At 63.6% G+C, this 51,481-nt stretch carries 42 protein-coding genes, 3 tRNA genes and 1 riboswitch; of the genes, 27 read left to right on the plus strand and 18 right to left on the minus strand.

Annotated elements, in window-relative coordinates; all coding sequences use genetic code 11:
• Window positions 1–65 precede the first annotated feature (65 nt).
• Window positions 66–812 (minus strand): phosphoglyceromutase, encoded by a 747-nt coding sequence (locus ACFUOZ_RS18875; protein ID WP_377550908.1) that lies wholly within the window; start codon window positions 810–812, stop codon window positions 66–68.
• Between the two features lie 68 nt (window positions 813–880).
• On the opposite strand from ACFUOZ_RS18875, the gene ACFUOZ_RS18880 reads away from it, so the two are divergent.
• Window positions 881–1,702: a class I SAM-dependent methyltransferase gene (locus tag ACFUOZ_RS18880; RefSeq protein ID WP_377550910.1), complete on the plus strand. Its 822-nt coding sequence runs from the start codon at window positions 881–883 to the stop codon at window positions 1,700–1,702.
• A gap of 7 nt (window positions 1,703–1,709) precedes the next feature.
• Here the strand turns inward: ACFUOZ_RS18880 and ACFUOZ_RS18885 are convergent, their stop codons facing one another.
• Together ACFUOZ_RS18885 and ACFUOZ_RS18890 are read right to left on the minus strand one after the other, a co-directional pair.
• Window positions 1,710–2,051: a DUF2516 family protein gene (locus tag ACFUOZ_RS18885; RefSeq protein WP_377550912.1), complete on the minus strand. Its 342-nt coding sequence runs from the start codon at window positions 2,049–2,051 to the stop codon at window positions 1,710–1,712.
• Between the two features lie 10 nt (window positions 2,052–2,061).
• Window positions 2,062–3,246: a trans-sulfuration enzyme family protein gene (locus ACFUOZ_RS18890; RefSeq protein WP_377550914.1), complete on the minus strand. Its 1,185-nt coding sequence runs from the start codon at window positions 3,244–3,246 to the stop codon at window positions 2,062–2,064.
• A gap of 83 nt (window positions 3,247–3,329) precedes the next feature.
• Between ACFUOZ_RS18890 and tmk the strand changes: the two genes are divergently transcribed.
• From tmk to ACFUOZ_RS18905, 3 genes are read left to right on the plus strand one after another with little or no spacing between them, the layout of a single operon-like run.
• Window positions 3,330–3,989, plus strand: coding sequence for a dTMP kinase (gene tmk / locus ACFUOZ_RS18895; protein ID WP_377550916.1), 660 nt, complete (start codon window positions 3,330–3,332; stop codon window positions 3,987–3,989).
• On the plus strand, window positions 3,986–5,137 hold the full coding sequence (locus ACFUOZ_RS18900; protein ID WP_377550918.1) for a DNA polymerase III subunit delta': 1,152 nt from the start codon (window positions 3,986–3,988) through the stop codon (window positions 5,135–5,137). The genes tmk and ACFUOZ_RS18900 overlap by 4 nt, the downstream gene beginning before the upstream one ends.
• Window positions 5,138–5,145: 8 nt before the next feature.
• Window positions 5,146–6,729 (plus strand): alpha/beta hydrolase, encoded by a 1,584-nt coding sequence (locus ACFUOZ_RS18905; protein ID WP_377550920.1) that lies wholly within the window; start codon window positions 5,146–5,148, stop codon window positions 6,727–6,729.
• Here ACFUOZ_RS18905 and ACFUOZ_RS18910 read toward each other — a convergent pair.
• Entirely contained in the window at window positions 6,726–7,457 is a 732-nt protein-coding gene (locus tag ACFUOZ_RS18910) for an HAD family hydrolase (RefSeq protein WP_377550922.1), read from the minus strand. The two genes, ACFUOZ_RS18905 and ACFUOZ_RS18910, sit on opposite strands and share 4 nt — an antisense overlap.
• Before the next feature lie 212 nt (window positions 7,458–7,669).
• Between ACFUOZ_RS18910 and ACFUOZ_RS18915 the strand changes: the two genes are divergently transcribed.
• The 3 genes from ACFUOZ_RS18915 to ACFUOZ_RS18925 all read left to right on the plus strand — a co-directional run bounded on the left by ACFUOZ_RS18915 (window position 7,670) and on the right by ACFUOZ_RS18925 (window position 10,390).
• Window positions 7,670–7,742: transfer RNA gene (locus ACFUOZ_RS18915), tRNA-Thr, on the plus strand.
• Between the two features lie 256 nt (window positions 7,743–7,998).
• Window positions 7,999–9,357, plus strand: coding sequence for a hemolysin family protein (locus ACFUOZ_RS18920; RefSeq protein ID WP_377550924.1), 1,359 nt, complete (start codon window positions 7,999–8,001; stop codon window positions 9,355–9,357).
• Window positions 9,350–10,390 (plus strand): hemolysin family protein, encoded by a 1,041-nt coding sequence (locus tag ACFUOZ_RS18925; RefSeq protein ID WP_377550926.1) that lies wholly within the window; start codon window positions 9,350–9,352, stop codon window positions 10,388–10,390. The genes ACFUOZ_RS18920 and ACFUOZ_RS18925 overlap by 8 nt, the downstream gene beginning before the upstream one ends.
• A gap of 129 nt (window positions 10,391–10,519) precedes the next feature.
• Here ACFUOZ_RS18925 and ACFUOZ_RS18930 read toward each other — a convergent pair whose 3' ends face one another.
• Window positions 10,520–12,184, minus strand: a complete 1,665-nt coding sequence (locus tag ACFUOZ_RS18930) for an alkaline phosphatase D family protein (protein WP_377550928.1) — start codon at window positions 12,182–12,184, stop codon at window positions 10,520–10,522.
• A gap of 377 nt (window positions 12,185–12,561) precedes the next feature.
• Between ACFUOZ_RS18930 and ACFUOZ_RS18935 the strand changes: the two genes are divergently transcribed.
• The 3 genes from ACFUOZ_RS18935 to ACFUOZ_RS18945 are packed head-to-tail and all read left to right on the plus strand — an operon-like array spanning window position 12,562 to window position 15,501.
• Window positions 12,562–13,710: a glutathione-independent formaldehyde dehydrogenase gene (locus ACFUOZ_RS18935; protein WP_377550930.1), complete on the plus strand. Its 1,149-nt coding sequence runs from the start codon at window positions 12,562–12,564 to the stop codon at window positions 13,708–13,710.
• A 48-nt stretch (window positions 13,711–13,758) separates the two neighbouring features.
• A complete protein-coding gene (locus ACFUOZ_RS18940; RefSeq protein WP_377550932.1) occupies window positions 13,759–14,907 on the plus strand; it encodes a zinc-dependent alcohol dehydrogenase in 1,149 nt (382 codons plus the stop codon).
• A 12-nt stretch (window positions 14,908–14,919) separates the two neighbouring features.
• Window positions 14,920–15,501: a hypothetical protein gene (locus tag ACFUOZ_RS18945; protein ID WP_377550935.1), complete on the plus strand. Its 582-nt coding sequence runs from the start codon at window positions 14,920–14,922 to the stop codon at window positions 15,499–15,501.
• Between the two features lie 79 nt (window positions 15,502–15,580).
• On the opposite strand, the gene ACFUOZ_RS18950 is transcribed toward ACFUOZ_RS18945, so the two are convergent.
• Both ACFUOZ_RS18950 and ACFUOZ_RS18955 read right to left on the minus strand, forming a co-directional pair.
• The gene (locus tag ACFUOZ_RS18950; RefSeq protein WP_377550937.1) at window positions 15,581–16,222 is read right to left on the minus strand and encodes a DUF1345 domain-containing protein; all 642 of its coding nucleotides are present in this window, start codon (window positions 16,220–16,222) and stop codon (window positions 15,581–15,583) included.
• 20 nt (window positions 16,223–16,242) lie between these two features.
• Complete coding sequence (locus ACFUOZ_RS18955; protein ID WP_377550940.1) at window positions 16,243–17,301, minus strand: LacI family DNA-binding transcriptional regulator; 1,059 nt, start codon at window positions 17,299–17,301, stop codon at window positions 16,243–16,245.
• 322 nt (window positions 17,302–17,623) lie between these two features.
• On the opposite strand from ACFUOZ_RS18955, the gene ACFUOZ_RS18960 reads away from it, so the two are divergent.
• From ACFUOZ_RS18960 to ACFUOZ_RS18990, 7 genes are all read left to right on the plus strand, one after another.
• Complete coding sequence (locus ACFUOZ_RS18960) at window positions 17,624–18,784, plus strand: substrate-binding domain-containing protein (RefSeq protein ID WP_377550942.1); 1,161 nt, start codon at window positions 17,624–17,626, stop codon at window positions 18,782–18,784.
• A gap of 56 nt (window positions 18,785–18,840) precedes the next feature.
• The gene (locus ACFUOZ_RS18965) at window positions 18,841–20,349 is read left to right on the plus strand and encodes a sugar ABC transporter ATP-binding protein (RefSeq protein ID WP_377550944.1); all 1,509 of its coding nucleotides are present in this window, start codon (window positions 18,841–18,843) and stop codon (window positions 20,347–20,349) included.
• A 3-nt stretch (window positions 20,350–20,352) separates the two neighbouring features.
• Window positions 20,353–21,339: an ABC transporter permease gene (locus ACFUOZ_RS18970; RefSeq protein ID WP_377550947.1), complete on the plus strand. Its 987-nt coding sequence runs from the start codon at window positions 20,353–20,355 to the stop codon at window positions 21,337–21,339.
• A 6-nt stretch (window positions 21,340–21,345) separates the two neighbouring features.
• Entirely contained in the window at window positions 21,346–22,500 is a 1,155-nt protein-coding gene (locus tag ACFUOZ_RS18975) for a Gfo/Idh/MocA family protein (protein WP_377550950.1), read from the plus strand.
• Window positions 22,497–23,312: a sugar phosphate isomerase/epimerase family protein gene (locus tag ACFUOZ_RS18980; protein ID WP_377550953.1), complete on the plus strand. Its 816-nt coding sequence runs from the start codon at window positions 22,497–22,499 to the stop codon at window positions 23,310–23,312. The genes ACFUOZ_RS18975 and ACFUOZ_RS18980 overlap by 4 nt, the downstream gene beginning before the upstream one ends.
• 30 nt (window positions 23,313–23,342) lie before the next feature.
• Complete coding sequence (locus ACFUOZ_RS18985) at window positions 23,343–24,515, plus strand: Gfo/Idh/MocA family protein (protein WP_377550956.1); 1,173 nt, start codon at window positions 23,343–23,345, stop codon at window positions 24,513–24,515.
• A 67-nt stretch (window positions 24,516–24,582) separates the two neighbouring features.
• Window positions 24,583–24,921, plus strand: coding sequence for a putative quinol monooxygenase (locus ACFUOZ_RS18990; protein ID WP_377550959.1), 339 nt, complete (start codon window positions 24,583–24,585; stop codon window positions 24,919–24,921).
• A gap of 138 nt (window positions 24,922–25,059) precedes the next feature.
• On the opposite strand, the gene ACFUOZ_RS18995 is transcribed toward ACFUOZ_RS18990, so the two are convergent.
• From ACFUOZ_RS18995 to ACFUOZ_RS19025, 7 genes are all read right to left on the minus strand, one after another.
• Window positions 25,060–25,899 (minus strand): aldo/keto reductase, encoded by an 840-nt coding sequence (locus tag ACFUOZ_RS18995; RefSeq protein ID WP_377550961.1) that lies wholly within the window; start codon window positions 25,897–25,899, stop codon window positions 25,060–25,062.
• Between the two features lie 123 nt (window positions 25,900–26,022).
• Entirely contained in the window at window positions 26,023–26,463 is a 441-nt protein-coding gene (locus tag ACFUOZ_RS19000; protein ID WP_377550964.1) for a hypothetical protein, read from the minus strand.
• An 8-nt stretch (window positions 26,464–26,471) separates the two neighbouring features.
• The gene (locus tag ACFUOZ_RS19005) at window positions 26,472–27,125 is read right to left on the minus strand and encodes a bacterial proteasome activator family protein (RefSeq protein ID WP_377550966.1); all 654 of its coding nucleotides are present in this window, start codon (window positions 27,123–27,125) and stop codon (window positions 26,472–26,474) included.
• A gap of 79 nt (window positions 27,126–27,204) precedes the next feature.
• Window positions 27,205–27,396 (minus strand): YbdD/YjiX family protein, encoded by a 192-nt coding sequence (locus ACFUOZ_RS19010; RefSeq protein WP_377550969.1) that lies wholly within the window; start codon window positions 27,394–27,396, stop codon window positions 27,205–27,207.
• Window positions 27,396–29,666, minus strand: a complete 2,271-nt coding sequence (locus tag ACFUOZ_RS19015) for a carbon starvation CstA family protein (RefSeq protein ID WP_377550971.1) — start codon at window positions 29,664–29,666, stop codon at window positions 27,396–27,398. The genes ACFUOZ_RS19010 and ACFUOZ_RS19015 overlap by 1 nt, the downstream gene beginning before the upstream one ends.
• A gap of 142 nt (window positions 29,667–29,808) precedes the next feature.
• A complete protein-coding gene (locus ACFUOZ_RS19020; RefSeq protein ID WP_377550973.1) occupies window positions 29,809–30,366 on the minus strand; it encodes a PadR family transcriptional regulator in 558 nt (185 codons plus the stop codon).
• Between the two features lie 28 nt (window positions 30,367–30,394).
• Complete coding sequence (locus ACFUOZ_RS19025) at window positions 30,395–31,378, minus strand: NAD(P)H-quinone oxidoreductase (protein WP_377550975.1); 984 nt, start codon at window positions 31,376–31,378, stop codon at window positions 30,395–30,397.
• 102 nt (window positions 31,379–31,480) lie between these two features.
• Here ACFUOZ_RS19025 and ACFUOZ_RS19030 point away from each other — a divergent pair.
• The 4 genes from ACFUOZ_RS19030 (at window position 31,481) to ACFUOZ_RS19045 (ending at window position 37,875) form a co-directional block, all read left to right on the plus strand.
• Window positions 31,481–31,571: transfer RNA gene (locus tag ACFUOZ_RS19030), tRNA-Ser, on the plus strand.
• A gap of 136 nt (window positions 31,572–31,707) precedes the next feature.
• Window positions 31,708–32,493 carry a VOC family protein gene (locus ACFUOZ_RS19035; protein WP_377550978.1) on the plus strand — a complete coding sequence of 262 codons (786 nt, stop codon included), beginning with the start codon at window positions 31,708–31,710 and terminating at the stop codon, window positions 32,491–32,493.
• Window positions 32,494–32,667: 174 nt separating this feature from the next.
• Complete coding sequence (locus ACFUOZ_RS19040) at window positions 32,668–33,159, plus strand: septum formation family protein (protein WP_377550980.1); 492 nt, start codon at window positions 32,668–32,670, stop codon at window positions 33,157–33,159.
• Between the two features lie 183 nt (window positions 33,160–33,342).
• Entirely contained in the window at window positions 33,343–37,875 is a 4,533-nt protein-coding gene (locus ACFUOZ_RS19045; protein ID WP_377550983.1) for an ExeM/NucH family extracellular endonuclease, read from the plus strand.
• A 66-nt stretch (window positions 37,876–37,941) separates the two neighbouring features.
• Here ACFUOZ_RS19045 and cycA read toward each other — a convergent pair whose 3' ends face one another.
• Both cycA and ACFUOZ_RS19055 read right to left on the minus strand, forming a co-directional pair.
• Window positions 37,942–39,402: a D-serine/D-alanine/glycine transporter gene (cycA, locus tag ACFUOZ_RS19050; RefSeq protein ID WP_377550985.1), complete on the minus strand. Its 1,461-nt coding sequence runs from the start codon at window positions 39,400–39,402 to the stop codon at window positions 37,942–37,944.
• Window positions 39,403–39,547: 145 nt separating this feature from the next.
• Window positions 39,548–39,646, minus strand: a riboswitch (glycine riboswitch).
• 74 nt (window positions 39,647–39,720) lie between these two features.
• Window positions 39,721–41,658, minus strand: a complete 1,938-nt coding sequence (locus ACFUOZ_RS19055; RefSeq protein WP_377550988.1) for an FAD/NAD(P)-binding protein — start codon at window positions 41,656–41,658, stop codon at window positions 39,721–39,723.
• 59 nt (window positions 41,659–41,717) lie between these two features.
• On the opposite strand from ACFUOZ_RS19055, the gene ACFUOZ_RS19060 reads away from it, so the two are divergent.
• Together ACFUOZ_RS19060 and ACFUOZ_RS19065 are read left to right on the plus strand one after the other, a co-directional pair.
• Entirely contained in the window at window positions 41,718–43,922 is a 2,205-nt protein-coding gene (locus ACFUOZ_RS19060) for a prolyl oligopeptidase family protein (protein ID WP_377550991.1), read from the plus strand.
• Between the two features lie 91 nt (window positions 43,923–44,013).
• Window positions 44,014–44,102: transfer RNA gene (locus tag ACFUOZ_RS19065), tRNA-Ser, on the plus strand.
• 134 nt (window positions 44,103–44,236) lie between these two features.
• On the opposite strand, the gene ACFUOZ_RS19070 is transcribed toward ACFUOZ_RS19065, so the two are convergent.
• Both ACFUOZ_RS19070 and ACFUOZ_RS19075 read right to left on the minus strand, forming a co-directional pair.
• Window positions 44,237–45,676 (minus strand): MFS transporter, encoded by a 1,440-nt coding sequence (locus ACFUOZ_RS19070; protein ID WP_377550993.1) that lies wholly within the window; start codon window positions 45,674–45,676, stop codon window positions 44,237–44,239.
• Between the two features lie 124 nt (window positions 45,677–45,800).
• Window positions 45,801–47,966 carry a RecQ family ATP-dependent DNA helicase gene (locus ACFUOZ_RS19075; RefSeq protein ID WP_377550996.1) on the minus strand — a complete coding sequence of 722 codons (2,166 nt, stop codon included), beginning with the start codon at window positions 47,964–47,966 and terminating at the stop codon, window positions 45,801–45,803.
• Window positions 47,967–48,091: 125 nt separating this feature from the next.
• Here ACFUOZ_RS19075 and ACFUOZ_RS19080 point away from each other — a divergent pair, with 125 nt between their 5' ends.
• From ACFUOZ_RS19080 to ACFUOZ_RS19095, 4 genes are read left to right on the plus strand one after another with little or no spacing between them, the layout of a single operon-like run.
• Entirely contained in the window at window positions 48,092–49,510 is a 1,419-nt protein-coding gene (locus tag ACFUOZ_RS19080; RefSeq protein ID WP_377550998.1) for a phosphomannomutase/phosphoglucomutase, read from the plus strand.
• A gap of 10 nt (window positions 49,511–49,520) precedes the next feature.
• Window positions 49,521–50,435 (plus strand): hypothetical protein, encoded by a 915-nt coding sequence (locus tag ACFUOZ_RS19085; RefSeq protein ID WP_377551001.1) that lies wholly within the window; start codon window positions 49,521–49,523, stop codon window positions 50,433–50,435.
• Window positions 50,432–50,884: a hypothetical protein gene (locus tag ACFUOZ_RS19090; protein WP_377551004.1), complete on the plus strand. Its 453-nt coding sequence runs from the start codon at window positions 50,432–50,434 to the stop codon at window positions 50,882–50,884. The genes ACFUOZ_RS19085 and ACFUOZ_RS19090 overlap by 4 nt, the downstream gene beginning before the upstream one ends.
• 17 nt (window positions 50,885–50,901) lie before the next feature.
• Entirely contained in the window at window positions 50,902–51,369 is a 468-nt protein-coding gene (locus ACFUOZ_RS19095; protein ID WP_377551006.1) for an RrF2 family transcriptional regulator, read from the plus strand.
• Window positions 51,370–51,481 lie beyond the last annotated feature (112 nt).

The following is a 51,481-nucleotide window of genomic DNA, read 5'->3' on the forward strand; positions in this document are numbered from 1 at the left end:
AAAACCCCCACACCAACCCCCCGGCCGCCGTCCACCCCAACTGTGCCCGCGCCGCCGTCGTTGTCTTATTTCTTGCCTTGGTTCGCTACTGCGAGGATGGCCTCGGCAGCTGCGTCAGGATCCAGGTAGGTTCCACCGGGGGTGACCGGCTGGAAGTCATCATCGAGTTCGTACACCAGCGGGATGCCCGTGGGGATGTTCAGGCCGGCGATGGCGTCGTCGCTGATGCCGTCCAGGTGCTTGACCAGGGCGCGCAGGGAGTTGCCGTGGGCGGTGACCAGAACGGTCTTGCCCGCCTTGAGGTCTTCCTTGATGTCCGATTCCCAGTAGGGAAGCAGGCGAACCAGGACGTCCTTGAGGCACTCGGTGCGGGGCAGGGCGTCGCCGAGGTCCTTGTAACGGACGTCGTGTGCCTGGGAGAACTCGCTGTCATCGGACAGGGGCGGCGGCGGGGTGTCGTAGCTGCGGCGCCATTCCATGAACTGCTCTTCGCCGAACTCGGCAAGGGTCTGGGCCTTGTCCTTGCCCTGCAAAGCGCCGTAGTGGCGTTCGTTGAGGCGCCAGTCGCGCTTGACCGGGATCCAGCCGCGGTCAGCCTTGTCCAGGGCCATGTTGGCCGTGTTGATGGCGCGCTTCAGGAGGGACGTGTAGAGGATGTCCGGGAGGATGTTGTTCTCCACCAGGAGTTCCCCGCCGCGCACTGCTTCTTTGCGGCCTTGGTCGTTCAGGTCAACGTCCACCCAACCGGTGAACAGGTTCTTGGCGTTCCATTCGCTGTGGCCATGGCGCAGCAGAATCAGCTTGTAAGTCATGGTTTTCATCCTAGCTGAGCGGCCCCCTGCCCTGCCCGGCGTTACGGGCAGCACGATAAAGTGGGGCCGTGGTGCAAAAGGCGGAACGTGTGGGCTCTCCCCGCAGCAGGGGCGGCAAACCGGTTGGCAACATTACCCGCGGAACCACCAACCCGAACCGGATGCGTCGGCTGGACCGCTGGCTCGCCGGACCGCAGGCGTGGCGGCTGCGCACCGCCGTCGAGCCCCTTGTGGTGGACCTGGGCTATGGCGCCTCGCCGACCACCGCCGTCGAGCTTTTTGAACGGCTGCAGGCCGTCCGGACGGAAGTGCAGGTGTACGGGATCGAGATCGAGCCTGAGCGCGTGCGGACCGCGAAGGCGCTGGAACGGCCCGGGCTGAGCTTCCATGTGGGCGGCTTCGAAGTTCCGGTGCCGGGCAATCCGGTGCTGGTTCGGGCTTTCAACGTGCTGAGGCAGTACGAGGAGTCGGATGTACCCGCGATCTGGTCTCTGGTGCAGTCGCGGCTGGCGCCGAACGGGCTGTTCATCGACGGAACCTGCGACGAAATCGGCCGCCGCGTCACCTGGGTGGCACTGGACAGCGAGCAAGCGTTGAGCCTGAGCTTCTCCGTCCGGTTCGGCAGTTTCGAGCTGCCGTCCGAGGTTGCAGAGCGGCTGCCCAAAGCACTCATCCACCGGAACGTGCCGGGCGAGCCGATCCACGCTTTCCTGCAGGCCATGGACAAAGCCTGGCTGGACGCGGCGCCCCTGGCGTCGTTCGGGAACCGGCAGCGCTGGACAGGGATGTGCCGTTCACTGCGCGACGCCGGGTGGCCGCTTCAGGATGGACCCTCGCGGTGGCGCCTGGGTGAACTGACGGTGGCGTGGGACGCCGTAGCGCCGAACTAAGGCCGCTTTACCAGGGACCGTAGGGGCCGACGTTGCGGTTTCCGCCACTGCCCGCTTCACGGACGGCCGGGCGCACATCGGCGAGGTAGACGCAGGCCGCGGTGACGGCGGCGATCCCGAAGAGGCCAAGGCTGCTGCCGCCTGTCAGCAACGTCAACGCCCCGATGGCCAAGGCCACGCCCGTGAGCGCCAGCCAGAAGGTCTTGGTCCGTTTGGAAGCCGCCACAAACGAGGTGGGCCGGTGGCGCAGGCAATCAGCGAACGCCCACAGTTCCAAGGCCAGGGCCACCAAGCCCAGGATGAGGTAAACGCCGGTGCTGACGTACGCGATCAAGATTTTTCCGTCCACGCCCTCCAGCCTAACTGTCCAACGCCTTGAGTGCTTGCTCAAGGTCGGACCAGAGGTCTTCCACGTTCTCGATTCCAACGCTCAAACGGACCAGGTTGTCCGGGACGCTGAGCGGCTCAGCCGTGTGCCGGCGTCGTCGTTCGATCAGGGACTCAACCCCACCCAAAGATGTCGCCGGAAGCCACAGTTGCAGCGCGCGGACCAGTTCGTCCGCGGCGTCGGCGCCGGAGCGGCGCTGGTCGCCGGCGAGCTGGATGCAAAGGATGGAGCCGAACCCCTTCATCTGCTCCTTCGCCCGCTCGTGTCCGGGGTCGGAGGGCAGGCCCGGATACCTGATGGCTTCGACCCGGGGATGGGTGCTGAGCCGTTCGGCGAGCGTTGCCGCCGAGGCCTGCGAGCGCTCGATCCGCAACGCCAGGGTACGCAGGCCGCGAAGGGCCAGCCAGGCTTCAAACGGACCGGCGATACCGCCGTGGATGATGCGGTGGTGAAGGAGCGTGGCCCGCAGCTCCGGGTTGGATGTCACCAGGGCGCCCAGGACGACGTCCGAATGCCCGGCCAGGTACTTGGTCACCGAGTGAAGCACGACGTCGGAGCCCAGGCTCAGGGGCTGCTGCACCAGGGGCGTGGAGAAAGTGTTGTCGGTGACCACGATCGCGCCCGCGGCATGGGCGGCGTCGGTCAGGGCACGGATGTCTGCAATTCCGAGCATGGGATTGGTGGGGCTTTCGAGCCAGAGCAGGTCTGCCTTCCTGCCGTCTTCCGGGCTGATCAGGGCCTTCACCGCATCTGTGTCCGTGATGTCCACGGTCCGGAGTTCAAGGAAGCCCTTCCCTGCCAGTTCGGTGGCCATCACCAACGAACCCGCGTAGCTGTGGGTGGGCATCACCACGACGCCACCTGCTGGTACCAGCGAGAGCGCCGAACTGACCGCCGCCAGCCCTGATGCATAGAGCAGGCCGGGCAGTGTGGCACCTTCCAGTTTGGCCAGCGCGTCCTCGAAGGGGTCCCAGGTGGGGTTCGCGTAGCGGCCATAGCCCCGGTCGCCGTCGCCCAGGCTGCCTGTACCGAAGTATGTGGAGGACAGGACGATGGGCGGATTCACCGGTTCATCGTGGGATCGATCAGGGCGTCCGGCAGCAACCACAACGGTTTCAGGCGACAATTCGGCGGCGTGCTGATCGGAAAGGCTCATGGTTTCAGCGTAGTCGCGGGCAATGCTGTGGATGAAAGGTATGACGCGCCTTTGCTGTCAGGGAAGCTCGGTAGGCTAGACGCGTGAGTATTCAGAGCACAGGTCTTTTCATCGCGTTCGAAGGCGGGGACGGAGCGGGCAAGTCCACACAGGCCGCCCGGCTGTCGGATGCCCTCGAATCCAAGGGCATTTCCGTCCTGCGGACCCGCGAACCGGGTGGCACCCCGATCGGTGAGAAGCTGCGCTCTTTGGTGCTGGACCATGGGCATGGCACCATCGATGCCCGTACCGAGGCCCTCATGTTCGCTGCTGCCCGCGCCGCCCACGCCCACCAGGTCATCCGTCCTGCCTTGGCCAACGGGACGGTGGTCATCACGGACCGCTACATCGATTCCTCTGTCGCCTACCAAGGTGCCGGCCGCGGCCTGGGTGCCGACGGTGTCTTGTCCCTTAATGAATGGGCCACCGAAGGGCTCCATCCGCACCTGACGGTTTTGCTCGACGTCGATCCCGCCGACGGCCGCCAGCGCCGCACGGCCGGGGACGCTGCCGAGGACCGGCTGGAATCAGAGCCCGACGAATTCCACTCAGCCATCCGCCATGCCTTCCTGGACCTGGCCGGGGCCGCGCCCTCGAGCTACCTGGTCCTGCCTGCCGGCGATGACATCGAGGCCCTCGCCGCCCGGATCCTGGAGCGGGTGGAGTCGCTGTTGGTTGACCGAGTTCCCGGCCTCCGCCCGTGAGCGTCTGGGACGACCTCCAGGGGCAGGCTCCCGTTGTCGCGCAGCTGAAGCAGGCGGCGCAAGGCGAGTCGGGCCTCACCCATGCGTGGCTCTTCACCGGTCCCCCGGGCTCCGGACGCTCCAACGCGGCCAAAGCCTTTGCGGCGGCGCTGAATTGCGAACAGGACGACGTCACCCAACGAGGCTGCGGAGTCTGCGCGGCCTGCCACACAATCCTTGGTGAGACGCATTCGGACGTGACGTTCGTGCGGACGGAAAAAGTCACCATCACTATAGATGAAGCCCGCGAACTCGTTTCCAAAGCCGGAGACCGGCCTGCGACGGGCCGCTGGCGCATCATCGTGGTGGAGGACGCGGACCGCATGGCCGAGCGCACCACCAACGTTTTGTTGAAGGCCATCGAGGAGCCAACCCCGCGCACCATCTGGATGCTCTGCGCGCCCTCCCCTGCCGATGTCCTGGTCACCATCCGTTCCCGCTGCCGTCCGGTGAGCTTGCGGCTTCCGCCGGCCGCCGACGTCGCCGATCTTTTGGTGAGGCGCGACGGCGTCGATCGCCAACTCGCGGAAAGGGCCGCCCGCGCGGCCCAAAGCCACATCGGGATCGCCCGCCGCCTGGCCCGCGACGCCGATGCCCGGGAGCGCCGCCTGGGGACCGTTCGCATTCCCCTGGGTTTGCGGGGGGTGACAGCCGCGGTGATGATGGCCGAAAAGCTGGTAAAGATCGCCACGGAGGAAGCCAACAGCTCCAACGACGAACGCGATGCCGCCGAGAAAATCGCGCTGCTCGCCAGTCTGGGCGCACCCGAGTCCGGAACGTTGCCGCCGTCGATGCGCAGCCAGGTCAAGCAGCTTGAGGACGACCAAAAGCGGCGTGCCAAGCGCTCCATTACCGACTCTCTGGACCGCACCCTGACCGACCTTCTGTCCTTCTACCGGGATGTGCTGATCATCCAGTTGGGGAACGCCGTGGAACTGGTCAACGTTGAGCTCAGGGGCGAACTGGAAGAATACGCAGGCCGCTCAACGCCGGAAACCACCTTGGCCCGGATGGACGCCATCAACAAAGCCCGGGTCCGAATCACCACCACCAACGTCGCGCCGCTGTTGGCGGTCGAGTCCATGGCAACCAGCCTCATCCAGCAATAGGAGAACGCATGACGTCCGCCCGACGCCGGCCCGCCGGTAACCCTTCAAGGGACCGGTCCCGTACCCGCGGGTTCGCGGCAATCTGCGTGGTCTTGGCATCCATGCTGGTTCTCAGCGCCTGCACCGTGCCCTTCCTGCCAGGGCCTACGGCGAAGCCCTCCACCAGCACGGTGGAACCATCCATCGCGGCTTCCGCGCCCAAGGGGTTGGAGAAGTTCTATTCGCAGTCCGTGGAATGGAGCTCGTGCGGTGACGGGCTCCAATGCGGCAAGGTCCGGGTCCCCATGGATTACGCCCAGCCAGGCTCCGAGGAAATCTCCCTGGCGGCGATCAAGCTGCCCAGCACCGGGAAGAAGAAGGGCTCCATACTGGTCAACCCCGGTGGCCCCGGCGGCTCGGGGGTTGACTTCATCAAGGACGCGGGCACCACCCACTTCACGGAGAAACTTCGGAACAACTACGACGTCGTGGGCTTCGATCCCCGCGGCGTCAAGGATTCCGCACCCGTAAAGTGCATGACCGACGCCGAGCGCGATGCCGCCCGGGAAAAAGTGTTCCGGAAGAACACCGATGAGGGCCTGGCAGCGGCCATAGCCTTCAACAAGTCATTCGCCGAGCAGTGCGCCCAACAGACCGGTCCTGTTCTGGGGCACATCGACACCGTAAGCGCCGCGAAGGACCTGGACATCCTGCGCGCCGTGGTCAATGATGCCAAGCTCAACTACCTGGGGTTCTCCTACGGAACATTCCTTGGCTCAACCTATGCTTCGATCTTCCCGGACAACGTCGGCCGGCTGGTTCTTGATGGAGCCGTGGACCCGTCCATCAGCAACGAGGAACTGACCGCGGGCCAAGCCCGCGCCTTCGAAAAAGCCATCCACACCTACGTGGCGAGCTGCCAGAAACAGAACCAGTGCCCCATGAGCGGCTCCGTGGACAACGGCGTGCAGGAAATCAGGGACCTCATCAGCGCTGTGGACCAGAATCCGCAAACCGCCAAGGACGGCAGGCTGGTGACCGGAAACGACTTCGTCAACGGCCTCATCCTGCCGCTCTACAACGACCAAAGCTGGCCTGCGCTGACCCAGGCGTTGGACAGTGCCTTCTCCGGCGACGTGTCGCAGATGATGCGGCTCGCCGACCTTGGCGCGGACCGCGAACCCAACGGCACCTACAGCTCCAACTCGGCCTTCGCCTTCCAGGCGATCAACTGCCTGGACTACCCGATGGTCATGGACACTGCCGGCATGCGCGCCGAGGAGGCCCGCCTTCTCCAGGAGTCCCCCACCTTCGGCTCGTTCTTTGCGTACGGTGGCGTGAACTGCAAGGACTGGCCGTACCCGAACACCCGCACACCGGCGCCCGTCAAATACACCGGCGAAGCTCCGATCGTGGTGGTCGGCACCACCGGTGACCCTGCCACTCCCTTGGAATGGTCCCAGTCGCTGCGCAAACAGCTTGAGAATGCCTCCCTGGTTACCTGGGAAGGCGAGGGGCACACCGCCTACGGCCGCTCGAACTCCTGCGTCAGCACCGCCGTCGACGACTACTTTGTTGACGGGAAGCTGCCGCAGGACGGACTCACCTGCTAGAGGTGCCTGGCTTCGCGCTTCTCCACCAGGAGCGGGAGCTGCTTGATGGAGTCGACGACGACGGTGGCACCGGCCGCGCGCAGCGTCGCCTCCGAGTGTGAGCCGGTCAGCACACCCGCAATAAGGGACGCCCCGGAGCGGACTCCCGAGAGCATGTCCGAGCTGGTATCCCCGACCACCGCGACCTCCCGCACGTCATCAAGGTCAAGGGCGAGCACAGCGGTGAGGATCATGTCCGGGTAGGGCCGTCCCCTGCCTGCGTCTGCCGGGCACAGGCTGAGGTCGGCCAGGCCCATCCACCCCAGGGATTCGAGCACCATGTTCTGGGTGTGGCGGCCGAACCCCGTAGCGAGGACGACCTGCATGCCTGACTCACGCATCCACAAGATGGCGTCCTCCGCCCCGGCGATGGCGCGGACACCGCCGTCTTCAATGAGTTCGTCATATGCCTGCTCGAACACTTTGTTGGCACTGCTGGCCACCGCGGAGTCCTCGAAGAGGTGGCTGAAAACGGTCATCTTGGAGAAACCCATGGTGTCCCGGGCATAGCCGAGCATGCTCTCAAAACGAGTGCTCCCCGGTTCGATGCCGTGTTCCGCCAGGGCCCGGGACATTGCCCGTTCGGTGCGTCCGTCATCGGTAATGGTGGTTCCCACCATGTCCACAACTGCCAGCCGCAGCCGGCTGGGTGTGGTGTTGGCGTAGCTGGTCAGTGCGTCCCCGGTCATCGAGCGGCTCCTTCGGCTGGTGGTGTGGCGTCGTGGTGCCACAGGTGATTCCCCAGCTTCCGGCGACCGGGAAACGGCCGCCTGAACCCGGCCCGACGCCCGGGTGAACATCCCCGCAACGACGGCCTCCGTGCTCGTTTTGACCCGGGCGCCGTGCCTCTATTACAGTTATGTCTTGCGTGATCGCCCGGGAAACCGGGGATGAACGCGGTGCTTCCTTAGCTCAGTCGGTAGAGCGTTTCACTCGTAATGAAAAGGTCATCAGTTCGATTCTGATAGGAAGCTCGGTAGAGAACCCCTGGAAATCATGGATTTCCAGGGGTTCTCGTTTTTGGTCAGACGCCTGCGCATCATGCCACCGGGACCTTCAACGATCCGCCCTTCCAGCGAGTTCCGGATTCTGCCTGCGGCGCACAACGGCCCGGGACGGTATTGCCTCCCCGTAGAATAGTCGGCATTATGGATGACCCTCCTTCACATATGCCCAGGCCCCTCTGCTCATTGACCGGATCGCCGGTTTCCAAGGGAGAGGGGCGCCCGAATGTATGAGTGGATCATGCTCGGCATAGGCCTCGTCCTCACTGTCGGCACCGGATTCTTTGTTGCTTCGGAATTCGCACTGGTCAACCTGGACCGTGCTGAACTCGAGGCCCGCCAAGCCCGCGGCGAAAAGCGGCTGGGGCCAACCATCAAGGCCCTCAAAATTACCTCCACGCACCTCTCCGGCGCGCAACTGGGTATCACTTTGACCACCCTGCTCACCGGATACACCTTTGAGCCTGCCATCAGCAGCATGCTCAGCGGACCCTTGCAGTCTTTGGGACTGCCCGCAGCCTTGGTTCCCGGAGTCGGAGCTGTGGTTGGCATCTTCGTGGCAACCGTGTTCTCCATGGTGATCGGCGAACTTGTTCCCAAGAACTTCGCGCTGGCACTGCCGTTGGCAACCGCCAAGGTGGTAGTCCCCTTCCAAGCTCTGTTTACCGCTGTTTTCAAGCCGGCGATCCTGCTGTTCAACAACACCGCCAACAAGATCATCCGTTCCTTCGGCATCGAGCCGAAGGAGGAGCTCTCCGGCGCCCGCTCGGCAGAAGAACTGTCATCGCTGGTACGCCGTTCCGCGACGGAGGGACTGCTGGACCAGGACCACGCCGAATTGCTGAACAGGACCCTGCGTTTCTCCGAGCACACCGCCGGTGACGTCATGACTCCTCGTGTCCGGATGGTTGCCGTGGATGCTGATGACACGGCGGCGGAAATCGTTGCCCTCGCATCAGCTACCGGATTCTCGCGGTTCCCGGTGATCGGCCGGGACCGGGACGAGGTGCTGGGTGTGCTGCATGTGAAGCAGGCCTTTGCCGTGCCCCTGGAACGGCGTGAAGCAGTGACCGCCACGGAATTGATGACCCAACCGCTGTACGTTCCTGAGTCCAAGGACGTCGACTCTTTGCTGGTTCTCCTGCGCAAGCAGGGGCTGCAGGTGGCCATCGTCTCGGATGAACACGGCGGAACTGCGGGGATCGTCACCCTCGAAGACCTGGTGGAAGAAATTGTGGGCGAACTTGAAGACGAACACGACCGTGCGCGCGCCGGCGTAGTCCGTGTTGGCCGCTCCATCACCTTTGATGCTTCGTTGCGTCCCGATGAACTGCTGGACCGCACGGGCCTTGTTGTTCCGGAAGGCGAAGAGTACGACACCGTCGCCGGTTTCATGTCCGACCAGTTGGACCGGGTACCGGAGCTGGGCGACGAAGTTGCCATTTCCGGGGGTGTCCTTCGCGTGGAACGCGTAGCAGGGGCCCAGTTGGGACGTATCCGTTTCACACCTGATCCCGACGCGGAAACAACCAGCACCCACGACCAGATAGTTGACAAGATTTCCGAGGAGCTCGGCCATGAGTGAGTACCTTCCAGGCATCATCTGGCTGGTGGTCCTGCTGGTGGTGAACGCCTTCTTCGTTGGCGCCGAGTTCGCTGTGATCTCGGCCCGTCGTTCACAGATCGAGCCCAAGGCCGAGGCCGGCAGCAAGGCAGCAAAGACGACGCTGTGGGCCATGGAGCACGCCACCCTCATGCTGGCGACCAGTCAGCTGGGCATTACCGTGTGTTCCCTGGTGATCCTTAACGTCTCCGAACCTGCCATCCATCACCTGCTGGAGATTCCGCTTGGCCTGACGTCACTCCCGGCAGAAGCCATTGGCGTCATCGCGTTCGTGGTGGCCTTGCTGCTGGTGACGTTCCTGCACGTGGTCGTGGGAGAAATGGTCCCGAAGAACATCTCCTTCTCCGTCCCGACCAGGGCAGCCTTGATCCTCGCTCCCCCGTTGGTCCTCGTGGCCAGGATCTTCAAGCCCGTGATCTGGACCCTGAACGGGATCGCCAACTCTGTGCTCCGCCTCTTCCGGGTGGAACCCAAGGACGAGGCCACGAGCGCCTACACTCTGGACGAAGTGGCCAACATTGTTGAGCAGTCCACGCGCGTGGGCACGCTGAATGACACCAGTGGAACGTTGACCGCCGCCTTCGAATTCACGGCCAAGACCGTGGGCGACGTCGAAGTGCCGATCGCCCGGATGGTGCTCCTGCCTCCAACCTCTACACCGGCCGACATCCAGCGGACGGTCGCGGAGCACGGCTACTCGCGGTACATCCTGACCGACGCGAACGGGGAGCCGACGGGGTACCTTCACTTGAAGGACGTCATGGATCTGACGACGCCGGAGAAGTTCAACAGGCCGGTGCCCGAGAAGCGGATCCGTCGCCTTGCCTCGGTGTACGTGGGAAGTGAACTTGAGGACGCTTTGGCTTCCATGCGCCGCAGCGGTTCTCACGTCGCCCGCGTCTTCAACGCCGAGGGTGCCACCACCGGCATGTTGTTCCTCGAGGACATCATCGAAGAGCTGGTCGGTGAAGTCCAGGACGTGACCAGCGCCTGACGACGCACTACGGCCCTGTTGTGAGGCCCACTCTGCGTTCCATTCAGGGGCGGAAGCGCGCAGAGCGGGCCTCGCAACGGGAGACGTCAGCAGACCATGGACTCCCGGAGCTGCGGAGCGCGGCGACGGTCAGCGTTCGGGGCTGAGCACCTTCGAGAAGACCGCGGTTCCATTGGCGTTGCGCAGACTCACCGTGAACGAATCATCCGAACCGAGTTCCACATGCCCGAAGAACTGGTTCTCCCCGTTGCGCGGGGACTCACCCGGGAACCGGCCTGCCTTGGAAAACACGACTTCCGGCCCGAAGGTCCCGTCCATGTCGTTCGGGCCGAAGGAGCCCGCGTTGATGGGCCCCGCAACGAACTCCCAGAAGGGCTGGAAGTCCTTGAAGGATGCCCGCTCCGGAGAATAGTGGTGGGCGGCGCAGTAGTGGACGTCGGCCGTAAGCCACACCGTGTTCTTTACGCCATGCTTCTTGAAGGCGCTCAAGACCCCGGCGATTTCCAGTTCCCGGCCCAGCGGTGCACCGTTGTCCCGGTTGGACAGGCTTTCCTGGTTCACGGGACCGTCAGGCACCACGATGCCCAAGGGCAGGTCCGCAGCGATGACCTTCCAGGTGGCCTTGGACTGCCGGACTTCCTTGATCAGCCAATCCACCTGCTCCTGGCCCAGGATGTTTGTGGTGTAGGGCTCCTTGCCGTCGGTATTCGGCGACTTGTAGGTGCGCATGTCCAGGCAGAAGATATCCAGTTGCGGACCGCGCGGAATCTTGCGGTAGATGCGCGCAGGCTGGTACTGGCCGGCGTCGTAGGTTCCGGGGCGCCACAGCGCCGCCGAGTCCGCGATCGGCATGTTTTCCTGCCACGCCTGCCGCCCGCGCGCGGCGAGGACGTTGACGTTGCGTTCGGTGTAGCGGGCGTCGTCCAGGACTTGGCCCGGGTACCAGTTGTTGTGGGTCTCGTGGTCGTCCCACTGCGCGATGACCGGCACGTCGGCGAACAACGACCGCATGTTGGCATCGAGGGAGTTGTAGCGGTGCCGGCCGCGGAATTCCTTCAGGGTCTCGGCTACTTTGGACACTTCCTCGGTGACGATGTTGCGCCACACCTGGCCGTCCTTCTCGGTAACGGATTCCGCGATGGGGCCATCGGCGTAGATGGTGTCTCCCGAGTGGATGAAGAAGTCCGGCCGGACGTCATGCATGGCCTTGTAACCGCGCATGCCGCCGATCTGCCCGTTGATTCCCCAGCCCTGGCCCGCGGTGTCGCCGGTCCAGACGAACGACTGGGAGGACGACGCCGGCCTGCCGCCTCCGCGGCCGCCAGGCGTGCCGCCGTCGTTGGCTTCCTTGTTGCCGGGCGCCGTACTGAAGGTGCCTTGGGCGGCTTCGCCCGTGCCGTTCTCATCCTCGAAGTTCAGCTCCAGCCTGAACCTGGTGCCCGGGGGCAGTCCCTTGGCGTGGATTTTCGCGGTGAAGTCGCTGGCTTCCGTGGCCAGGGGTCCACGGATGGTTCGGCTGAACCCGTACCGTCCCCGCAGGATCTCCCCTGCGTCGTCGATGGCGTTGAGGGTGGCGGTGAGACGTCCGGGTCCTGAGGCGCGCGACCACAGGACGGCCGAATCCGTGGTGACGTCCCCGGTAGCGATGCCCGTGGGGAGGGTGAGTCGCTTGCGGACCAGCGGGATGGCTGAGGGCGCTGCGCCCGCCGGGGTGGTGGCCCCTGCGGTGAGGCCGGCCAGCGTAAGGCCGGCGAGGGAGGACTTGACGAGGGTGCGGCGTGAAAAGTCGGTCATGGCATCCACCCTTTCCGGCCACCATGAACAAAAAGTGAGGGTGGGGTGAAGGTTGTTGCTCGACGAAGTCCTTTTCCGGTTACCCCTCGACATGCATGATAAGTATGCTTAGCATTGTTCGTGCAGCATCGCTTTTGCTGAAGGACCGGCAGTGCGTTTCCGGACAACCTGCCGACTGAAAGCCTCCGGCCCCCACGCTTTCGGGCGGATACATACGGGCCATAATTCTGAATTCCCTATTTCCTCGCTGATTCACCCTCTCGTACTTGCGCGACCAACCAGCGCCACCACCTCAGGACCGTGGCGTGGGGCGTTCTGCGCCCTGAAAGCCATCACGACTTGGTCGAATCGGCATGGGCAGAAGAAAAGAGCGGAACATGAAGGCAGTAGTTTACAAAGGACCGAACGACGTCAGCGTTGAGGAAATCCCCGACGCAAAGATCGAGCACCCTGCCGACGTACTGGTGAGAATCACCTCGGCGAACATCTGCGGTTCGGACCTCCACATGTACGAGGGCCGGACGAGCTTCGAACCAGGGCGCTCCTTCGGGCACGAGAACCTGGGGGAGGTGGTGGAGGTCGGCCCCGCGGTGAGCAAAGTGAAAGTGGGCGAGCGCGTGGTCCTGCCCTTCAACATCGCCTGCGGCTTCTGTAAGAACTGCGAACGCGGCTTCACCAACTACTGCCTGACCATGCAACCCGAACCGAAGCTGGCCGGTGCGGCCTACGGCTTCGCGGACATGGGCCCGTACCAGGGTGGCCAGGCCGAATACCTCAGGGTTCCTTACGGCGACTTCAACTGCCTGCGGCTGGGTGAGGACGCCGAGGAGAAGGAGCTCGACTACGTCATGCTGGCGGACATCTTTCCGACCGGCTGGCACGCCACGGAGATGGCCGGCGTGTACCCCGGCGATTCCGTGGTCATCTACGGTGGTGGTCCGGTGGGACTCATGGCCGCCTACTCTGCCGTCATCAAGGGCGCCGGCAAAGTGATGGTGGTGGACCGCCACCAGGACCGCCTGAAGCTGGCCGAACAGATCGGCGCCATTCCCGTAAATGATGCGGAAGTGGATCCCGTGGAATTCGTCAAGGACCAGACCATGGGATTCGGCGCCGACCGCGGCTGTGAATGCGTTGGCTACCAGGCCCACGATCCCGAAGGCAACGAACACCCCAACCAAACCCTGAACCGGCTGGTCGACTCGGTCCGCTTCGTGGGTGGCATCGGCGTGGTGGGCGTCTTCCTGCCGCAGGATCCAGGTTCCCCCGATGAACTCGAGAAGCAGGGCCAGATCGCTTTTGACTATGGAAACTACTGGTTCAAGGGCCAGACCATGGGCTCCGGCCAGTGCCCGGTCAAGAAGTACAACCGTGCTCTCCGCGACCTCGTCGCCGGCGGAAAGGCCAGCCCTTCCTTCATCGTCAGCCACGAGCTGAGCCTCGACGAGGCCCCCAAGGGATACAAGAACTTCGACAGCCGCGAAGACGGCTGGACCAAGGTCGTCCTGCACCCCGCCGGAGTTTAAGCGGGAACTTCCCATGTCACGACCAACCAGAACCAGGACGAGGTACTGATGAAGGCAATGGTTTACCGCGGCCCCTACAAAGTCAGGGTCGAAGAGAAAGATATTCCGAAAATCGAGCATCCGAACGATGCGATCGTCAAGGTCAGTGCGGGCGCCATTTGCGGCTCCGATCTGCACCTGTACCACGGCATGATGCCGGACACCCGGGTCGGCATGACCTTCGGACACGAGTTCGTGGGCACGGTCCACGAGGTGGGCTCGTCCGTGCAGAACCTCTCAATGGGCGACCGCGTCATGGTGCCGTTCAACGTGTACTGCGGCTCATGCTACTTCTGCTCCCGCGGCCTCTACTCGAACTGCCACAACGTGAATCCGAACGCGACGGCGGTGGGCGGCATTTACGGCTACTCACACACCTGCGGCGGTTACGACGGCGGTCAGGCAGAGTTCGTGCGGGTTCCGTTCGCGGACGTGGGGCCTTCAAAGATCCCCGACTGGCTGGAGGAAGAGGATGCGGTGTTGCTCACCGACGCACTGCCGACCGGCTACTTCGGCGCCCAGCTTGGGGACATCGTTGAAGGCGACACCGTGGTGGTGTTCGGTGCGGGCCCTGTGGGGCTGTTTGCCGCAAAGTCATCCTGGCTGATGGGTGCCGGTCGTGTGATCGTGATTGACCACCTGGAATACAGGCTGGAGAAGGCACGCAGCTTCGCCCATGCCGAGACGTACAACTTTGCCGAGTACGGCGACATTGTGGTCCACCTCAAGAAGGAAACCGACTTCCTGGGTGCCGACGTCGTTATTGACGCCGTCGGGGCCGAAGCTGACGGAAACTTCCTGCAGCACGTCACCAGCAGCAAGTTCAAACTGCAGGGCGGTTCGCCCATCGCACTGAACTGGGCGATCGACTCGGTACGAAAGGGTGGGACCGTGTCCGTAGTAGGCGCCTACGGTCCGATCTTCAGCGCCGTGAAGTTCGGCGACGCCATGAACAAGGGCCTGACTTTGCGCATGAACCAATGCCCGGTCAAGCGGCAATGGCCTAGGCTCTTCGAGCACATCCGAAATGGGTACCTGAAACCAAGTGACATCGTCACCCACCGGATTCCGCTTGAACACATCGCCGAGGGTTACCACATGTTCTCCGCCAAGCTGGACAACATCATCAAGCCGCTGGTTATCGCCGGGCAGTCCTGAAGGGAGCACACCTTGACTGAAACAGCCACGCCATATGTCGCCGAAAAGACAACCAAAAGGGAGTCTGCGGAGGCTTTGCGGGCCCGGATTCCGGGATGGGGAGCCGACCTCGACCCCGCAGACCGGCCTTCCTATCCCCGCGAACAACCGGGCATCGAAACCGGCGCACATTGGGACTTCCCGGAGCGCCAGCCAGAGAAGTGGCCCAGGGAACGGTCGGTGGAACACGCATTCCTGCCTCCCGTCTTTGGAACCTCCACTCCCCCGGCCGGAGTCTCGGGCGCCATCCGCAAGTACGCCTACAAGTACAGCGAGGGCCGGGCTGCCCACTGGCTGCTGCTCGTAGCGGCAGACAGAGTGGACGCCTGGGAGCACCACCTCCGTTCCTTTGCCACGTTGCGGCCGGACAACCCCATTACCGAGACGGGAGTGCTCAGCGAGTTCTCCCGTGGTGGTGTCCGTTCCCGGGTGGGACAAAAGCGCGTCGACCTCAACCACCAGTGGATGGACCCGATCATCGTCGGTGCCCCGTGGGCGCTGGCGGCGGGCGGCCTCGCCGTCGTCGTCCTGCGCGGGCTGCGGAAGCGCAGGTGAGCCTGACGACTCCGCCGCGCTAACTGCCGCAGAAACCGCAAGGGCCACCAGCAACTCACTTGCTGGTGGCCCTTGCACGTTACCCTTGGCTGAGATTGGTGATCGCGTTGAGGGAAACGGCGATCAGGACTGTTCCAAAGAAATACGACAAGAGAGCGTGAAGAAGGGCTTTACGGCGGATCTCGGTGCTTCCCGTCTCGACTTCAGGCGGGGCGTAGGTCATGCCAACCGTGAAGGCGAAGTACGCGAAGTCGCTGTAAGCCGGTTGCCTGCCGTCCTTGTCGTCAAAGCCGCCGCCGTCACGGTCGACGTAGTACATCCGGGCGTATTTCAAGGCATAGACCGTGTTGACCAGGGCCCAGGCGACGATCGTGCCGAGCACCCCCATTATGACCAGGGCGACAGATACAGGATCACCGTCCCGGTTTCCCGACTGGATCAATGCAACTCCCACGGCGGCAATGCTTACCAGGCACGCTGTGATGATTGCGTTGTCCGTCAACCGTGAGGCTGATTCTTCGCGTGCCATGCGCTCAGTCCCGGGCGGGTCCTGCCCCCAGCAGAGCCGCCACGCCCACACCAGGGCGATGAGACCGGCAATGCACCAGGCGACCAAGGGCGAAAGGGTCGGTGAAACCGCCAGACCCGCCGCGGCTCCGGCCACCACCCCAGAGCCTGCGCAGATAACGGCACGGCGGGCTGAAAGGATCCGACCGTTCATGATTGCTCCTCGGGTGGGTCCTACGAGGCTACGCGCCTGGAACTGCTGCGCACAACGAGTGTGGGTGCGATTGGAGTGCGGTCAACTTCCCTTCCTTCCATGGCACCCAGGAGCACCTCCATGCTCATCAGCGCCAGGGCCGTGAAGTCCTGGCGCACCGTGGTCAGCGGCGGCAGGAAATAGTCCGAACCTTCAATGTCGTCGAAACCGACCACACTGACGTCCTCCGGCACCCGGATCCCGTTTTCGGTGAACGCGCGAATGAGTCCAAGGGCCGTATGGTCACTCGCCGCAAAGATGGCTTGAGGCACCCTGTTTTCCCGGACGAGGTCAAGGCCTGTTTCGTAGGCCCATCGGGGGCTCCAATCACCTTCCAGGCAAAGACCCTGAGGAAGTCCGGCGTCACGCAACGCAGCTTCCCAGCCGCTCTTGCGCACCCGCCCGTCGAACCAATCCATGGAGCCGGCCAGATGGGCGATGTCGGTGTGTCCCAGGTCTATGAGGTGCTGGGTGGCGAGCCGGGCTCCGAGCTCCTGGTCTTCCGAATAGGTGAAGACCTTCGGAGTTGATGATGCTCCGGCCGCGATCATCTCGACCGGTACCCGGCAGGTGGCATTCCAGACCGCCGATGCCATATCGACCAAGGGTGCAACGACGATGATTCCCCCGACGCCAGTGTCATCCAAGGTGTCCAGGGCAGCCTGCACGGACTCCTCGTAGGGCTGCTCGACACTGATGACTGTGGTGGCGTAGCCCTTCTTCCGCGCGACGGTCTCAAGGGCCAGGAGCGTCCCGACCGGGCCGAATCGCGGGGAGCCGTCGGAGAGGAGTCCGATGGACGTTGACCGGTTGGTGACCAGCGCAGTTGCCGCGCGGTTCCTGCGGTAACCAATGTCCTTTATTGCCTGCAGGACGCGTTCACGGGTGGCCGCACTGACGTCCGGGGCGTTGTTCAGGACCCGCGAGACGGTGCCGAATGAGACTCCGGCGATCTCCGCGACGTCGTTGATGGTTGGCTTCCGCCGCAACGCAGCTCCTGTTTGCCCGTTAGCTCCATGTGGAACCGTAATGCCTGACACGCTCTCTCCTGTCCCCGCACCGTTCAACCGGGCCGATGCGTACCAATACTACGTGCGTACGCCCCGTCCGGTTACCGGAAAACAGGACGGGCGTGATGTTTGACACTTTCCACCGTAAACGTTTACGATCAGTTCCGTAAACGTTCACGGGAACTGCCGTTAGCGATTACGGCCCAGCTTCACCACGGATGAAACGGGCCACTAACGCAGGCTCTTCGGCGTCCACCATCGACGGTTCGGCCGAGGAGGGCCCGCCCCTTCGCCGGTTCCAGTCACTCCGGAACCCGCCCCCACCCCATTTATTCATAAGCACTGGAGAACAATGATGATCCGCAGGCTTCCCCTCGTGGCTTTGGCCGCTGTCCTGTCACTTTCCGTCGCCTCGTGCAGCAGTTCGGCAGCGGGCACCTCGAATGCGCCGGACGCCGGCGTGTCCGAAAAAGCCCAGCAGGCCCTCGACAAAATCAAAGGGCAGGTCCTGAGCAAGGGACCCAATGGAGAGACCCCTTCTCCTGCATCCGTCGCAGATCTGACCCCGGACGAGATCCAGAAGATCAAGGGACTCAACGCCAAGGCCGCCATCGTGATGCACTACGGCGGCAATGACTGGGCCACGGCTCAGGTCAACGGCCTCAAGAGCGAATTCGAGAAGCTCGGCATCAAGGTCATCGCGACAACTGACGCCAACTTCAAGCCGGACAAGCAGGTCTCGGACATTGAGACCGTCATGACGCAGAATCCGAACGTCGTCGTCTCCATCCCCACGGATCCCGTGGCCACCGCCTCTGCCTATAAGAAAGCCGCAGCTGCCGGCGCCAAGCTGGTCTTCATGGACAACGTCCCGCAGGGACTGACCCCCGGGACGGACTACGTTTCGGTCGTATCCGCTGACAACTATGGCAACGGAGTGGTTTCTGCCCACCAGATGGCCAAGGCACTGGGCGGCAAGGGCAAGATCGGCCTGGTGTTCCACCAAGCCGACTTCTTCGTGACCAAGCAGCGCCATGAAGGATTCAAGGACACCATCACCAAGGAATACCCGGACATCCAGATCGTGGAGGAAAAGGGCATCGCAGGCCCTGACTTTGCTGGAGATGCGCAGGCTGCTGCCAACGCCATGATCAGCAAGTACCCCGACCTCGCCGGCATCTGGGCAGTGTGGGACGTTCCGGCAGAAGGCGTCATGGCGGCAGCACGCGCCGCTGGACGGCAGGACCTGAAAATCGCCACTGAGGACCTCGGCAAGAACGTGGCGATTGCACTGGCCAAGGACGAACTCGTCGTCGGGCTCGGCGCCCAGGTTCCGTTCGACCAGGGCGTCACCGAAGCCCGCCTTGCCGCAGGGGCACTCATCGGCAAGCAGGCCCCTCCGTACGTTGCGCTGAGCGCACTGCCGGTTGACCACGCGAACGTCCTTGAGGCTTGGAAGCAGGTCTACCACGAGGACGCACCCAAGGACATCCAGGACTCCTACAAGAAGTAGCCAGACCCTACGGTGCGGGGGACCTCTCCCCCCGCACCGCGCCGAAAGGGCGGGAAATGAACACCGCAGACAATGTCGTCGAGATGCGCTCGATATCCAAGGCCTTCAACGGCGTGTCCGTCCTGAAGGATGTCGGTTTCGATGTCCGTAAAGGCGAGGTGCACGCGCTGGCAGGCGGCAACGGGGCCGGCAAGTCCACCCTCATGAAGATCCTGCAAGGCGTCTACCAGGCCGACGCTGGAGAAATCCTCATCGCCGGCAAACCAGCCGCCATCAACTCGATCCAGGACGCCAAGTCCGCAGGAATCGGGATGGTCTTCCAGGAATTCAGCCTGGTACCCAGCCTGACCGTTGCGCAGAACATCTTCCTCGGCACTGAGCCGCTCGGGCGGGGCGGTCTCATCGATGACCGCGCCGCCGTGCGGCGGGCAAAGGAAGTCTTTGCGGAGATGGAAGTGGAAGTCGACGCCGGCGCGCAGGTCTCGCGGTTGGGGACCGCCTACTGGCAACTGACAGAGATCGCCAAAGCCCTGGCGCAGAACGCCCAGGTGCTGATCATGGACGAGCCCACGGCGAGTTTGGCCCGGCATGAATCCGAAGCGTTGTTTGAGCTCATAGACAGGCTCAAGCAGCGCGGAATCTCGATCATCTACATCTCCCACCGCATGGACGAGGTGTACAGGCTGGCTGACCGGATCACCATCCTCCGCGACGGAAAGCACCTGCTTACCGAGCCACTGACCGGGGTCACGCCTGAACAGATCGTCGAAGGCATCGTCGGCAAGAAGGTCGACGGCGAACTCTCCTATCGCGCGCGGAACACCATCCGCCACGATGTCGAGCCGCTGCTGGAGGTCCGCGGACTGAACGCTGGTAACCGGGTCCAGGACGTGACGTTTGCGCTTCGGCCCGGCGAGATCCTCGGTTTGGCCGGGCTCATGGGCAGCGGACGGACAGAGCTCGCCCGCGCACTTTTCGGCATCGACAAACCGGACAGCGGCCAGGTCCTCATCCGTGGCAGGAAAGTGACCCTCGCATCACCGCAACAAGCCATCGACGCCGGCATCGCCCTCGTCCCGGAGGACCGCCGGGCACAAGGGCTGGTTCTGGAGCACTCGGTCCAGGACAACCTGCTGCTGCCCCTGCTGAAGAACATCCAACGGGGTCCCCTTCTGGACGGCGCCAAGGGCAACGAGTTGTCCACATCGCTGATCAAGAGATTCGCAGTAAAGGTCGCGCACCCCCACCGCCCCGTGCGCCTGCTTTCGGGCGGCAACCAACAAAAGGTGGTCATCGCCAAATGGCTGGGGACCGATCCCGACATCCTCATCCTCGATGAGCCGACTGCCGGCGTCGATATCGGTACCAAGAGCGAGATCCTCGACATGATCCGTGAGCTGGCAAGCGACGGCAAAGCCATCATCGTCATCTCTTCCGAATACCCCGAACTACTTGCGGTCAGTGACCGCGTCCTCGTCCTCAAGGACGGCTCCATCATCCGCGACATCCCTCGCAGCGACATCGCTGACGAGGAATATCTACAACTTGCAGTCCAGGGAGTCTGAACAGTGAGCAAGACAAACACCATCGCGCCACGGGACACCGGGGCACCCCGCAACGTCAGCACCTTTCTCAAGGACCTGGACTGGCGACGCTATGTCATCTACATCGGCTTCGTCGTCGTCTTCCTGATCTTCGCGGTCCTGCTGCGCGACCAGGGATTCCTGTCGCCGAACAACCTCCTGAACATCTTCCGGCAGACGGCCACCATCACCGTCATCGCTGTGGGCATGACCTACGTGATCGCCTGCGCCGAGATCGACTTGAGCGTGGGATCCGTAGCGGGCCTCTCCAGCGTCTGTACGGCGATGGCCCTGTCGCAATGGGGCCTGGTCCCGGGCATTCTCGCCGGTTTGGCTGTGGGTCTGGTGGTCGGATCGGTCAACGGCGCATTGGTCAGCCTCCTTGGAATCCCTTCCTTCCTGGTGACACTGGGCATGCTCGGGATTGCCGTGGGCGTAGCGCAGTGGATCACGGCTTCAGCACCCCAACCCATCCTGAACGACACGTTCAACACGCTGTTCGGTTCCGGCAACTTCGGGCCCATTCCGGGCTTGGTGGTCTGGAGCGGCATCTTTGTGGCCATTGGCGCCGTCGTCCTGAACCGCACCCGGTTCGGCCGCCAGGTCCTGGCCACCGGTGGCAACCGCAACGCCTCCGAGTTCACTGGAATCAACACCAAGCGCATCAAATTCCAGGTGCTGCTGATCTCCGGCATGGTGGCCAGTGTTGCGGGAATGCTCTACGCAGGCCGCCTCCAGTCGGGACGGTTCCAGTGGGGTGCAGGTGACGAACTCTCCGCCATCGCGGCGGTCATCCTGGGCGGGACCAGCCTCTTCGGCGGCTTCGGCTCCATCATCGGAACGCTCTTTGGCGCCCTTCTGATCGGCCTGATCAACAACGGGCTGATCCTGGCAGGCCTCGACAGCAGCCAGCAGCAGGTGGTTCGCGGTGCGATTATCATTCTGGCAGTCGCCCTCGCCCGGAAGAAGTGACCGGGCATGACTTCCACACCACGCGCAGGCATCATCGGCACGGGGTTCATGGGCGCAGTCCACTCCCACGCGGTCCGCGCTGCAGGAAGCACCATCAGCGCCGTTGCCGGCAGCAGCCGGGCCAGCGCTGAAGCCGCCATCACCCGGCTGGGTGCCCTCGCCGCGGCCGATTCGCCGGAGTCACTGATCGCACGGGATGATGTGGACGTTGTCCACATCTGTACTCCCAACGCCACTCACGCGGGGCTAGCCCGCCTGGCCATCGCGGCAGGCAAGGCCGTGGTTTGCGAGAAACCCCTGGCCACCAGCGTCGAGGACGCCAAGGAACTGACCTTCCTCGCGGAACAGGCCAAGGTCGTTACCGGAGTCCCCTTCGTCTACCGCTTCTATCCGGCTGTCCGTGAGGCCCGGGACCGTATCCTCAACGGGGACGCGGGCAACCTCTGGTTACTCCACGGGTCCTACCTGCAGGACTGGTTGGCAGGTGCAGCAGAAACGAACTGGAGGGTCGACCCCGCTCTCGGAGGAGCGTCGAGGGCTTTCGGCGACATCGGGGTTCACTGGTGCGACCTGATGGAGTTCACCACAGGGCACCGCATCACCCGGATCATGGCCAATACGAGCCGGGCCTACGAGAAACGTGAAACCCACGGCCACTTCTCATCGGTGTCAACGGAGGACGGGGCAACACTGCTCTTCGAGACCGACAACGGGGCCACCGGTTCGTTGGTGGTGAGCCAAGTCAGTCCAGGGAGAAAGAACCGTCTGTGGTTCTCCTTCGATGGCACTGACGCATCCCTCAGCTTTAACCAGGAAACACCGGACACCCTGCACATCGGACGCGTGGATTCCACCTCACACATCGCCGTGGGGCCACAGACCCTGTCCACCCCCGGCGGCCGCCGCTATGCCAGGCTTCCGGCGGGACACCCGCAGGGTTACCAGGACAGCTTCAATGCTTTCATCGCTGACACGTATGCAGCGGTCCGAGGCCAGGCGCCCGAAGGCCTGCCCGGCTTCCGCGATGGGCTCCGGGCTGCGGTTCTGACCGAAGCAGTGGTCTCCTCCGCGGAACGACGGTCATGGGTCGACGTTCCCGCTGCTGACGATCCTTCCGAATTCCTCACGTCCTACCCGGCAGTTGAAAGGCAAATCCAATGAAACTCGGTTACTGTTCCATCACCTGGGGCGGCGTCGTCGGCCACCCCCAAGGCGTGACGAGCGTCAAGGACCTCTTCTACCTGACCCACGGCTCGATGCACGACGCGGTACGTGACATCGCCGCCGTCGGATATCAGGGCGTGGAGATGTTCGACGGAAACCTGGCCGAATATGCCGACAAGCCCGAAGAGCTCAAGGAAATCCTCAGCAGCAACGGAGTCGAGCTCACAAGTGTCTACACGGGGGCGAACTTTATCTACGCCGACATCCTTCCCGACGAAATGCACAGGATCCACAGAGCGGCGGAACTGGCGGCAGGTTTTGGAGCGGAGCGGCTCGTGGTTGGGGGCGGCGCACGGCGCGCGGCCGGGACCACCGAGCAGGACTACTACCTTCTGGGCCATTCGCTTGACCGGGTGTCGGACATAGCGGAGAGCTTCGGCCTGTCGGCGAGCTACCACCCGCACTTGAGCACGATCGTGGAAAGCCCGGACGAACTGGAAAAGCTCATGCCGCTGACCAGGATCGGGTTCTGCCCCGACACTGCCCATCTCGCAGCAGGCGGAGCAGACCCGGCAGCAGCAATCCGCAAGTATTCCGACCGGATCCAGCACGTCCACCTCAAGGACTTCCGGCAAGACCCCTTCGCGTTCCTGCCGCTGGGCGAAGGCGACCTCGATTTCCCCGACATCATCGCTGCGATCCGCGAAAGCGGCTACGACAGCTGGCTCATGGTGGAGCTCGACAATTACGACGGCGACCCCAGCGAAGCAGCCAAAATCAGCAAGAAATACCTCGAGACACTCCTCTAAGAAAAGCTTCACGGAAGGACCACGATTTATATGCAAAACCTCAATGTCGGCCTCATCGGCGGCGGCTTCATGGGCAAAGCCCACTCCCTTGCCTACGCAGCCATGCCAATGTTCTTCTGGCCCGCCCCGGCACTGCCGGTCCGCAAGGTCATCGCGGAGGCCAATCCCGAACTGGCCGCCGAAGCGGCACGTCGCTTCGGTTTCGAGAATTCGACGTCGGACTGGCGGTCCATCATCGACGATCCCGACATCCACGTCGTCGACATCGCAACACCCAACCACCTGCACGCCGAAATTGCCATTGCCGCCGCCGAAGCAGGCAAGCACATCATCTGTGAGAAGCCCCTCGCCCGCACGGGTGAAGAGTCCAAGGCCATGTACGACGCCGTTAAGGACAAGGACCTCGTCCACATGGTGGCCTTCAACTACCGGCGCACCCCGGCCGTAGCGCTGGCCAAGAAATACATCGAAGAAGGCGCCATCGGCCAAATCCTCAACTTCCGGGGAACCTATCTCCAGGACTGGAGCGCCGACCCGAACTCGCCGTTGTCATGGCGCTTCCAGAAGAACATCGCAGGCTCCGGCGCGCTGGGTGACATCGCCACGCACGTCATCGACATGGCTCGGTACCTCGTGGGTGAGTTCAGCGCCGTCAACGCGGTCCTCTCGACCTGGATCCCGGAGCGCCCGCTCCAGACCGGCGGGGCCGACGCACTCGGCACCGTCCGCGGCGGAGAGGGCCCGCGGGGCGAAGTCGATGTCGATGACGAAGTGATGACCATGATCCGCTTCGCAAATGGAGCTGTCGGATCCGTCGAAGCCACGCGCAACGCGCACGGCAGGAACAACTACATCACGTTCGAAATCCACGGAACCGAAGGCAGCATCGTCTTCAACTACGAGCGCCGCGACGAGTTGCAGGTCTGCTTCGCTTCGGACCAGGCGGACCGTCGAGGCTTCCGGACCGTTTACACCGGCCCGTCGCACCCCTACGGAGAAGGGCTGTGGCCCATTCCTGCCCTGGGCATCGGGTACGGCGAGACGAAGATCATCGAAGCCTACGACTTCTTCAAGGCCATCGCAGAAGGCGGGAGCGTCAGCCCCAGCTTCGCTGACGGTTACCAGGTCGCCCTCATTGACGACGCGATCGTCGAATCCGCGGCCAAAGAGTCCTGGGTAGAGGTTCCCCAAATAACCGCTTGATCCCTTGGGCCGGGAGGGACGGGGAACCGTCCCTCCCGGTTCATGGACCTTCGCCAAGGAAGTCAGGATGACCAACGCAGTGCCCAGCAACCAAGAACCCGTTGATCCGGAACCAGCCGAAGTGTGGCTCATGCCGGTATTCACCGCCCGGGCAGGCCACGAAAGGGAGCTCCAGAGCGTCCTCAGCTCCCTCCAGGCCGAGAGCCGAAAGGACGCCGGATGCCTGGAGTACACCGTTTTCGCGGATATGCAGCGGCCGGGCACCTACGTCATGTTCGAAGGCTGGGCCCGTCTTGAAGACCTTGAGGATCACAACCAGCAACAGCACGTCAAGGACTTCGTCGAGGCCGTGAAACCGCTGCTGGAAGTGCCCTTTTCGGTGACCACACTGGAACCGTTGGCCTGATTCAGCGCGCGGGCGACCACCCGCCAGGTCCCGTGTTGAGGGGGTGCCGGAACTGCCAAGCCAGGTTCCGCCGTCGGGCGTTAACTTCAAGTGCCCCGCTCCCATGAAGGGAGCGGGGCACTTGGCTGAAGAGGGACTTTAGGCGAAGTCGGAGACTGCCGGGTCCGGGCCGATACGGCCTTCAGCACCACGGTCGAGGTTGTTGATGGCCTCGATGTCGGTGTCGTCCAGCGTGACGTTCAGGGCCTCGAAGTTCTCCTGGATGCGGGACTCCGTGACGGACTTGGGGATCACGACGTTGCCGATCGCCAGGTGCCAGGCGATGACGACCTGGGCCGGAGTTGCACCGTGCTTGGCGGCGATTTCGGAGATCGTTGCGCTCTCCAGGAGCTCGCCACCCTGGCCCAGCGGGGACCATGCCTGCGTGAGGATGCCCTTGGAGGCGTTGAACTCGCGCAGCTCTGCCTGGTTGAAGAAGGGGTGCAGCTCCACCTGGTTGATGGCCGGAACGACGCCGGTCTCATCGATGATGTGCTGCAGGCCTTCCTTGGTGAAGTTGGAGACACCGATGGACTTTACCCGGCCGCGCTTCTTGAGCTCGATAAGTGCCTTCCAGGTGTCAACGTACTTCTCCTGCTTGGGCTGCTGCCAGTGGATGAGGTAGAGATCCAGGGTTTCCAGGCCGAGGCGGTCGAGGGACTTCTCAAAGGCCTCGAGCGTGGATTCGTAACCCTGGTCCGCATTCCACAGCTTGGTGGTGATGAAGATTTCCTCGGCGGACAGGCCGGAGGAGGCAATGGCACGGCCGACGCCGGCCTCGTTGCCGTAGATCTTGGCGGTATCGATGTGGCGGAACCCGGCGTCGAAAGCCTGGCGCACCACCTTTTCGGCTACATCGTCTTCAACTTGCCAAACCCCGTAGCCGAGCTGGGGGATGGTGTTGCCGTCGTTGAAAGTAAGTTCTGGTGACGAAGTCATGGTTGATATCCTGCCAGCCCTGTCACGCGGTTCCACCACATTATGACGAAGATCAGCTATCCGCTTAACTTCTTGCATACAGGGAATAAGAGCGTGCGCGGGTAGTTGCGAACGCCTCGCAATTTACGGGTTCAGCTGACTCTCCGCGTCGGCCACCTGTTCGAAGACAGACTCGGCCCGGCGCCGCACTGAAAGGGCGCCGACAGGTACGGGACCAACCGCCAGCCGCAACATGGCAGCAGCTTCAGCCGTAGTTGCGAGCGAGTTGCCTGCCTTGGACAACGCGCGGTGCACCCCGGCGAGTGCCCCCGGCACGTCCAGGCCATCGCTGGGCGAGCGCCGCTGCGCCTCCACGCAGATGCGGCGGACCCGGGGCGACAACTCGGCCAGTTCGTTGGCAATCTGCACAAGCTCGTTGTACAGCTGGTCGTCGTCCACGCCCTCCAGAACCTGGTGGTACCGGTCCAGGCCGCGATGAAAGCGGTCATGCGCACGGCGCCACAGCCCCTTGCCGAGCTCAAGATCGTCTTTCCGCCCTTGCCGGACGGCCCCAAAGAAGCCCACCAGCGAACTCAGAGGTATTGGCCCGGACCGTGGTCGGGATCTTCCGGGCGACCGTTGGCAGCCGCACCGGGAGCGCCAGGCGCAGCGGCCCTCTGCGGTTGCCCGTTTTCACCAATCACAATGCCCGGAGCGATGACCGTTCCGGGTGGCAGCTGGCGGAGCTGCATCTGCGCGGCCGCGTGTTCCTTGGCCGCCTGTTGGGCCGCAATCGCAGCCTGAATGCCGTGGAACAGGCCTTCAAGCCAGCCAACCAGCTGGGCCTGGGCAATCCGGAGCTCGGCATCCGAGGGAGCCTGGTTCTCGGGGAAGGGCAGGCTGATCCGTTCCAACTCTTCGATCAGCTCAGGCGCCAGCCCATCTTCGAGTTCCTTGATGGACCGCTCGTGGATCTCCGCGAGGCGGTTCCTTGCAGCGTCATCGAGTGGAGCACTCTTAACTTCTTCAAGCAGCTGCCGGATCATAGTGCCGATCCGCATCACCTTGGCTGGTTCGTCCACCAGCTCTTGAAGGTTGCCGCCCTTGGGCTTGGCATCCTTCGCTGCCTCTGAATCGGGTGACGGCCGGCTGTCGGGCGTGGCTGTATCGCCGTCCAGCGTGGTTCCTTCCACGGGGGTGTCGTCCGAAGCCTCATCCGTGGGCTGAATGTCGTTCAGATCGCTCATCCGTTCATACTCTCACGTGGTTCCCGTGAACCTCTGGCCTCAAGCGGAATTTGGACTTCGTTCGTAGCGAAACTGCATCTCAGCAGCAACGTCCTTGCGGATTGCTGTCCTGCCGGTCCATCCGGTCCCGCCAGAACTCGCGTTCTGTCATGGCGGGACCGGCATGGCCGGAGGTGGCGAAGTGCTCAAGATACTTCGAATACGCGTCGGCACCCATGATCGACCCCAGGTACGCCGCGAAACTCCGGAAGCCCTTGGTGACGGCGTTCATCAGTGATGCCCGGCCTTGTGGGTCCGCTTCTCCGCGGGCAGTGCGTTCCATTCTGCGAGCAAAGCCTTCTCCGCCGGCGTCGGAATCAGGCCGGCCGGAGCAAAGACCTTGGACGGGATCGCCGGATCTTCATGGTCTTGGCCACCCCCGGCACGGATGGCTTTGACGGTGGCGATTACAGCCGTGAGGATCACGATGATGCTCAAGGTTACGAAAATGACCGAGAGGACACCCTGGATCATGGTGTTACGAACCACGGCTTCCATGGCTGCCACGGTCTTGGCCGTACCGAACTCCGTCTTGCCATCTGCCAGCGCTTTGGAGAACGCCGCATTGTTCGCGAAATAGCCGACGGCGGGGACCGGCGAGAAGATCTTGTGGAAGCTCGCGGTAATGGTGACGACGGCGGCGAAGGCCAGCGGGACCGCGACGATCCACAAATACCGGAATACTCCCCTCTTGGCCGCGATGGCCATGCACACGGCGAGAGCAATGGCGGCCAGAAGCTGGTTGGCGATGCCGAACAGCGGGAACAGCGTGTTGATGCCGCCGAGCGGATCCGTCACACCCATCAGGAGCACCGCGCCCCAGGCAGCGACCATGATGGCCGTGCACAGCCACGCGCCCGGCCGCCAGGAGGCTTCCTTGAACTTGGGGACGAAGTTGCCGATGGAATCCTGCAGCATGAACCGGGCTACGCGGGTGCCGGCGTCGACGGCGGTGAGGATGAACAGGGCCTCGAACATGATGGCGAAGTGGTACCAGAAGGCCATCATGCCGGGGCCGCCGATGAACTGCTGCATGATATGCGCCAGGCCGACGGCCAGCGTGGGGGCTCCACCGGAACGCGAGATGATGCTTTCCTCGCCCACGTCCTTGGCGGTCTGCGCCAGGACGTCCGGGGTGATGTTCACATTTGCCAGCCCCAGGCTGTTCACCCACTGGGCGGCGGTTTCCACCGTGCCGCCCGTCAGGGCCACAGGAGCGTTCATGGCGAAGTAGATTCCGCGGTCGATCGAGATCGCAGCAACCAGGGCCATGATCGCCACGAAGGATTCCATCAGCATGCCGCCGTACCCGATGAAGCGGGTCTGGCGTTCCTTCTCGATCAGTTTGGGAGTGGTTCCCGAAGAGATGAGGGCGTGGAACCCGGACAAGGCACCACAAGCGATGGTTACGAAAAGGAAGGGGAACAGCGCGCCGGAGAAGACCGGTCCGTTTTCCCGGCTGGCGAACTCACTGAATGCAGGGACAGTGATTTCCGGGCGCACCACGATGATGGCGACGGCGAGCATCACGATCACGCCGATCTTCATGAACGTGGACAGATAGTCGCGCGGGGCCAGGAGCAGCCATACGGGCAGGATGGCGGCGATGAAACCGTAGATGATGATGCCCCACGCGATGGTCACCTTGTCGAGGTGGAAGAACGCCGCGCCCCACTCGGTCCCGGCCACGGCCCCGCCGCCGATAATGGCCGCCATCAGCAGCACGAAACCAATGATGGACACTTCCATGACCTTGCCGGGACGCAGGTAGCGCAGGTAGACGCCCATGAACAAGGCGATCGGAATGGTCATGCCAACGGAGAACACGCCCCACGGGCTCTCGCCCAGGGCGTTGACCACCACCAGCGCGAGGATGGCCACAATGATGATCATGATGAGCAACGTGGCGATCAGGGCGGCCGTGCCGCCAATCACGCCCAGCTCCTCGCGGGCCATCTGGCCCAGCGAGCGGCCACCGCGCCGCATGGAGAAGAACATCACCAGATAGTCCTGCACGGCACCGGCAAGAACGACGCCGATGATGATCCAGATAGTACCGGGGAGATAACCCATTTGGGCGGCAATAACAGGTCCCACCAGCGGGCCCGCGCCTGCAATGGCCGCGAAGTGGTGGCCGAACAGGACGTTGCGGTCCGTGCGGACGTAGTCCTTGCCGTCGGCCTTGTACTCAGCCGGTGTGGCGCGGCGGTCGTTCGGCTTAAGCAGGTACCGCTCAATGACTTTGGAATAGAACCTGTACCCGATCAGGTAGGTGCAGACGGCGGCGAAAACGAACCAGATGGCGTTTACCGTTTCGCCGCGGACCAACGCGAGCATGAACCACGCCACCGCACCCAGCAGTGAAATTGCCACCCACAGACCGATCTTCGCCGGCGTCCACTTGCGTTCCTCGGCTTCGCGAACCGAATCGTCAACTGCGGGTGCAGGCAGCGTGGGATCAAGCCCCTCCATGAGTCCGGTCTGGTCAGGATTCTTGCCCATATCTCCTCCTTGAGAACTGCTGTGCTGCCCTGGCTCGGACGTGCGTCACGGGCAAGCTAGCAAGTATGTACCCCACTCACCGGATGAACCCACGGTCCGGTACGGCAGTTGCGTTGAGCGGTATCCCCGCTGCGGTGAGCGGTCAGTTCGCCCCGGTGCTGCTTGATCCGCCCTTTCCCAGGCTCTGCACCATGCGCGCCTCGCAGAGGTCCAGCCACCGGACCTCGGCCTCTGCTTGGAAGACCAGGGAATCGAGCACCAGCAGAAACGCGGTGTCTGAGGAACGCTGGTTGGCGGACACTGCCTTGCGCGCCTGGGTGTGCTCCTGAAGTGCCTTCAGGGATACCTCGCGCTGGGACTGGATGACGGCGGCGGCATCCACTCCGGGCATGCTCAAAGCGAGCGCCAGCTTGATGGCGATCTCGTTCCGGGGCGGATTCCCCCGGTCCACAGCGCCGGCGAACCAAGCCCCGACTTCCTCAACCCCGGCGTCGGTGATGCTGTAGATGACGTGGCCACCGCCGTCGTCGCCGTCCTTGCTGACCAGGCCGTCGCGCTCCAGCCGATCCAGCGTGGTGTACACCTGGCCGATGTTCAACGGCCAGGCCGCACCGGTCCGGTCCTCGAATTCCACGCGCAACTCATAGCCGTACCTGGGCTGGTCCTGGAGCAGGGCCAGAAGACTGTGCCGGATGGACATAAGGCTCCTCGCTGCGGGGTCGGGAATCTCAGAGGAGCAGCAGGACCTTGCCCACGTGCTCCCCCGAGTCGAAATACTCGTGGGCCTCCCGGACCTGGTCCAGGGGGAAGGACTTGGCAACCAGTGGCGTGATTCGGCCGTCAGTGACCATGGGCCATACGGACTCGCGCACCGCCGTCATGATGATGCCCTTTTCAGCGACCGACCGCGGCCGGAGGGCCGTCCCGATCACAGCAGCACGTTTGCTGAGGAGCTGGCCCAGGTTGATTTCCGCTGTGGTGCCGCCCTGGAGGCCGATAATGATCAGCCGGCCGTACTCGGCGAGCGCATCGACGTTCTGTTTCAGGTATTTTGCGCCCACGACGTCGAGGATCACGTCTGCGCCCTTGCCGCCGTTTTGTGCCTTGAGGCTTTCAACGAAGTCTTCTTCGGCGTAGTTGATGGCGATGTCGGCGCCCAGGAAGGCCTTGGCGGTGCCGACTTTTTCATCGGTCCCGGCCGTTGCCGCCACTGTTGCGCCGTACGCCTTGGCCAGCTGGATAGCCATGGTGCCGATGCCGCCCGTGGCGCCATGGATGAGGACAGTTTCGCCGGGCTGCAGTTGGGCCGTCATGATCAGGTTCGAGTAGACGGTGGCGGCCACTTCGGGGAGGGCCGCGGCCGTGATCAGGTCTACGCCCTCGGGTACGCGCAGTACCTGTTCAGCGGGCACGGCCACCTGCTGGGCGTAGCCGCCGCCGGACAGGAGTGCCACCACCTTGTCACCCACGGAGAAGGCCTTGGTGACGCCGGGGCCGAAGGCCGCGATGCGGCCAGAGACTTCAAGCCCGGGAATCTCAGAGGCTCCTGGCGGCGGCGGGTAGAAGCCGCGGCGCTGCTGGACATCCGCGCGGTTCAGGCCGGCAGCAACGACGTCGATGAGCACCTCGCCCTCGCCCGGCACCGGGGAGGGGGCCTCGCGGACCTCAAGGACTTCGGGCCCGCCCGGCTCTGAAATGTAGACGGCTTTCATGACGAACTCCCGGTTTCTTGCGTGTCATCCGAGCCTCTGGGCAGGGGCTGGAGGACGTGATGTTTTGGAACAGCCAACTCCCTATGAAACACTACTAGGCGAGGAAGGTTGTCCGAGCGGCCTAAGGAGCTGGTCTTGAAAACCAGTGTGCGGTAACCCCGTACCAAGGGTTCAAATCCCTTACCTTCCGCCAATGAATGCCCCGGGTTGTCGAACCCGGGGCATTTTCGTTGAAAATTGTCGGAGCCCCCGCATAGTGTTCTTCCTGTCTCCACCACTAAACCATCAGCCGCGGAATGTGCCGCGGCCTGACAACAGGAGCTGCACACATGCCTACGCCCGATATCACTGCCGGTTCGCCTTGTTGGATCGACCTGATGACTTCCGATACTGAGAGGGCGAAGGCCTTCTACAACGCGCTGTTTGGCTGGACTTATGAGACTGGAGACGAAGAGAAGTACGGCGGCTACATCACCGCATCCAAGGACGGGAAGCTCGTAGCCGGGATCATGCAGAAGCAGGCCGACATGGGCGCCATGCCGGACCTTTGGTCCACCTACCTCCGCACGGATGACATCAAGGCCACCACTGAGGCTGCCGCCGCGAACGGGGGCCAGGTCTTCTTGGAGCCGATGGAGGTTCCCGAACAGGGCAGCATGGCGATGTACGGCGACTCCTCTGGCGCCTCGATCGGCGCGTGGGAGTTCGGGGAGATGAAGGGCTTTGAGGTCGCAGCCGAGCCGGGCTCGCCGGCATGGCACGAGCTCCTGTCCAAGGACTACGACTCCGCAGTTGCTTTCTACCAGAAGGTTTTCGGGTGGGAAACGGATGTCATGAGCGATACCCCGGAGTTCCGTTACACCACCCTCGGCTCCGGGGACAACGCAAAGGCCGGCATCATGGACGCGTCGGGTTTCCTTCCAGAGCAGGTCCCTTCCATGTGGAGTGTGTACTTCGCCGTTGCAGACACCGACGCCACCGTGGAGCAGGCAACAGCCCTCGGTGCCACCGTGATGCAGCCGGCGGAGGACACGCCCTTTGGCAGGTTGGCTACACTGTCCGATCCCACCGGCGCCGTGTTCAAGGTGATCCAGGATCAGGGCCAGTCGGCCTAGACTATGAAAATTCGGGTCCGGCCGGCTGCTTCCTGTACAGGGGCGGCGGGCCGGGGCCTCTCATCGTCGGCCTTGGGGGATCGACCGGCGTGGGTATACCTTGTTGGGTCCCTCACCGCTTACCACAGGCCCGTTCCATGCGAATCCTGTGTTTCTCCTGGAATGAGGACCCGAATGCTTCACCTTTCAAAGACCTTCAGGGCTGCTGCCGTGTTGACCATGGCATCGCTGGCGCTGGCGGGATGCTCGCTCATCAGCAGCGGGGACGCCAAACGGGATGAGTCCGGCAAGCCGACGGAATCGTCCAAAGCTGACGCCTTCAAAGTAAAACTGGGCGATTGTCTCGCCAACCCCGATACCGATGAAGTTGTGGACGTCACCATCATTCCGTGCGACCAGAGCCACGACCTCGAGGCCTACGCGGTGACCAAACTGGATGTTTCCACTTTCCCAGGTGACACGGAAGTAGGAACCAAAGCAGAAGAGTTCTGTGGCGTGCAGTTCGCCTCGTTCGTCGGAGTGCCCTTCGACGACTCCGCCCTGGACGTGACCTTCCTCCACCCCACCAGCGACTCCTGGAAGAGCGGCGACCGCGAGATCGTCTGCCTGATCGGGGCTGCTGCCGGAGCCGCCACCACGGGCACCCTCAAGGGCGCCGCCAAGTAGGACCTTCCGTGGCCGGGGGAACCTCCCGGCCACCGAGGGGCCGCTTCCCATTCATCCGTTCGTGTTCAGCTATGCCCGAGGCAGCTTTACCCCGGAGTAACTTCCGGGCATATCGCCCACTTCACAAGACAGCGGGCGTCGTCCACGGAGCCCTACAGGGCTCCCTAATGAAAGTTAGAGCGGATGCATCAACACCATTGGAAAACAGCTGCGGGAACTGTCCTGTCAGTCGGGTTGCTCGCAGCCCCGCTGACGGCGGCACCCGCCTTCGCGGCGGACGATCCGGCCGCACCCACCGGCACCTCGCCGGTGGTCATCAACGAGGCCTACCTCAGCGGCGGCAGCAGCGGCGCTGCGTTCAAGAACAAGTTCGTGGAGCTCTACAATTCCTCGGACGCAGCAGTCAGCCTTGCCGGCTGGTCACTGCAGTACCGTTCAGCCACCAGCGCCGCAGCCCCAACGGGCATCACTCCCCTCACCGGCAGTATCCCGGCAAAGGGCTACTATCTGATCCTAGGTGCAACGAACAGCGGCACCTCCACGGCCCCGGCGCTTCCCGCTGCGGATGTCCAAGCCACCGGCACGCTGAACCCGAGCGGCACGGCAGGAACACTCATCCTCGCCAAGCAGGCAACCGCGGTCTCAGCCCTGCCTGCCGGCTCCGTGACCGGCAACGCGGCCGTCGCGGACCTCCTGGGCTATGGCAGTTCCAACACTTTTGAGGCGGCGGCCGCAACAGGACCGTCCAGCAACACGGATGTCCGCAGCCTCAACCGCACCAACGGCGTGGATACAGACTCCAACGCAGTTGACTTCAGCCTCAACGCGTCCATCACGCCGATGTCGTCGGGCGGAAGCACGACACCTCCGGACCCCCAGCCGGAGCCGGGCACCAAGTCCATCGCCGAGATCCAGGGAACCGGCCCGGCCAGTCCTTTCGTTGGCAGCACCGTGACGACGCGCGGCAAGGTGACCGCTGTCTACGCGACCGGCGGCTTTAACGGCTACTACGTCCAGACGCCGGGAACCGGTGGCGACACCGGCGGGGCGGCCAGGACGGCGTCGGACGCTTTGTTCGTCTACTCACCCACGACGACGGCGACGGTCCAGCCGGGCGACTACCTGGAACTCACCGGCGCGGTCAGCGAATTCGCCAACCAGACGCAGCTCACGGTGGAGGCAGCCGGGCTGAAGAGGCTCACCGAGGCAGCTCCCGAGGTCAAGTCCACGCCGTTCTCGCTCCCCGCCAATGAAGCGGCCCGCGAAAGCCTGGAAGGCATGCTGGTTGCTCCGCAGGGCGACTTCACTGTCACGGACAACTATTCGCTGAACCAGTACGGCGAAATCGGCCTCGCCGCAGGCACCTCGCCTTTGGTACAGCCGACGGCGGTAGCCAGCTACGGTTCCCCCGAATACGCGGCGGTGGTGGCTGACAATGCGCTCCGGGCCATCAAGCTCGACGACGGCGCGTCCACGAACTTCCTCAAGGACGCCACCACGAAGGCCCAGCAGCTGCCGTACCTTACAACCACGGATCCTGTGCGCGTGGGTTCGCCCGCGAAGTTCAAGACCGACGTGATTCTGGGCTACGGCAACAACTCCTGGAAATTCCAGCCGTTGACCGCCCTCACCCCTGCCAACGCCGACTCGGTCCAACCCGCGGCCTTCACGGGTACGCGTCCAAATGGCCCCGCCGATGTTGGCGGGAGCCTCAAGCTGGCCTCTTTCAACGTGCTCAACTACTTCCCCACCACCGGCGACCAGCTGAGCGGTTGCGTGTTCTACACCGACCGGGACGGCAACCCGATCACCGTCAAGGACGGCTGCAACGCCCGCGGTGCGGCCAACGCGGCGAACTTCGAACGTCAGCAGGCGAAGATCGTAGCGGCCATCACCAAGTCCGGAGCCGACGTCGTGTCCCTCGAAGAGATCGAGAACTCGGCACAGTTCGGAAAGAACCGTGATGACGCACTGTCCAAGCTGGTGGACGCCCTCAACCTCAAGACCCCGGGTGTCTGGGACTACGTGCGCACTCCTGCGAACGCTCCCCCGCTGAGCGACGAGGACATGATCCGCACGGCATTCATCTTCAAGAAGGCAACTGCCGAACCCGTGGGCGAATCCATCATCCACAACGACACCGTGGCATTCGCCAGCGCACGCAAGCCGCTGGCACAAGTGTTCAAGCCAGTCGGCGGGGCTGATGACAAGAAGTTCATCGCGATCGTGAACCACTTCAAGTCCAAGGGCTCAGCGGCTACCCCGGACGATACCGACAAGGGGCAGGGCGCTTCCAACATCGCCCGGACCAAGCAGGCCCAGTCCCTGCTGGCGTTCTCGCAGGATCTGCAGGCCTCCAAGGGTACCGACAAGGTGTTCCTGATCGGCGACTTCAACGCCTACGGCAAGGAAGATCCCATCAACGTCCTGACCGGCGCCGGCTACACCGACCTTGAAGTTGGTACCGGCAAGCACTCCTATCTGTTCGGCGGAATGGTCGGTTCCCTGGACCACATCCTGGCTTCCCCGTCGGCGGCACAAAAAGTCACCGGAACCGACATCTGGAACATCAACTCCGTGGAGTCCGTGGCGCTGGAGTACAGCAGGTATAACAACAACGTGACCAACTACTACGCTGAGGACGAATTCCGGGCCAGCGACCACGACCCCGTGGTGGTCGGCCTGAACCTGGCCCCGGACGCACCGGCAACAGTGGACCTGCAGTTCCTGGGCATCAACGATTTCCATGGCCGCATCGACAACAACACGGTGCTTTTCGCAGGAACCGTGGAAAAGCTCCGCGCGGCGGCAGCACCGGGCGCCACGGCATTCATCTCGGCCGGCGACAACATCGGAGCTTCGCTCTTCGCCTCTTCGGTTGCGAAGGACCAGCCCACCATTGACGTCCTGAATGCACTGGAACTGCAGGCTTCCGCGGTCGGCAACCACGAGTTCGACGGCGGCTGGCAGGACCTGCGCGACCGCGTCATCGCCGGAGGTGCCAATGCGAAGTTCGCCTACCTGGGCGCCAACGTCTACCAGAGGGGCACCACTACCCCGGTCCTGCCGGAGTACAAAGTCCTGGACATGAATGGCCTGCGGGTCGCCGTGATCGGCACGGTCACCCAGGAGGTACCAACGCTGGTGACCCCGGCTGGCATCGCCGATCTGGAATTCGGGGACCCTGTGGAAGCCATCAACCGTGTGGCCGCCAGGATCAAGGCTGACAACGCAGCTGACCTGATCATCGTGGAGAACCACGACGGCGCGGCATCGGGAACACCGGAGGGCGCAACGCTGGAGCAGGAAGTGGCGGCAGGTGGTCCGTTTGCCAAGCTGGTCAACGAAACCACCCCTGATGTCGCTGCGATCTTCACCGGCCACACCCATAAGGAATACGCCTGGGATGCCCCCGTCCTGGACGCCAACGGCCAGCCAACGGGCAAGACCCGGCCTATCGTGCAGACCGGCAACTACGGCGAGAACGTGGGCAGCGTGACGCTCACGGTGGACACAGCTTCCAAGTCCGTGACGGCCTACAAGGCTGCAGTTGTGGACCGCACCACTGACACCGCCGCAAGCCTGGTGGCCGCCTACCCGCGCGTTGCCCAGGTCAAGACCATCGTGGACAAGGCCTTGGCCAACGCCGCGGAAATCGGCAACCAGCCGGTCGGTGCGGTAACAGCTGATATCACCACCGCCTTCACCCCGGACCCGGCAGGCGGCGCCCCCAAGCGTGACGATCGCGCGAGCGAATCGACGCTGGGCAACCTCGTGGCGGACTCTCTGGTGGACACGCTCAAGGCGCCGGAACTGGGGGCGGCTGAGATCGGCGTCGTGAACCCAGGCGGCCTGCGCAACGAGCTCTACTACGCTCCGGACGGCACCATCACCTACGCAGAAGCCAACGCTGTGCTGCCGTTCGTGAACAATCTGTGGACCACGTCGCTGACAGGTGCGCAGTTCAAGACCCTCCTGGAGCAGCAGTGGCAGACCAACCCGGACGGAACGGTGCCCAGCCGCCCGTACCAGCAGCTGGGCCTGTCCAAGAACGTCAACTACACCTACGACGCTGCCCGCGCCGCAGGTGATCGCGTCACCGGAATCTGGGTCAACGGCGCGGTCATCGATCCTGCCAAGCAGTACAGGATCGGCACCTTCAGCTTCCTGGCAACCGGCGGTGACAACTTCCGGGTGTTCAAGGAAGGCAGCAACACGAAGGACACCGGTCTTGTGGACCGGGATGCCTGGATCAAGTACCTCCAGGCCCACAACCCGGTATCGCCGGATTTCGCCCGGCGTTCCGTCGCCGTTGCCAACACCACCGGCGCCGAGGTCAAGGCAGGCGAGCCGATCACCCTGGCAGTGTCCAAACTGGACCTGACGTCGATCGGCAGCCCGGCCAACAAGACCCTGAAGGCAGTCTTTACCGACGCCAAGGGTGCCTCCCTGGTGCTCGGCGACGTGCCCGTTGCAGCCGGCTCCGCCACGGTGAACCTCAAGGTTCCCGCAGCGGCCGCTGCAGGCACCGGCACGGTGGTGCTGACCGCCGTCGAAAGTGGAACGACGGTCAAGGTGCTGGTCAAGGTGGCTGCAAGCGGGCCCCAGCCGCCGCAGTGCACCGAGCCAACCAAGCCGTCCAAGTGGTACGACATCGTGGGCTGGCTCCGTTATGCCTTCGCATGGCTGGAGTACCAGAAGTGCCTGCGGGGCTAACCTACCCCTGACAGCCAAAGAGCCAGGCTTCTCAACCATCGAGGGGCCTGGCTCTTTGCATGGGTCTCAGCTGCGGACGGATTCGGGTTCGTTCACCCGTTCAGCGTCCTTCTGCAGCTCGGCCTTGAAGTGCTCGTAACGGGCCAGGTGGGTGGGCCGTTTGCGAAGGACCGCCCAAGCCACGCCAAGGGCCAGGAACCACACCGGAGTAACCAGCAGCGCCATGAGCGTGTCCGGCTGGGTGGTCAGCGCCCAGAGGATGAATGCGAAGAAAGCAAACACCACCCACACCATCACCACCCCGCCCGGCATCTTGAAGGCCGAAGAATCATGCAGGTGGGGGCGGCGCTTCCTGAAGGCCAGGTAGCTGGCCAGGATGATCGACCACACGAACACGAAGCAGACAGCCGAAACTGTGGTGACCATGTCGAACGCCTTGCCCACGTCCTGCCCGGCGTACATGAGCACGACGCCGGACAGCAACAGGACGCAGGAAAGGAACAGGGCGTTGCGGGGTACTTTGCGTCCGGAGAGGGCACTGAAGACGGCCGGCGCGTCGCCTTCCTGGGCCAGGCCGTACACCATGCGGGACGTGGAGTAGATGCCGGAGTTGGCCGAGGACATGGCGGAGGTCAGCACCACCAGGTTCACGATCGTGGCGGCGGCGCCGAGGCCTGCCAGGGAGAACATGGCAATGAAGGGGCTGTGGCCCGCGGCGAACTGGGTCCAGGGAGTGACGGACATGAGGATGATGAGCGCGCCTACGTAGAAGAGCAGCACGCGGATGGGGATGGAGTTGATGGCCTTGGGAAGGTTCTTCTCCGGGTCCTTGGCTTCAGCCGCGGTGGTGCCCACCAGCTCAATGCCCACGAACGCGAACACGGCGATCTGGAATCCTGCAACAAATCCCATGAACTCGTTCGGGAAGAAGCCGCCATGACTCCAGAGGTTGCTGAAGCTGGCCGGTCCGGCGTCGGACTGGAAGCCGCTGAAGATCATGAAGAGGCCAACAATAATGAGCGCCGCGATGGCCACGATTTTGATGAGCGCGAACCAGAATTCGGTCTCGCCGAAGGCCTTGACCGTGGCCAGGTTCAGGAGCAGCAGGATGCCGATGGTGATGAGCCCCGGGATCCACAACGGCAGTCCGGGCCACAACTCCTCCGAGTACCCGGCAATCGCAATGACATCGGCGATGCCCGTGATGACCCAGCAGAACCAGTAGGTCCAACCGGTGAAGAAGCCGGCCCAGGGACCCAGGAGGTCGGCGGCGAAATCGCTGAAGGACTTGTAATTCAGGTTGCTCAGGAGCAGTTCGCCCATGGCACGCATGACGAAGAAGAGCATGAAGCCGATGATCATGTACACGAAAATGACGGACGGACCGGCCGCGGAAATGGTCTTGCCCGAGCCCATGAACAGGCCGGTTCCAATGGCTCCGCCGATGGCGATGAGCTGGATGTGGCGGTTGCTGAGTTGGCGCTCGAGATGGGGTGAATCGTTGCCGGTGGTGGGATGAATCGTCAAAGGAACTCCGTCGTTCAGGCGGCACAGGGGTGCCGCATTGATTCGGGTTCCTCCCCGCTCTGTAGGTAGACCTGAGAGTTTCCGCAGGCATGGGCCTGCTTGCACCTTCGGTGAGTCCGGTGGCCGGACTGCTTTCCAGAGTTGCCTCGCCGCGGCGGTACATGGGCCTGAGAGATTCCTGGGGAGGGTTTGCTCCTACGGCGCCTGACGAAATGTACCGGCAGGGCTCTCCCGCCGCAGATCAAAAGCGCGCACACCCTTGCGGGTGATGCAGCTCACACAGTAACGAAGGTGGGCTGGCGGCGCAACCCCGGGGCGCTACAGTCCCAGAATGCTACGGGCGATTTCATCGGCGTCGCGCAGGGTCCGCTGGCCACTGGCATAGGCGGGGCCGGTGCGGGGACGCGCCTCCGCAGCGATGGCATTGCCCCACTGGGACGCGGACAGCTGCAGCCCGAGCACGTACATGTTTTCGGTTACGGACCCGTTGGCGGCTATCGGGCGGTACGGGTGCGGTTCGACGTCAAGGCCGGTGGTCTGCATGGGGGTGCCCTCAACGCTCATCATGATCTTGGTCCGCACCAGGCCGTCTGACATGAGTTGCTCAAGCAGCGGGGAAATATTAATGCCCACCCTGTTCGCCGGCGACATCGCCTCGATAAGGGTCTGTGCCTCCACGGGACCGTCGTGAACCCATGGCGAAGCCGCCCGGAACACCTTTGCGCTCCGATCAACGCTGAACTTGGGGTCCGGTCCCACAAAGCTTACGACGCCGGCACGCGCCAAGGCGGCCAGCTGCTCCGAGCGGAGCGCGGGAGGTCCGCTGGCCAGTCCTTCGACAAACGATTCGAACCAGCCGCGCAACCCGGCCAACCACGACTCGTCGGTGATCCCGCCGTCCGCGACGACGGTCTTAAGGATCGCCCGGCCGGTGTGGAGTGCGCCGATGGCCATTTTCACCGGGTCCGCTTCACCCAAAGCCGAGCGCCGGGCGTCGTCGTCCAGGTAGGCAGTGATCGCGGCATCCAGGTCACGCCGGGATGTGAACGTCCGTCCCGCCAATGGCGCCGCGAGCCCACGAAGATTCAAACGGCGCGAAGCAACAACATGCTTTTCAACCAGGGCTTCCACGTCGTTTTCCCAGTGCGCCGTGGTGTGGGCATGCGGCTGGAGCGCGTCCTGCAGGTCGGCCAGGAACTGCGCCGGATCCTTGATGGCGGCGGGCTGGGACCGGGCCAGTGTTGAGTAGTAGGCCCACAGCGCGTCCCGGTGCAGCAACGGCCAAAGGTCGTGATCGAAACCGGGCTGGATCCCTGCTGCCCGGAAACGGTCCACTGCGGCTTCGGTCAGGTACCGCATGGTGATGCTGCGTGGGTAGTAGCCGTCCAGCCCGGCCTTGGCCCGGTACGGCGTACCCCTGCGGGAGGCTGCGAAAATCCTGGGCTCCCGACCCGATGGCCGGTACTCCAGCACCCCTGCCCCGGGTACTCCCGCCTCGACAAACTTGCCGCCGCGGCCCTCCGTCAGCTGGCCCATCACGTCGAAGAAGTTCAGGCCCATGCCGCGGACCAGCACGGGCTCGCTGTCCGGAACGGCCTGCCAGTCGACATCTGCCGGCGGCGCTGGCGGGAAGTACAGCAGGCCCAATTCGTCGGCTGCGCGCTTGAACGACTTCTGCTCCGGGTTCAGCCGCGATTCGATGTGTCCCAACGCCAGCACCACGGAACCGACGGTGAGGCTCGAGCCGTTGGCAAGTTCGACGTCGAACTTCCCGTCAACCGGACGCGCAGCAACGGCGAGCGTTTCGTGGAAGGTGACCTCGACGCCGTCGGGCAGCCGGTCCAGAATCTCCTCAAGTGTCTGGCGGAGATAGCGCCCATACAGGGCACGGCTGGGGAAATCGTGGGATTCCAAGGTGGCCAGCTCAGCTTTTTCGGCCTCGTCCAGGCCCGCGCCATCACGACGCCGGGCCTCCCGCCACTGGTCGAAAGAGCCACCAGCCAGCGGGGTTGCGAGCCGCGGATCCTCGGGGATCAACGTGGGATAGAAGGCCTGGGTGTTCATCAAGTAAAGGCGGGACTGGCTTGGCTGCCACACGTGCCCTGAACCGGCAGGAAACGGATCCACAACATGGATGTGGAGGGTGGCCCCACGAGTGTCGCCGGCAGCCCAGTTCGCGAGCAACCGCTCAAGGACACTGGTGCCCCGAGGGCCGGCCCCCAGCAGGGCAACACGGTTGGTTTGGGATTTAGCCACGCTCAAGCCTAACTCTGCGTGACTTGCCCACCGTCGAACAGTGTTGCTTGGATGGGGCGATGACCACCACAGCAGCTGATCCCTCGCCCTTGTCAGAGAATGCCGCCGCGCCCGAACCCACGGATGAGAACGCCTGGCTGGAAGACAGCCACGGCGAAGAGCAGCTCGCATGGGTCAGGGAACAGAACGCACGCACCGAGGAACTGCTGGAAGACGCCGATTATGCGGTGCTCCAGTCCGGCATTTTGGAAGTCATGGACTCCACCGACCGGATCGCCATGGTGAACAAACGCGGCAATTTCTACTACAACTTCTGGAAGGACCAGGAGCACCCCAAGGGGCTGTGGCGCCGCACCACGTGGGAGAGCTATCTCAGTGATGAACCTGACTGGGATGTGCTGCTCGACATCGATGCCCTGGCAGCCGCGGAAGGCGTCGAATGGGTCTTCCACGGCGCCGGTTTCCTTCGCCCTGCCGACGGCTCCGAGTACCGCCTGGCCATGGTTTCGCTCTCCCCCGACGGTGGCGACGCCGACCGGCACCGGGAGTTCGACGTCGAATCCCGCACCTTCGTGGACCCTGCGGCAGGTGGCTTCGACATCCCCACGGCCAAGGGAAACGTGAGCTGGCTTGATACCGACACCCTCCTGGTGTCCAGCACCGCCGAAGGCCTGCCCGCAACGTCCTCCTCCTACGCACGGACCGGCGTCAAGCTTCGCCGCGGTCAATCGCTTGCGGACGCTGAACGCCTCTTCGAAATCCCCGAAAACCACATGCTTGCCATGGTGGCGCACGACTCCACTCCCGGCTACGAGCGGACCTTCGCCGTGGACTACATCGACTTCTACAACCGCAGTACGTGGTTGCTCCGGGACGACTCGTGGGTGCCCATCGACGTTCCCACCGATGTGAACCTCAGCGCCCACCGCGATTGGCTGCTCCTCCGGCCCCAGGGCGACTGGGAGGTGGATGGCGTGGTGTACCCCGCGGGCTCCCTGCTGGCCGCCGACTTCGAACGCTACATTGCCGGTTCGCGTGCCCTGCTGGTTCTGTTCACCCCGGATGCGCACACGTCCCTGCAGTCCTGGAGCTGGACCAAGGACTACCTGCTGCTGAACCTTTTGCGGGATGTCTCCTCGGAGATCCGCGTGCTGGACCCTGCAACCGTGGACAGCGAGGGGGCGTGGGCTTCCACCATCCTGGATGCCTGCCCTCCCTTGCATGATGTCAACGCCTACGCAGTGGACGATGAAGACACCTCGGATTCCGGCGCCGGGAATGACTTCTGGTTGGTGGCCACCGGCTTCACGACGCCCACCACCTTGACCCGGGGCACCCTCGGACCTCCATCGTCCGGCGCCGAAGCCGGCGGCGTGGCGAGCGAGCACGCAGTAGTCAAGCGGTCGCCGTCGTTCTTCAACGAAGCCGACTACGAAGTCCAGCAGCACTTCGCCGTGTCCTTGGACGGGACCAAGGTCCCCTACTTCCAGGTGGCCTCCAAGGATCTGGTGCTCGACGGGCAAAACCCCACCCAGCTCTCCGGCTATGGCGGATTCGAGGTCTCCCGGACCCCGGCCTATAGCGGAACCATTGGTCGGGCCTGGCTTGAGCGCCGCACCACGTCCGACGTCGGGGCTGCCGCCCACTCCCGCGGTGGCGTCTACGTGGTGGCCAACATCCGCGGCGGCGGCGAGTACGGTCCTTCATGGCACCGCGCCGCGCTCCAGGAGAACCGGCACCGCGCTTACGAGGACTTCGCCGCCGTCGCCAAGGACCTGATCTCCCGAGGCGTCACCAGCCGGCGCCGGCTTGGCTGCGTCGGTGGCTCCAACGGAGGCCTCCTGGTGGGCAACATGCTGACCCAATACCCGGAACTCTTCGGCGCGGTCTCCTGCGGCGTACCCCTCCTGGACATGCGGCGGTACACCAAGCTTTCGGCTGGCTACTCCTGGATCGCCGAATACGGTGACCCGGATGTCCCTGAGCAATGGGAATTCATCCGGACCTTCTCGCCGTACCACCTGCTGCGCGATGGCATCGAGTACCCCGAAACGTTCATCTGGACCGCGACCTCCGACGACCGGGTAGGACCTGTCCAAGCCCGGAAGATGGCGGCACGGATGCAGGCCATGGGCATCCCGAACGTCTGGTTCCACGAGGCATTGGAGGGCGGGCACGCCGGGGCATCCGACAACAGGCAGGCTGCAGCCCTCCAGGCCCGGAGCAATCACTTCCTGTGGCTCGCGCTTGCCGGGAGCCACTGACCTCGTTCCAGGACGCTGACACTAAAGTGCGCAGCTGTTTTGCACTGGACGGCACGTTCTGCGTATCCTTGGTGGGCTAGCTATAGCGGATGGAGACGTGCCAGAGCGGCCGAATGGACTTCACTGCTAATGAAGGGTCGGGGTTAAACTCGACCGGGGGTTCAAATCCCCCCGTCTCCGCGAATTGGTCCCGGTTTTCGAACCGGGACCTTTTGCGTTTAAGTGGCTTGGGCTCAGGTTTTCGGCGCCCCGAGTTTTCGGCGCCCCAGGTTTTCGGCGCTCCGTGTTTGGGGCGCCCCAGGCCCGGGTGTGCTCTAAGTGCGATTGGTGCCGGCTGCCACTCCGCTGACTTCCGCTCCCGCGTGACGGTGCAACGTCAGGCTGTCGACGGTACTGATCAGCATCAGGACAGCCATGGCCATGAACGCCCCCTTGTAGGCTCCCGAGTGGTCAGGGCCGAACAGGCGTGTCGCGTCAAAGAGGCGCAGGAACAAGGCCCCGACCGCGATTCCGGCCGCAGCCGCCAGCTGAACCAGCGTGGCCGAGATCGCGTTGGCGGAAGGCAGCTGACCGGGAACGATGTCCGCGTACTGCACTGAGGCGTACGCGGAAAATCCGATGGAGCGGAAAGCGCCGCTGAACAGCAGCAAAGCAAAAATCAGGGGTTCGGGCGTCTGCGCGTTGAGGAATGCACACAGGGCGAACGTCACGGCCGAGGCCAACGAAGCGAATACCAGGACGGCTTTGAAACCGAAGCGCCTGATGAGCGGCGTCGTGGCTGGCTTGATGCCGATGTTGCCCACGAACACCGCCGCGACCATGACGCCGGCTTTGAGGGGATCCCATCCGAAGCCGTCCTGGAACATCAGGGGCAGCAGGAACGGCACTGAACTGATGGTCAGCCGATAGATAAACCCGCCCGTGGACGTGGCCCGGAAAGTCCTGGTGCCAAAGACGCTGAGATTGAACAGCGGCACTTTGGCCTTCCTCATCCAGAAAACTGCCCCTGCCAGGGAAAGCACGCCGGCTACGACCACCAAGACTGCAAGGAGGTTGGAGGCGTGGCCGCCCAGGGTTTCAAGACCGACCACCAAGGCTCCCACGCCCAAAGTAGTGAGCAGGAGGCCAAACCAGTCGAGGCGGCGGCCGCCGTCAAACTGTGTGCGCGGAACCAACCTGAGCGCGGCGATGAATGCCGCCAGGCCCAAAGGAACGTTGATGATGAAGATCCAGTGCCACGAAAGGAATGTAGTGAGGGCCCCGCCCACCATCGGAGCCAGGACGGGGGCCAGGAGCCCCGGCCAGACCAGATAAGCGGTTGCCCGGAGGAGCTCGGACTTGGGCGTACCCCGCAGGACCACCAAGGTTCCCACGGGTACCATCATGGCCCCGCCCATCCCCTGGGCCACGCGGCTGAGTGTGAGCATGGTCAGATCGGGGCTCACCGCGCAGAGCAGGGATGCGATGGTGAAGACAGAGATCGCCAGGCAGAAGATCCTGCGGGCACCGAACCGTTCAGCCAGCCAACTGCTCAGCGGGATCCCCATCGCGACTGTGACCAGGTATGCCGTCATGGTGATGTTGATGTCCGCTGGAGCAACCCGGAAGTCGGAGGCGATGCTTGGAATGGCCGTAGTCAGGATCGTCCCGTCAAGGAACTCCATGAAGAACGTTGCCGCGACCAGCAAGGCCAAACGCGGCCGCCAGCTGGTTTGGCTGGCATCGGTGACGTCTGCGCTGGGTCTTGTGGTCATGGCTCCGGTCCAGGTTCGGGCTGCGGTCTGCGGCTGGGCTCAGCGTTTGAGCAGAATGGGCGTTTCCTCGATCCTATAGACCTGATGTGGGAGCGATCACAACATGACGCTTTCCTACTGCCGGCTACCCCGCCTGTGCCAGCGCAAGGGGAAGTACTGCTGCAACACCCGCCTGACGCAACGCGCGCGCGGACACTGTCATGGTCCACCGGCTGTCGACCAGATCGTCCACCAAAAGCACTGGCTGGCTCCCGATCTCCGACAACGCCTGGGCAAGTTCCGGTCCAACAATCAGCCGTTCCCACACACCAGCGAGCCTGTACGCACTGTTGCCTCCGCGCGAACCCGTGGGGCCACCGTGGGCCAACTGCAGCTGGCCCAAGTACGGCATCCTGCCAATCCCGGCAATTCCTTGCGCCAGCGACTCAACCAATTGTGGTTTGCCGCGGGAGGGAACACTGACCACGGCAGCGGGCCGTCCCGCCCCGCTCCACGCGGTTCCGCCCTCGGCTCCGGACCATTCCCGCAGCACCTGGACGCAGGCCTGCAGCATCGCCGGATCGACAACGCGGTCCGGTGCGCCCGCTGCGAACAGTTCACGCAAGGCACCACCCCAGCCCAGGTCCGTCAGGCGGGCGAGAACGCGTCCTTCGGAGATGCTTTCGTCCGGTTTGATTTTCCCCTTGACCGCAACACCTAGCCGGTCCATGCCGCTGGGCCACTGAAGCCGTGGTTCCACCGCGATTCCTGCCCTGCGGAGTGTCTGTCCCGCCGCATCAGCAGCCGAGTCCGCCACGTCAACGGGGAACCATCGGCCCGCGCAGTTATCACAGCGCCCGCAAGGGGCAGCCGTCTCGTCGTCGAGGACTGACGTGATGTACTCCATCCGGCATCCGGCTGTGTCCTGGTAGACCACCATGGAGTCCTGCTCGTCTACCCGGGCCTCGGCAATGCGGGCGTAGCGTTCGGCGTCGTAATTCCACGGCCGTCCGGTTGATCGCCACCCTCCTCCAACGCGTTCAACGGCGCCGTCCACTGCCAAAACCTTCAGGAGGAGCTCCAAGGGCGTGCGGCGAAGGTCTACCCGGGCCTCCAGCGCCACAGTGGACATGGCAGAGCCGGCATCGCCGAGCACGGCAAGTACGGCGGCCGCCTTTTCCTCAGAAGGCATCGATGCAGTAGCGAAGTACTGCCAGATCTCGCGGTCCTCTGAACCCGGCAGCAGGAGGACGTCTGCGTTGGCTGCACCACGGCCTGCCCTGCCGACCTGTTGGTAGTAGGCGACCGGCGACGACGGAGCGCCGAGGTGGATCACGAAGCCCAGGTCCGGCTTGTCGAACCCCATGCCCAGGGCCGAAGTGGCCACAAGTGCCTTCACCTGGTTGTCCTTGAGCAATTGTTCTGCCCGCTCCCGGTCCGCGGGGTCCGTCCTGCCTGTGTAGGACAGGACGTTATGTCCGGCCTCGGCGAGGAGGCGGGCGGTGTCTTCGGCCGCAGATACGGTCAGCGTGTAAATGATGCCGCTGCCCGGCATGTCAGCCAGGTGGGTCAGCAGCCATCCGAGACGGTCCCTGGAGTCGGGAAGGTTGAGCACCCCCAGACGCAGGGACTCCCTCCCCAAGCCGCCGCGGATGGTCAGCACTCCGGCACCTAGCTGCTCTTCAATGTCGTGGACCACCCGGGAGTTGGCCGTGGCAGTTGTTGCCAAGACGGGGACTGTCTCCGGCAACTGTGAGATGAGGTCCGAGATGCGCCGGTAATCGGGGCGGAAATCGTGCCCCCAGTCGGAAATACAGTGGGCTTCATCGATCACCAGCAGTCCTGTCCGCCGAATGAGCTCGGGCAGCTGGTTCTCCCTGAAGGAGGGGTTGGTCAGCCGCTCCGGCGACACGAGCAGGACATCGACGTCGTCCGCGGCCAGTTGCGCCAGGACCGTGTCCCATTCGAGGGCGTTGGCGGAATTGATCGCCACCGCCCGGACGCCCGCACGTGCAGCCGCGGCAACTTGGTCACGCATGAGCGCCAGCAGGGGTGAAACGATCAGCGTGGGCCCGGCTCCCCTCCGCCGCAAGAGCAGCGAGGAAACGAAGTAAACCGCTGATTTGCCCCAACCGGTACGTTGGACCACCAACGCCCTGCGTCCTGCATCCACCAGCGCTTCGATGGCTTCAAACTGGCCATCGTGGAACTGGGCTTCCGGGTGGCCAACGAGTTCACGAAGGCATGCCAGCGCTTCCTGCTGGGTTGCTGATTGCACGGGAACGGCAGTGTTTGGGGAGTTGTTGGCCATAACCCCAGTATTCCAGCCGCCCCTGACAGCAAAAACGGGCGGACTGCGCTATGTGGATAACGGGTATCCACATAGCGCACCCACGGGTTCCTGCCCTGATGGGTAGCCACAGTAGGATTGAGCGCGTGACTAGCGAGCAGAACAAGACATTCGACCTCTCGGCATCCTTCAAGGCGTACGACGTCCGGGGCATCGTCGGTGAATCCATCACGGCTGAAATCGTCGAGGCCGTCGGTGCTGCCTTCATCGACGTCCTGGGCCTTGAGGGGGAAACTGTCCTCGTGGGCGGCGACATGCGTCCCTCGTCACCGGAGTTCAGCCAGGCATTCGCCAACGGCGCGGCGACCCGGGGCGCCAACGTTCAGCTCCTGGACCTGATCTCCACGGACGAGCTCTACTACGCCTGCGGTGCCCTGAACGCTGCCGGCGCCACGTTTACCGCGAGCCACAACCCGGCCGAATACAACGGCATCAAGATGGCCAAAGCGGGTGCACAGCCGATCTCCTCCGAAAGCGGTCTCAAGGAAATCCAGGCGCTTGCCGAGCAGTACCTGAATGCCGGATCCATTCCCTCCGCAGCCACCCGCGGTGAAATCGGAGTCCACGATGTCCTGAAGGACTACTCCGAGTACTTGCGCAAACTGGTGGACCTCTCCGGTTCGCGCCCGCTGAAGATCGTCGTCGACGCCGGCAACGGCATGGCTGGGCTGACCACTCCGGCCGTCTTGGGCGACAAGCTGCTCCCGGCGCTGCCCTTCGAGATCATCCCGCTCTACTTTGAATTGGACGGTTCCTTCCCGAACCACCCGGCAAACCCTCTGGAACCGGAAAACCTTCGCGACCTCCAGGCAGCCGTCGTCAAGCATGGCGCGGACATCGGCCTCGCGTTCGACGGCGACGCTGACCGTTGCTTCGTCATTGACGATAAGGGTCAGCCTGTCTCGCCGTCGGCCATCACAGGAATGGTTGCCCGACGCGAGATCGCCCGCGCCCGGCAGTCCGGCGAAGAAACACCCGTCATCATCCACAACCTCCTGACCTCCAAGGCTGTCCCGGAACTTGTGGCCAAAGACGGCGGCCGCGCAGTCCGGACCCGCGTGGGCCACTCCTTCATCAAGGCAGTCATGGCAGAGGAAGGAGCAGTTTTCGGCGGGGAGCACTCAGCGCACTTCTACTTCCGCGACTTCTGGAACGCTGACACCGGAATGCTCGCAGCAATGCACGTACTTGCCGCGCTGGGCGAGCAGGACGGACCGCTTTCAGAACTCGGTCGCCAGTATGAACCGTACGTCTCTTCCGGCGAGATCAACTCCGAAATCGAGGACAAGGCGGCCGCTGTGGAGCGTGTGCGCGTGGACTTTGAAACCGAAGACATCGAGATCGACCACATGGACGGCAGCACGTTCACGGCCAAGGACGGCAGCTGGTGGTTCAACCTGCGGCCTTCCAACACCGAGCCCTTCCTGCGGTTGAACGCCGAGGCCAAGGATCAGCCCACCATGGAAAAGATCCGCGACCGCGTTCTGGCGTTGGTACGGGGTTAGGCTTACAGCCATGACGCAGCTTCCGCTCGAGGCACGGACCTCCCCCGAATCCGAATTGGCGGCTGTCGTGGCCGAGGCCCTTGAATTGGCTGACGCTCAGTTAGTCCTTAACAAGAGCTTCACTCCGTTCGTCTTCATGCTCGACGACGAGGGCACTATCCACCGTGGCGAGGTCCCCCAGGAAATCCGGGGGACCATGCCACCGGACCCTGTGCTGGCGGTGAAGCTGACAATCGATCTCTTTTCCGGCTACGCCGAAAACCTCCTCGCGATTGTCGCTGCCCTGGATCCGCAGTCCGGCAAAACTGAGGACACACTCCATCTGTGGGCGGAACACCGCAGTGGGATCAGCCAGCTCATCCGCGTGGACTTCACCAGGAAGAAGTTCCTGAAGCACCCAACCTTCGGCGAACCCCGGACGGAGGACCAGGATGCCCACGTTTGGACCGGGGAAGCACCGGCCACGGCGGAAGAATGGTGGCACGAGGGCCTCTCCGAGGAGGCAATTCAGGACGTCTTCAAGCTTGTGGGAGCGGCTGTTCCTTTCGCCCAGGATCAGCTGGGCAAGAACGGCGTACTCGCCCCGTACGGCATCACCACGGATCTCACTGGCGAACTTGGGCATCACCTTGCCTACCAGGAGGCCGACGAGGACGGCGAAGTAGACTCCGCTGAATCCGTCCAGATGATGACCGAGGGATTCCGCAGCAAGAAAGACACTCTGCGGGGAACCTGCATTCTGGCCGATGTTCGCCTCCGGGCTGAAGACGGCGGTTCTGTCGACGCGGTCAGGTTGCACATTGAACACGCCGAAGGGCTTTCGATGCTCATCCTGAAGCCCTACGAACTTGACGGGCAATCCAACGCTGTCGTCTTCGGAGATTCCGCAGTGCTTCCCACCGAGGCACGCGTGTGGTCAGCATGAGTGACCAAATTTCCAGCGCCGTCCCCGACGAGTCTGCCAAGGACCGCGAACTGCGGGAGACCCTGGGCACAGGGCTTGGGACCGCGCAAGAGCATCTTCAGCAAAATGGCGGCTTCTTTCCCTTCGGCATCACCCTGGCCCACGATGGCGAACTACGGATTGTCATGGTCACGCCGGGAGAACCTGACGAAGATGGACAGGTGGATGCGGGACGGATGCTGTCCGATCTCCACGAGCTGCTTCGCCAAGGCCGGGACGAATACCGCGCGGTAGCGATCGTCAGCGATGTCAGCTTGCCCGAACACGGCTCCGACGGCATTCATGGCGCGGCCGAACACCGTGATGGGGCCGTCCTGGCCGCCATCATCCCCTACGTGCCCGGCACGGACGGATTCGATTTCGCCCCGATGGAACCGGACACCCACGAGCCATCCATCTGGGTGGACTAGACCGACGGACTGATCCCATGAAAATCAACGCCTTTGCAGATGTAAGCCTCCGGGCCATCATGGTGTTGGCTGCGGCTCCTGAAGGTGCGTTACTGACCACGCAGGCGGTGGCAGATGCCGTGGGGACTCCGTACAACCACGTCAGCAAGGCAATGGTCCGCCTGCGCGCGCTGGGATTGATCGATGTCGAACGGGGTCGCCTTGGTGGGTCCCGGCTGAATGAGGCCGGGCGAAAAGCCACAGTCGGAGAGGTCTTGCGACACCTGGACAGCCGCCAAGACCCAGCGGAGTGCCAGTCGCCCACCAAAAACTGCCCACTCATCACCGAGTGCGGACTTCGCCACGCCATGACCCGCGCCCGGGAGGCCTTCTACCGCGAGCTGGACCGCGTGGTCATCTCGTCCCTCCCCCATGCACGGCAAATGGACCCGGTCTTCGAGTCGATCGGTCTTCGGCCTGAAATTCGGATTCCCGTAGCGCCGTAACAGCAGGTCGCCTCTGCGGGCTATGGCGTCGCTGATGCCTTGCCGCTCACTCACCAAACCAAGTACCACGGCGGCCCGTCACCATTAAAACGAAAGGTGACGGGCCGCCGTC

The sequence above is a fragment of the Paenarthrobacter sp. NPDC057355 genome (genome assembly GCF_042667405.1).
Taxonomy (GTDB): Bacteria; Actinomycetota; Actinomycetes; order Actinomycetales; family Micrococcaceae; genus Arthrobacter.

What these genes read in the sequence shown, in the direction of transcription:
- ACFUOZ_RS18975 (WP_377550950.1), top strand. Translation starts at nt 21,346, where the DNA reads ATGACTTCCACACCACGCGCAGGCATCATCGGCACGGGGTTCATGGGC.
- ACFUOZ_RS19090 (WP_377551004.1), top strand. Translation starts at nt 50,432, where the DNA reads ATGAGTGACCAAATTTCCAGCGCCGTCCCCGACGAGTCTGCCAAGGAC.
- ACFUOZ_RS19095 (WP_377551006.1), top strand. Translation starts at nt 50,902, where the DNA reads ATGAAAATCAACGCCTTTGCAGATGTAAGCCTCCGGGCCATCATGGTG.
- ACFUOZ_RS18965 (WP_377550944.1), top strand. Translation starts at nt 18,841, where the DNA reads ATGAACACCGCAGACAATGTCGTCGAGATGCGCTCGATATCCAAGGCC.
- ACFUOZ_RS18875 (WP_377550908.1), bottom strand. Translation starts at nt 812, where the DNA reads ATGACTTACAAGCTGATTCTGCTGCGCCATGGCCACAGCGAATGGAAC.
- ACFUOZ_RS18995 (WP_377550961.1), bottom strand. Translation starts at nt 25,899, where the DNA reads ATGACTTCGTCACCAGAACTTACTTTCAACGACGGCAACACCATCCCC.
- ACFUOZ_RS19025 (WP_377550975.1), bottom strand. Translation starts at nt 31,378, where the DNA reads ATGAAAGCCGTCTACATTTCAGAGCCGGGCGGGCCCGAAGTCCTTGAG.
- ACFUOZ_RS18930 (WP_377550928.1), bottom strand. Translation starts at nt 12,184, where the DNA reads ATGACCGACTTTTCACGCCGCACCCTCGTCAAGTCCTCCCTCGCCGGC.
- ACFUOZ_RS19060 (WP_377550991.1), top strand. Translation starts at nt 41,718, where the DNA reads ATGACCACCACAGCAGCTGATCCCTCGCCCTTGTCAGAGAATGCCGCC.
- ACFUOZ_RS18950 (WP_377550937.1), bottom strand. Translation starts at nt 16,222, where the DNA reads ATGAACGGTCGGATCCTTTCAGCCCGCCGTGCCGTTATCTGCGCAGGC.
- ACFUOZ_RS19010 (WP_377550969.1), bottom strand. Translation starts at nt 27,396, where the DNA reads ATGAACGCCGTCACCAAGGGCTTCCGGAGTTTCGCGGCGTACCTGGGG.
- ACFUOZ_RS19020 (WP_377550973.1), bottom strand. Translation starts at nt 30,366, where the DNA reads ATGTCCATCCGGCACAGTCTTCTGGCCCTGCTCCAGGACCAGCCCAGG.
- ACFUOZ_RS19015 (WP_377550971.1), bottom strand. Translation starts at nt 29,666, where the DNA reads ATGGGCAAGAATCCTGACCAGACCGGACTCATGGAGGGGCTTGATCCC.
- ACFUOZ_RS19005 (WP_377550966.1), bottom strand. Translation starts at nt 27,125, where the DNA reads ATGAGCGATCTGAACGACATTCAGCCCACGGATGAGGCTTCGGACGAC.
- ACFUOZ_RS18920 (WP_377550924.1), top strand. Translation starts at nt 7,999, where the DNA reads ATGTATGAGTGGATCATGCTCGGCATAGGCCTCGTCCTCACTGTCGGC.
- ACFUOZ_RS18960 (WP_377550942.1), top strand. Translation starts at nt 17,624, where the DNA reads ATGATGATCCGCAGGCTTCCCCTCGTGGCTTTGGCCGCTGTCCTGTCA.
- ACFUOZ_RS19045 (WP_377550983.1), top strand. Translation starts at nt 33,343, where the DNA reads ATGCATCAACACCATTGGAAAACAGCTGCGGGAACTGTCCTGTCAGTC.
- ACFUOZ_RS19070 (WP_377550993.1), bottom strand. Translation starts at nt 45,676, where the DNA reads ATGACCACAAGACCCAGCGCAGACGTCACCGATGCCAGCCAAACCAGC.
- ACFUOZ_RS19040 (WP_377550980.1), top strand. Translation starts at nt 32,668, where the DNA reads ATGCTTCACCTTTCAAAGACCTTCAGGGCTGCTGCCGTGTTGACCATG.
- ACFUOZ_RS18935 (WP_377550930.1), top strand. Translation starts at nt 12,562, where the DNA reads ATGAAGGCAGTAGTTTACAAAGGACCGAACGACGTCAGCGTTGAGGAA.
- ACFUOZ_RS18890 (WP_377550914.1), bottom strand. Translation starts at nt 3,246, where the DNA reads ATGAGCCTTTCCGATCAGCACGCCGCCGAATTGTCGCCTGAAACCGTT.
- ACFUOZ_RS18910 (WP_377550922.1), bottom strand. Translation starts at nt 7,457, where the DNA reads ATGACCGGGGACGCACTGACCAGCTACGCCAACACCACACCCAGCCGG.
- ACFUOZ_RS18980 (WP_377550953.1), top strand. Translation starts at nt 22,497, where the DNA reads ATGAAACTCGGTTACTGTTCCATCACCTGGGGCGGCGTCGTCGGCCAC.
- ACFUOZ_RS19085 (WP_377551001.1), top strand. Translation starts at nt 49,521, where the DNA reads ATGACGCAGCTTCCGCTCGAGGCACGGACCTCCCCCGAATCCGAATTG.
- ACFUOZ_RS18905 (WP_377550920.1), top strand. Translation starts at nt 5,146, where the DNA reads ATGACGTCCGCCCGACGCCGGCCCGCCGGTAACCCTTCAAGGGACCGG.
- ACFUOZ_RS18990 (WP_377550959.1), top strand. Translation starts at nt 24,583, where the DNA reads ATGACCAACGCAGTGCCCAGCAACCAAGAACCCGTTGATCCGGAACCA.
- ACFUOZ_RS19075 (WP_377550996.1), bottom strand. Translation starts at nt 47,966, where the DNA reads ATGGCCAACAACTCCCCAAACACTGCCGTTCCCGTGCAATCAGCAACC.
- ACFUOZ_RS18985 (WP_377550956.1), top strand. Translation starts at nt 23,343, where the DNA reads ATGCAAAACCTCAATGTCGGCCTCATCGGCGGCGGCTTCATGGGCAAA.
- ACFUOZ_RS18925 (WP_377550926.1), top strand. Translation starts at nt 9,350, where the DNA reads ATGAGTGAGTACCTTCCAGGCATCATCTGGCTGGTGGTCCTGCTGGTG.
- ACFUOZ_RS19035 (WP_377550978.1), top strand. Translation starts at nt 31,708, where the DNA reads ATGCCTACGCCCGATATCACTGCCGGTTCGCCTTGTTGGATCGACCTG.
- ACFUOZ_RS18940 (WP_377550932.1), top strand. Translation starts at nt 13,759, where the DNA reads ATGAAGGCAATGGTTTACCGCGGCCCCTACAAAGTCAGGGTCGAAGAG.